This is a genomic window from Longimicrobium sp., assembly GCF_048594345.1.
In the GTDB taxonomy this organism is placed as follows: domain Bacteria; phylum Gemmatimonadota; class Gemmatimonadetes; order Longimicrobiales; family Longimicrobiaceae; genus Longimicrobium.
In genome coordinates, this window is the sequence record NZ_JBMDXM010000213.1 from 1 (window position 1) to 48,951 (window position 48,951).

General features: G+C 68.9%; 47 protein-coding genes. 33 read left to right on the forward strand and 14 right to left on the reverse strand.

Annotated features, from left to right (window positions below; genetic code table 11):
- From ACOJUJ_RS22655 to ACOJUJ_RS22695, 9 genes are all read left to right on the forward strand, one after another.
- On the forward strand, positions 1–1,113 hold a 1,113-nt coding region (locus ACOJUJ_RS22655; RefSeq protein ID WP_420129192.1), incomplete at its 5' end, for a S1 RNA-binding domain-containing protein.
- Between the two features lie 209 nt (positions 1,114–1,322).
- The gene (locus tag ACOJUJ_RS22660; RefSeq protein WP_420129193.1) at positions 1,323–2,417 is read left to right on the forward strand and encodes an energy transducer TonB; all 1,095 of its coding nucleotides are present in this window, start codon (positions 1,323–1,325) and stop codon (positions 2,415–2,417) included.
- A 294-nt stretch (positions 2,418–2,711) separates the two neighbouring features.
- Positions 2,712–3,527, forward strand: a complete 816-nt coding sequence (locus ACOJUJ_RS22665) for a TonB family protein (protein WP_420129194.1) — start codon at positions 2,712–2,714, stop codon at positions 3,525–3,527.
- A 203-nt stretch (positions 3,528–3,730) separates the two neighbouring features.
- Positions 3,731–4,486, forward strand: coding sequence for an energy transducer TonB (locus tag ACOJUJ_RS22670; RefSeq protein ID WP_420129195.1), 756 nt, complete (start codon positions 3,731–3,733; stop codon positions 4,484–4,486).
- Positions 4,487–4,928: 442 nt separating this feature from the next.
- Positions 4,929–6,428: a S8 family peptidase gene (locus tag ACOJUJ_RS22675; protein WP_420129196.1), complete on the forward strand. Its 1,500-nt coding sequence runs from the start codon at positions 4,929–4,931 to the stop codon at positions 6,426–6,428.
- A gap of 203 nt (positions 6,429–6,631) precedes the next feature.
- On the forward strand, positions 6,632–8,182 hold the full coding sequence (locus ACOJUJ_RS22680; protein WP_420129197.1) for an acyl-CoA carboxylase subunit beta: 1,551 nt from the start codon (positions 6,632–6,634) through the stop codon (positions 8,180–8,182).
- A 266-nt stretch (positions 8,183–8,448) separates the two neighbouring features.
- Positions 8,449–8,892, forward strand: coding sequence for a DUF433 domain-containing protein (locus ACOJUJ_RS22685; RefSeq protein WP_420129198.1), 444 nt, complete (start codon positions 8,449–8,451; stop codon positions 8,890–8,892).
- Positions 8,889–9,209: a type II toxin-antitoxin system RelE/ParE family toxin gene (locus tag ACOJUJ_RS22690; RefSeq protein WP_420129199.1), complete on the forward strand. Its 321-nt coding sequence runs from the start codon at positions 8,889–8,891 to the stop codon at positions 9,207–9,209. The genes ACOJUJ_RS22685 and ACOJUJ_RS22690 overlap by 4 nt, the downstream gene beginning before the upstream one ends.
- On the forward strand, positions 9,203–9,883 hold the full coding sequence (locus tag ACOJUJ_RS22695) for a cyclase family protein (RefSeq protein ID WP_420129200.1): 681 nt from the start codon (positions 9,203–9,205) through the stop codon (positions 9,881–9,883). The genes ACOJUJ_RS22690 and ACOJUJ_RS22695 overlap by 7 nt, the downstream gene beginning before the upstream one ends.
- 7 nt (positions 9,884–9,890) lie before the next feature.
- On the opposite strand, the gene ACOJUJ_RS22700 is transcribed toward ACOJUJ_RS22695, so the two are convergent.
- From ACOJUJ_RS22700 to ACOJUJ_RS22710, 3 genes are read right to left on the reverse strand one after another with little or no spacing between them, the layout of a single operon-like run.
- Positions 9,891–10,076, reverse strand: a complete 186-nt coding sequence (locus ACOJUJ_RS22700) for a hypothetical protein (protein ID WP_420129201.1) — start codon at positions 10,074–10,076, stop codon at positions 9,891–9,893.
- Between the two features lie 44 nt (positions 10,077–10,120).
- Complete coding sequence (locus ACOJUJ_RS22705) at positions 10,121–10,603, reverse strand: MgtC/SapB family protein (RefSeq protein ID WP_420129202.1); 483 nt, start codon at positions 10,601–10,603, stop codon at positions 10,121–10,123.
- A 41-nt stretch (positions 10,604–10,644) separates the two neighbouring features.
- A complete protein-coding gene (locus tag ACOJUJ_RS22710) occupies positions 10,645–11,865 on the reverse strand; it encodes a serine hydrolase domain-containing protein (protein ID WP_420129203.1) in 1,221 nt (406 codons plus the stop codon).
- A gap of 78 nt (positions 11,866–11,943) precedes the next feature.
- On the opposite strand from ACOJUJ_RS22710, the gene ACOJUJ_RS22715 reads away from it, so the two are divergent.
- The 4 genes from ACOJUJ_RS22715 to ACOJUJ_RS22730 all read left to right on the forward strand — a co-directional run bounded on the left by ACOJUJ_RS22715 (position 11,944) and on the right by ACOJUJ_RS22730 (position 15,787).
- Entirely contained in the window at positions 11,944–12,240 is a 297-nt protein-coding gene (locus ACOJUJ_RS22715) for an AbrB/MazE/SpoVT family DNA-binding domain-containing protein (RefSeq protein ID WP_420129204.1), read from the forward strand.
- Positions 12,228–12,683 (forward strand): type II toxin-antitoxin system VapC family toxin, encoded by a 456-nt coding sequence (locus ACOJUJ_RS22720; protein ID WP_420129205.1) that lies wholly within the window; start codon positions 12,228–12,230, stop codon positions 12,681–12,683. The genes ACOJUJ_RS22715 and ACOJUJ_RS22720 overlap by 13 nt, the downstream gene beginning before the upstream one ends.
- 222 nt (positions 12,684–12,905) lie before the next feature.
- A complete protein-coding gene (accC, locus tag ACOJUJ_RS22725; protein WP_420129206.1) occupies positions 12,906–14,408 on the forward strand; it encodes an acetyl-CoA carboxylase biotin carboxylase subunit in 1,503 nt (500 codons plus the stop codon).
- The gene (locus ACOJUJ_RS22730; RefSeq protein ID WP_420129207.1) at positions 14,405–15,787 is read left to right on the forward strand and encodes a class I SAM-dependent RNA methyltransferase; all 1,383 of its coding nucleotides are present in this window, start codon (positions 14,405–14,407) and stop codon (positions 15,785–15,787) included. Before accC ends, ACOJUJ_RS22730 begins: the two co-directional genes overlap by 4 nt.
- A 758-nt stretch (positions 15,788–16,545) precedes the next feature.
- Here ACOJUJ_RS22730 and ACOJUJ_RS22735 read toward each other — a convergent pair.
- The 3 genes from ACOJUJ_RS22735 to ACOJUJ_RS22745 form a co-directional block, all read right to left on the reverse strand.
- A complete protein-coding gene (locus ACOJUJ_RS22735; RefSeq protein WP_420129208.1) occupies positions 16,546–16,770 on the reverse strand; it encodes a hypothetical protein in 225 nt (74 codons plus the stop codon).
- Positions 16,771–16,881: 111 nt separating this feature from the next.
- Complete coding sequence (locus tag ACOJUJ_RS22740) at positions 16,882–17,073, reverse strand: hypothetical protein (RefSeq protein WP_420129209.1); 192 nt, start codon at positions 17,071–17,073, stop codon at positions 16,882–16,884.
- A gap of 31 nt (positions 17,074–17,104) precedes the next feature.
- On the reverse strand, positions 17,105–17,296 hold the full coding sequence (locus tag ACOJUJ_RS22745) for a hypothetical protein (RefSeq protein ID WP_420129210.1): 192 nt from the start codon (positions 17,294–17,296) through the stop codon (positions 17,105–17,107).
- 189 nt (positions 17,297–17,485) lie between these two features.
- Between ACOJUJ_RS22745 and ACOJUJ_RS22750 the strand changes: the two genes are divergently transcribed.
- The 10 genes from ACOJUJ_RS22750 to ACOJUJ_RS22795 all read left to right on the forward strand — a co-directional run bounded on the left by ACOJUJ_RS22750 (position 17,486) and on the right by ACOJUJ_RS22795 (position 22,817).
- Positions 17,486–18,001 carry an acetyl-CoA carboxylase biotin carboxyl carrier protein subunit gene (locus ACOJUJ_RS22750; RefSeq protein ID WP_420129211.1) on the forward strand — a complete coding sequence of 172 codons (516 nt, stop codon included), beginning with the start codon at positions 17,486–17,488 and terminating at the stop codon, positions 17,999–18,001.
- A 46-nt stretch (positions 18,002–18,047) separates the two neighbouring features.
- Positions 18,048–18,374: a hypothetical protein gene (locus ACOJUJ_RS22755; RefSeq protein ID WP_420129212.1), complete on the forward strand. Its 327-nt coding sequence runs from the start codon at positions 18,048–18,050 to the stop codon at positions 18,372–18,374.
- Positions 18,375–18,878: 504 nt separating this feature from the next.
- Positions 18,879–19,337 (forward strand): PadR family transcriptional regulator, encoded by a 459-nt coding sequence (locus ACOJUJ_RS22760; RefSeq protein WP_420129213.1) that lies wholly within the window; start codon positions 18,879–18,881, stop codon positions 19,335–19,337.
- A 2-nt stretch (positions 19,338–19,339) separates the two neighbouring features.
- Positions 19,340–19,489 (forward strand): hypothetical protein, encoded by a 150-nt coding sequence (locus ACOJUJ_RS22765; RefSeq protein ID WP_420129214.1) that lies wholly within the window; start codon positions 19,340–19,342, stop codon positions 19,487–19,489.
- 211 nt (positions 19,490–19,700) lie between these two features.
- On the forward strand, positions 19,701–20,255 hold the full coding sequence (locus ACOJUJ_RS22770) for a carboxymuconolactone decarboxylase family protein (protein WP_420129215.1): 555 nt from the start codon (positions 19,701–19,703) through the stop codon (positions 20,253–20,255).
- Positions 20,248–21,051, forward strand: a complete 804-nt coding sequence (locus ACOJUJ_RS22775) for a mycofactocin-coupled SDR family oxidoreductase (RefSeq protein WP_420129216.1) — start codon at positions 20,248–20,250, stop codon at positions 21,049–21,051. Before ACOJUJ_RS22770 ends, ACOJUJ_RS22775 begins: the two co-directional genes overlap by 8 nt.
- Positions 21,052–21,148: 97 nt before the next feature.
- Positions 21,149–21,301 carry a hypothetical protein gene (locus ACOJUJ_RS22780; protein ID WP_420129217.1) on the forward strand — a complete coding sequence of 51 codons (153 nt, stop codon included), beginning with the start codon at positions 21,149–21,151 and terminating at the stop codon, positions 21,299–21,301.
- Positions 21,302–21,486: 185 nt separating this feature from the next.
- Positions 21,487–21,933 carry an SRPBCC family protein gene (locus ACOJUJ_RS22785; RefSeq protein WP_420129218.1) on the forward strand — a complete coding sequence of 149 codons (447 nt, stop codon included), beginning with the start codon at positions 21,487–21,489 and terminating at the stop codon, positions 21,931–21,933.
- A 93-nt stretch (positions 21,934–22,026) separates the two neighbouring features.
- Positions 22,027–22,473 carry an SRPBCC family protein gene (locus ACOJUJ_RS22790; protein WP_420129219.1) on the forward strand — a complete coding sequence of 149 codons (447 nt, stop codon included), beginning with the start codon at positions 22,027–22,029 and terminating at the stop codon, positions 22,471–22,473.
- On the forward strand, positions 22,470–22,817 hold the full coding sequence (locus tag ACOJUJ_RS22795) for an ArsR/SmtB family transcription factor (protein WP_420129220.1): 348 nt from the start codon (positions 22,470–22,472) through the stop codon (positions 22,815–22,817). Before ACOJUJ_RS22790 ends, ACOJUJ_RS22795 begins: the two co-directional genes overlap by 4 nt.
- Before the next feature lie 522 nt (positions 22,818–23,339).
- Here ACOJUJ_RS22795 and ACOJUJ_RS22800 read toward each other — a convergent pair.
- Both ACOJUJ_RS22800 and ACOJUJ_RS22805 read right to left on the reverse strand, forming a co-directional pair.
- On the reverse strand, positions 23,340–26,411 hold the full coding sequence (locus tag ACOJUJ_RS22800; RefSeq protein ID WP_420129221.1) for a TonB-dependent receptor: 3,072 nt from the start codon (positions 26,409–26,411) through the stop codon (positions 23,340–23,342).
- A gap of 73 nt (positions 26,412–26,484) precedes the next feature.
- The gene (locus ACOJUJ_RS22805; RefSeq protein ID WP_420129222.1) at positions 26,485–27,114 is read right to left on the reverse strand and encodes a hypothetical protein; all 630 of its coding nucleotides are present in this window, start codon (positions 27,112–27,114) and stop codon (positions 26,485–26,487) included.
- 553 nt (positions 27,115–27,667) lie between these two features.
- Between ACOJUJ_RS22805 and ACOJUJ_RS22810 the strand changes: the two genes are divergently transcribed.
- From ACOJUJ_RS22810 to ACOJUJ_RS22835, 6 genes are all read left to right on the forward strand, one after another.
- On the forward strand, positions 27,668–29,362 hold the full coding sequence (locus ACOJUJ_RS22810) for an acyl-CoA mutase large subunit family protein (protein ID WP_420129223.1): 1,695 nt from the start codon (positions 27,668–27,670) through the stop codon (positions 29,360–29,362).
- Positions 29,363–29,649: 287 nt separating this feature from the next.
- Positions 29,650–30,732: a hypothetical protein gene (locus ACOJUJ_RS22815; protein WP_420129224.1), complete on the forward strand. Its 1,083-nt coding sequence runs from the start codon at positions 29,650–29,652 to the stop codon at positions 30,730–30,732.
- A 287-nt stretch (positions 30,733–31,019) separates the two neighbouring features.
- Positions 31,020–31,409 (forward strand): BlaI/MecI/CopY family transcriptional regulator, encoded by a 390-nt coding sequence (locus ACOJUJ_RS22820; protein WP_420129225.1) that lies wholly within the window; start codon positions 31,020–31,022, stop codon positions 31,407–31,409.
- Positions 31,406–33,583, forward strand: a complete 2,178-nt coding sequence (locus ACOJUJ_RS22825) for a M56 family metallopeptidase (RefSeq protein ID WP_420129226.1) — start codon at positions 31,406–31,408, stop codon at positions 33,581–33,583. The genes ACOJUJ_RS22820 and ACOJUJ_RS22825 overlap by 4 nt, the downstream gene beginning before the upstream one ends.
- Positions 33,584–33,691: 108 nt before the next feature.
- Entirely contained in the window at positions 33,692–34,840 is a 1,149-nt protein-coding gene (locus ACOJUJ_RS22830; protein ID WP_420129227.1) for a hypothetical protein, read from the forward strand.
- 146 nt (positions 34,841–34,986) lie between these two features.
- Positions 34,987–35,793, forward strand: coding sequence for a DUF4097 family beta strand repeat-containing protein (locus tag ACOJUJ_RS22835; RefSeq protein WP_420129228.1), 807 nt, complete (start codon positions 34,987–34,989; stop codon positions 35,791–35,793).
- Between the two features lie 541 nt (positions 35,794–36,334).
- On the opposite strand, the gene ACOJUJ_RS22840 is transcribed toward ACOJUJ_RS22835, so the two are convergent.
- The 4 genes from ACOJUJ_RS22840 to ACOJUJ_RS22855 form a co-directional block, all read right to left on the reverse strand.
- Positions 36,335–37,786: a SusD/RagB family nutrient-binding outer membrane lipoprotein gene (locus ACOJUJ_RS22840; protein ID WP_420129229.1), complete on the reverse strand. Its 1,452-nt coding sequence runs from the start codon at positions 37,784–37,786 to the stop codon at positions 36,335–36,337.
- Positions 37,787–37,800: 14 nt separating this feature from the next.
- Entirely contained in the window at positions 37,801–40,953 is a 3,153-nt protein-coding gene (locus ACOJUJ_RS22845) for a SusC/RagA family TonB-linked outer membrane protein (protein WP_420129230.1), read from the reverse strand.
- Positions 40,954–41,597: 644 nt separating this feature from the next.
- The gene (locus ACOJUJ_RS22850; protein ID WP_420129231.1) at positions 41,598–42,713 is read right to left on the reverse strand and encodes an EAL domain-containing protein; all 1,116 of its coding nucleotides are present in this window, start codon (positions 42,711–42,713) and stop codon (positions 41,598–41,600) included.
- Positions 42,714–43,042: 329 nt separating this feature from the next.
- The gene (locus ACOJUJ_RS22855) at positions 43,043–43,537 is read right to left on the reverse strand and encodes a response regulator (protein ID WP_420129232.1); all 495 of its coding nucleotides are present in this window, start codon (positions 43,535–43,537) and stop codon (positions 43,043–43,045) included.
- A 231-nt stretch (positions 43,538–43,768) separates the two neighbouring features.
- On the opposite strand from ACOJUJ_RS22855, the gene ACOJUJ_RS22860 reads away from it, so the two are divergent.
- A complete protein-coding gene (locus ACOJUJ_RS22860) occupies positions 43,769–44,191 on the forward strand; it encodes a 6-pyruvoyl trahydropterin synthase family protein (protein WP_420129233.1) in 423 nt (140 codons plus the stop codon).
- Between the two features lie 525 nt (positions 44,192–44,716).
- Here the strand turns inward: ACOJUJ_RS22860 and ACOJUJ_RS22865 are convergent.
- Positions 44,717–45,493 (reverse strand): glycosyltransferase family 2 protein, encoded by a 777-nt coding sequence (locus ACOJUJ_RS22865; RefSeq protein WP_420129236.1) that lies wholly within the window; start codon positions 45,491–45,493, stop codon positions 44,717–44,719.
- A gap of 8 nt (positions 45,494–45,501) precedes the next feature.
- Positions 45,502–46,233 carry a class I SAM-dependent methyltransferase gene (locus ACOJUJ_RS22870; protein WP_420129234.1) on the reverse strand — a complete coding sequence of 244 codons (732 nt, stop codon included), beginning with the start codon at positions 46,231–46,233 and terminating at the stop codon, positions 45,502–45,504.
- A 584-nt stretch (positions 46,234–46,817) separates the two neighbouring features.
- On the opposite strand from ACOJUJ_RS22870, the gene carA reads away from it, so the two are divergent.
- The 3 genes from carA (at position 46,818) to ACOJUJ_RS22885 (ending at position 48,822) form a co-directional block, all read left to right on the forward strand.
- Positions 46,818–47,921, forward strand: coding sequence for a glutamine-hydrolyzing carbamoyl-phosphate synthase small subunit (gene carA / locus ACOJUJ_RS22875; RefSeq protein ID WP_420129237.1), 1,104 nt, complete (start codon positions 46,818–46,820; stop codon positions 47,919–47,921).
- A 275-nt stretch (positions 47,922–48,196) separates the two neighbouring features.
- The gene (locus ACOJUJ_RS22880) at positions 48,197–48,493 is read left to right on the forward strand and encodes an HU family DNA-binding protein (RefSeq protein ID WP_331126007.1); all 297 of its coding nucleotides are present in this window, start codon (positions 48,197–48,199) and stop codon (positions 48,491–48,493) included.
- Positions 48,494–48,615: 122 nt separating this feature from the next.
- Positions 48,616–48,822: a hypothetical protein gene (locus ACOJUJ_RS22885; RefSeq protein WP_420129235.1), complete on the forward strand. Its 207-nt coding sequence runs from the start codon at positions 48,616–48,618 to the stop codon at positions 48,820–48,822.
- Positions 48,823–48,951 lie beyond the last annotated feature (129 nt).

Genomic DNA, 48,951 nt, shown 5'->3' on the forward strand with positions numbered 1-48,951 from the left:
AAGGTCCTGGACATCGACTGGGAGCGCGAGCGCCTGTCGCTGGGCCTGAAGCAGCTTCAGGAGTACCCGTGGAAGGACGTGGAGAAGAAGTACCCGGTGGGCGCGCGCGTCCGCGGCCGGGTGGTCTCCATCACCAACTACGGTGCCTTCGTCGAGCTGGAGAAGGGCGTCGAGGGCCTGGTGCACATCAGCGAGATGAGCTGGACGCGCAACGTCCGCCACCCGTCCAAGATCGTCACGCTGGGTGACGAGATCGAGGCCGTGATCCTGAAGGTGGATCCGGAGGGCGAGAAGATCTCGCTGGGCATGAAGCAGATCGAGGAGGATCCGTGGCACGCGCTGCCGGCCAAGTACCCGGTGGGCACGCGCCTGAGCGGCAAGGTCCGCAACCTCACCAGCTTCGGTGCCTTCGTCGAGATCGAGCCGGGCATCGACGGCCTGGTGCACATCTCCGACATGAGCTGGACCAAGCGCATCCAGCACCCGTCCGAGGTCGTCAAGAAGGGTGACGACGTGGATGTGGTGATCCTGGGCGTGGACGCCGAGAACAAGCGCATCTCGCTGGGCCTCAAGCAGACCCAGGACGACCCGTGGGGCGACATCGCCCAGCAGTACCACGTGGGCCAGGAGATCGCCGGTCCCATCAGCCGCCTGCAGGACAAGGGCGTGGCGGTGGACCTGGGCAACGACGTCGAGGGCTTTGTGCCCGTCTCGCAGATCGGCGTGACCGGCCTGCAGAACCCGGCGGACGTGTTCGCCGAGGGCGACGTGCTGGACATGCGCATCAGCGAGGTCGACGCGGCCAACCACCGTATCGTCTGCGAAGTGGTGCGCGTGCCCAAGTTCGAGGGCGGTGAGCCGCAGTTCATCCAGCTTGCCACCCCGGCCGCTCCGGCGGCCGCGGAGGGTGAGGACACGTCGGTGAACGATCAGATCACCGATGCGGTCGAGGGTGAGGCCCCCGTGGCCGAGGCGCCGGCCGCCGCTCCGGTGGCGGACGACGTCGCCGAGACCGAGGCTCCGGCCGCGGAGTCCGCTCCGACGGACGCCGAAGGCAGCGAGACCACGGCCAGCGCCGAGGAAGCCCCGGCTTCCGACGAAGAGCAGGCGTAAGCCTCGCTCGCTGGGCCGCAGGAACAAAAAGGGCGCGGAGCTTCAGGCTCCGCGCCCTTTTTTCTTGTGGCAATCGAATTAGATTGTGGCCGGTCAGGGTGCGGCCGCCCCGATTCTGACACTTCCCGCTGTCCCATCCTCGTTCACGCATGTCCCTCGCGGCGGCCGCCAGTCCGTCCGCTCCGCACCCAACCATAGGTGATCCCATAATGCGCACACGTGCCGTCCTTCTCACGCTGCTCGCCGCCGCTCCGGTCGCGGCGCAGCAGACGCCGGCGGATTCCGCCCGCGTCTACGAACTGACCGAGGTAGAGGCGCTGCCGCGGCCGCAGAATGCGGCGGAGTTCACGGCGGCGCTGCGGCAGGGATATCCTCCGCACCTGCGCGACGCGGGGGTGGGCGGCACGGTGCAAGTCTCCTTTGTCCTGGGGCCGGATGGCCAGCCGGGCGACGTGCGCGTGCTGACCACGCCCGACAGCGCCTTCAACGCCCCGACGATGCAGGCGGTGTCGCTGCTGCGGTTTACTCCCGCGCAGGTGCAGGGGCGGCCCGTGGCCGTACGCGTGGAGCAGCCCGTCACCTGGCGCGCGGAGCCGGTGGTGGCCGCCCGGACGGTGCCGGTGGTTCCGGACTCCATCCAGATCTACGATGCCGACTCGGTGCAGGTGCGGCCCATGCCGGGCGACATCCGGGGCTTCAACGAGGCACTGCGCGACCTGTATCCGCAGGAGCTTCGGGCCGAGAATCCCGCGGCCCTGGTCCGGGTGCGTTTTGCCGTGGACCCTGCCGGCCAGCCCCGTTACCCGGCCGTGGTGGAAAGCAACGACCCACGCTTCGACGCGGTGTCGCTGGAAGCGGTGGGGCAGCTGCGCTTTCAGCCCGCGCACCACGAGGGGGAGGCGGTGTGGGTGTGGATGGAGGTGCCGCTGGAATGGACCCAGCGGGTGGCGGCGTCTTCGGGCAATGCGGAAGATGGGTACGAGATGAGCGCGGTGGACGAGCTGCCACGACCGGTGAACGGAGCCGTTTTCGCGCAGGCGATGGCACGTGCATACCCGGTTCTCCTGCGTAACGCGGGGATCACGGGAAGCGTGCAGGTGCGCTTTCTGATCGGAGTGGACGGATCGACCAGCCGGCATACCATCACGCACTCCACTGACGCCGCGTTCAACCAGCCCACCTTGCGTGCGCTCCAGGTACAGCGCTTTCGCCCCGCCAGAAAGGATGGCCGGCCCGTGAAAGTGTGGGTGGAGCAGCCGATCCAATGGGTTGTCTCCGGCAAGAAAGCAACGTCGCCCCCGTAACCAGTCCGAGCGGCGCCGGATGACACCGCCGCCCAATCCGTGCAGCGTCACCGATTGTTGAGCCGGGTAAGACGGCCGCACAGGCTCGCCGCATCTGCCAAGCAGGGATCACAGGCGCGGAGCTTTGACTCCGCGCCTTTTTTCTTCCGGCGATCGGATTAGATTGTGGCTGGTCGGAATGCGAACGCGTCGATTCTGATATTTTTCATTGGTCTTCATCATCATTTACGCGTGTCCCGCCCTGATGGCCGCCAGTCCGTCCGGGTCCGCACGCAACCCCAAGGTGATCCCACCATGCGCACACGTGCCGTCCTTCTCACGCTGCTCGCCGCCGCTCCGGTCGCGGCGCAGCAGACGCCGGCGGATTCCGCCCGGGTGTACGAGCTGACCCAGGTGGACGTGATTCCCCGCCCGCGAAATTCAAAAGAATTTGCCGAGGCGCTGCAGCAGGGATATCCGCCGCACCTGCGCCAGGCGGGTGTGAGCGGTTTAGTGCGGGTTGCGTTCGTAGTGGGTGCGGACGGCGAGCCGCGGGACGTCCGCGTGATCCTCACCCCGGATCCAGGCCTGGATGCGCCCAGCGTGCAGGCGGTGTCGCTCCTGCGGTTCACGCCGGCGCAGGTGCAGGGGCGTCCGGTAGCGGTGCGGGTGGAGCAGCCGATCATCTGGCGCGTGGGCGAGGGCCTGAGCGTCGCGGGGGGCGTGGGCGGAGGCGTGGCCAGGGGTGTGGAAGTCAGAGACAGAGGGGCCACCACGGAACCGATCGATGGAGTGTATGAGATGGCCGACGTGGATGAGCTCCCCCGCCCCCTCAACGGGCCGGCCTTTAAGAGGGCGCTTACCCAGAATTATCCCTTTGGCGCTGACCATCGACCCGTCGGGGCGACCGTGCAGGTGCGTTTCCAGGTAAGCGAGGATGGCAGGGTGAGTGTGCCGGAGGTGACGCGCTCCAGCGACGTGCGGTTCAACGAGGTGACGGTACGCATCATCCGGGTTCTGCGCTTCAGGTCGGCCAGGGTAAACGGCCGGCCGGTCAAGGTGTGGGTGGAGCAGCCGATCGTCTGGACGCCACCTCCGCGTCCGGCAATTCCACCTGCCCGCCGCCCCTGATCGCGGCTCGCATCTCGCCGGGGCGCGGAGCTTCGGTTCCGCGTTCTGTTCGACGTCGGGGGGCCAGATGGATTGCGGTTCGTGGAAATCGGATGTATTGATCCTCATACGTTCCGGTGTCCATTGCTTGGCCTCCCGCTCGTTATACCCTCGGAGGCCGAGATCCCCGTCCGGCTTCGCACATCAGCAGAAGCGATCCCAGCATGCGCCACCTTGCCTTTCTCCTCGCCCTGGCCGCCGCCCCCGCCGCCGCGCAGCAGACGCCGCCGGATTCCTCCCGCGTCTACGAGCTTAGCGAGGTGGAGGTGCTTCCCCGCCCGCAGAACGCCTCGGAGCTGATCACCGCGCTTAACCAGGGTTATCCGCAGCACCTTCGCGAGGCGGGGGTGGGCGGGATGGTGCAGGTGGCCTTCGTGGTGCGCCCGGATGGGCAGCCCGTCGATGTGCGCGTGCTGTCGACGCCCGATTCCAGCTTCAACACGCCGACCGTGCAGGCGGTGTCGCTGCTGCGGTTTACCCCCGCGCAGGTGCAGGGGCGGCCGGTGGCGGTGCGCGTGGAGCAGCCGATTACCTGGCGCGTGGTGGCCGCTACGGCTCCTGTGGTCCTGGAGGGAGACACGACCGTGTACGAGATCACGGCCGTCGGCGAGGCGCCGCGCCTGCTGAACGCCCGGCAGTTCGGGGACGTGCTGGCTCGCGAGTATCCGCTTACGAGCTACGATGCGTCCATGCAGGCGGAGGTGCGGGTGCGCTTTCGCGTGGAGGCGGACGGAACGACGAACACGCCGAGCGTAACGCGCTCCACCGACCCGCGGTTCGACGAGGCGACGCTGCGCGCCGTGCAGGTGCTGCGGTTCAGCCCCGCGCGGCTGAACGGGCAGCCGGTGCGCGTGTGGGTGGAGCAGCCAGTCCACTGGACGGCCCCGCCGCCGTCCATGCGCCCCCGCAACCGACCCTGAGAAGCGGACGGTTCACCTGGCTGAAGGATTCGAAGGGGCGGCGCGTGGAGCGCCGCCCCTTTTTCGTGGCCGGAGATCGCGTCGGTGTCGGTTGATGGCCGCGACGGGGTAGGGGTGGAGGGCCACGGGGTCCACTCGAAGGCACAAGCCGATGATTCGCAAGCACTCCAATCTTTCTTCGTCGAACCCCGATCAAGACCGTCCTCTAGATAATACCTGATCCGCGAATACACTCCGTATTCCCCAACTGCAGGTTTTCACGCAGAGGGAGCAGAGGAAGCAGAGGTTCTACACGCAGTTCTCTGCTTCCTCCGCTTCCTCTGCGTGCCCAATGTTTTTGCGGATTCGGTATAAACAGGTGACTTGACCTTATCTACAACCGACATTTATTGTGTGGAGAATCCGCCTCTATCGCTCGTCTCACGACAGGAGAAGAACAGGTATGAGAATCTCCAGGTTCGGTACGCTGGCGGCGCTGCTCGCGACCGGCGCCGTCGCGGCAGGGTGCGCCGACGCGCCCACCACGGCGGCTCCGGAGGCAGCGGCTCCCGGTGCGGCCGCGCCCCTGCTGTCGGCGGCGCCCGGCAAGGGCATCCCCGATCGCTACATCGTCGTCTTTCACCAGGGCACGGCCGACGCGCCGGGGCTGGCCGCGCGGCTGACGGCGACGCACGGGGGCAAGCTCCACCACAGCTATCAGCACGCGCTGCGCGGCTTTGCGGCCACCCTGCCCGCACCGGCGGTGGAGGCGTTGCGCCGCAACCCGAACGTTGCGTACGTGGAGCAGGACGGCATCGCCAGCGTCGGCGCCACGCAGACCAGCCCGCCGTGGGGGCTGGACCGCATCGACCAGGCGAGCCTGCCGCTTAGCGGAAGCTACACCTACACCGCGACCGGTTCCGGCGTGCGCATCTACGTGCTGGATACGGGGATCCGCTACGATCACGTGGACTTCGGGGGCCGCGCCACGGCCGGGTACGACGGGTTCGGCGGCAACGGGTCTGACTGCCACGGCCACGGCACGCACGTGGCCGGCACGGCCGCCGGCAGCACCTACGGCGTGGCCAAGTCCGCGAGCCTGGTTGGGGTGCGGGTGCTGGACTGCAGCGGAAACGGGCCGTGGAGCACCGTCATCGCGGGCGTGGACTGGGTGACGGCCAACCACGTGAAGCCCGCCGTGGCGAACATGTCGCTGGGCGGCCTCGGCAACACCTCGCTGGACAACGCCGTCGCCAACTCCATCGCGGCGGGGGTGACGTACGCCGTGGCGGCCGGCAACAACGCCGACGATGCGTGCCTCTACTCTCCCGCGCGTGTGGCGAACGCGCTGACGGTGGGCAACAGCACCTCCTCCGACGCGCGCTCGTCGACCTCCAACTTCGGCAAGTGCCTGGACCTGTTCGCGCCGGGTGCGAGCATCGTTTCCGCCTACCACACCAGCAGCACGGCCACCGCCACCCTGAGCGGCACCTCGATGGCGTCGCCGCACGTGGCGGGCGTGGCCGCGCTGTACCTGCAGAACAACACCACCGCCACGCCGGCGATGGTGAACTCCGCCATCATCAACGCGGTGCACCTCAACAAGCTCACCAACGTCGGCACCGGCTCGTACAACCGCCTGCTGAGCTCGCTGCTCTCCACTTCGCCTCCGCCCACGGGCACCCCGCTCAGCGCCACGGTCACGTGCCCCGGAGGGCGTGACTACTACAACCGGATCGATTGCACCGCCACGGCCAGCGGCGGCAGCGGGACCGGGTACTCCTTTTCCTGGAACGGCTCCGCGAACGAGTACTACGACCAGGGCGGCACCAGCAAGGCGATGGTCCTGTGCCAGACAGTCTCCAGCGGCGGCTACTACAGCAGCGGCTATCTGACCGCCTACGGCACGGTGACCGACAGCAACGGGACCAGCGTCTACTTCAACACCTCGCGCTCCTGCTGACGGAGCGAAGGCACACCGGGGTGTACCGAGCCACCCTGGGGCTGAGAGGACGGGGACTACGATGACCTGATTGTACGGGCGGGGCCGGGATCGACCGGCTCTGCCCGTCGCTTTGGTGCGTCACCCGTGCGGGCCCGGCACCGGCGTGGTAGATTGCCGCCCTTTCCGGGATCCTTCACACTGAAGAGCACGGGCGGCACGCGATGTCGATGCGGGAAAAGCTGGAGCAGCTGGAGGAGCTTCGCCGCCAGGCGGAGATGGGCGGCGGCGAAAAGCGCATCAAGGCGCAGCACGAACGCGGCAAGCTTACCGCCCGCGAGCGGCTGGACGTGCTGCTGGACGAGGGCTCGTTCGTGGAGCTGGACCGCTTTGTGGTCCACCGCGCCACGGAGTTCGGGCTGGAGAAGGAAAAGTACCTGGGCGACGGCGTGGTGACCGGCTACGGCACCATCCACGGCCGCCTGATCTACGTCTTTTCACAGGACTTTACCGTGTTCGGCGGCTCGCTTTCCGAGACGCACGCGGCCAAGATCGTCAAGATCATGGACCTGGCGCTCAAGAACGGCGCGCCGGTGGTGGGATTGAACGACTCCGGCGGCGCGCGCATCCAGGAAGGCGTCGTCTCCCTGGGTGGCTACGCCGACATCTTCCTGCGCAACACCATGGCGTCGGGCGTGATCCCGCAGATCAGCGCCATTCGGGGCCCGTGCGCCGGTGGCGCGGTCTACAGCCCCGCCATCACCGACTTCATCTACATGGTGCAGGGGACGAGCTACATGTTCGTTACCGGTCCCAACGTGGTAAAGACGGTGACGCACGAGGACGTGACGATGGAGGAGCTGGGCGGCGCCGCCGCGCACGCGGCCAAGTCGGGGGTGGCGCACTTTGCCCTCAAGAGCGAGGTGGAGTGCCTGCACCGCATTCGCCACCTGTTCGAGTTCATCCCGCAGAACAACGCCGAGGACCCGCCGCGCCGGCCCACCGAGGACCCGTTCGACCGGGCGGACGAGGAACTGCTGGACATCGTCCCCGACAACCCCAACAAGCCGTACGACATGCACGACGTCATCCGGCGCGTGGTGGACGACGGCGAGTTCTACGAGGTGCACGCGGACTACGCGGGCAACATCCTGTGCGGCTTTGCGCACGCGGGCGGGCACTCCATCGGCATCGTGGCCAACCAGCCGGCGGTGCTGGCGGGCGTGCTGGACATCGACGCGGCGGTCAAGGCGGCGCGCTTCGTCCGCTTCTGCGACTCGTTCAACGTGCCGATCCTCACGTTCGAGGACGTGCCCGGCTTTCTTCCCGGCGTGGCGCAGGAGCACGGCGGCATCATCCGCCACGGCGCCAAGCTGCTGTATGCGTTCTGCGAGGCCACGGTGCCCAAGGTGACCATCATCACCCGCAAGGCGTACGGCGGCGCGTACGACGTGATGAGCAGCAAGCACATTCGCGGCGACATCAACTACGCCTGGCCCACGGCCGAGATCGCCGTGATGGGCGCCAAGGGCGCGGTGGAGATCCTGTACCGCCGCGAGATCGGCGGCGCCGACGACCCCGCGGCCGAGGCGGCGGCGCGGCAGAAGGACTACGAGGAGCGCTTCGCCAACCCGTTCGCCGCCGCCGCGCGCGGCTACGTGGACGACGTGATCGACCCGCGGGAGACGCGCGCCCGCGTGATCAGCGCCTTTGACATGCTGCAGAACAAGCGCGACAGCAACCCGCCCCGCAAGCACGGCAACATCCCGCTCTGACGCGGGCGCCGGGCTCCGCCCAACCCGTTACTGAGGTGGCGGAGTTGTGGCGCTGGACCGGCAGCGAAACGTGGGGTGCGGTCATCAGGTGGATTGCGAAGAACCCGATCAGCAAGGCGATTGCTTGCTGATCGGGTTTTTCGCGTCCAGCCTGGACGGATGGTGGGGCGTTGTACCACGTGTGGCGCAGTCGGGGCGGGGGGATTCCGGGGTGCCCGAGTGCCGATTAGCTTTGCCCCTCGGACACTCTGGACGGGAGGATAACGATGAATGGAGAGATCCTGCACGACGGGGCTACGGGCCAGGCGATCGTCGCCTCCACCGGAACTCCGGTCGACACCATCCTGGAAGCGCTGCAGGCGGGCGACAGCCATGCCGACCTGCTGCGCGCGCATCCGGGACTTAGCGCATCGGACATCGTGGCGGCGGTGCGCTTTGCGCGCGGCGCGGTGCAGCGCGGGGTGCGCTACCCTACGGCGGACGAGATGCCGCGCCGCAGCGGATCCCTCGTGCGGGAAACGGCGGCGCCCTATCAGGCCGAAGTCACTATCGCGGGCACGCTGCGCAGCGTCGAGCGCAAGCGTGAACGGCTGGCGTATGACCTCGACCTGATCGACAGCATTTCCGATGGGCTGCGCCAGATCGAAGCCGGTCATGGTATTCCGCACGATCAGGCTGCCGCATACCTGCGGGAGCAGTTCCCCGGGTGACAGTCATCTGGTCTCCCCGCGCGATCGTGGAACTGGAGTCGGAGGCGTCGTGGATCGCGGTGGACCGGCCACACGCGGCGTGGACGTTTATCGAGAAGATGCTCGACGCGTCGGCACGGCTGGGGGAATACCCCTACAGCGGCAAGCAGGTGCGCGGACATTCCGACCTTCCGCTTCGAGAGCTTGTCGTGGCGCCGTACCGCATGATCTATCTTCCCCAACCTCGCAAGGTCTCCATCGTTACGCTCAAGCATTCGCGAGAGGAGTTGACGGAGGATGATCTCGTGCTGGAATCCAGTGAGGAGTCGGAATGGTAAACGAGATACGGGACGCGCGGCGGCTCATTGACCTGAGCCACACGATCGAGGACGGGACGATCACGCTCAAGGGGTTTCCCGCGCCCATCATCTGCGACTATCTGAGTCGCGAGGCGTCGCGGGAGATCTACGCACAGGGGACGGAGTTCCAGATCGGCCGCATCGACATGATCGCGAACACGGGGACGTACGTGGACTCGCCCTTCCACCGCTTCGCGGACGGCAAGGACCTGTCCGAGCTGCCGCTGGAGTGGGTGGCGGACCTGGACGCGGTGGTGGTGCGCGCGACGGAGCGGTCGGGGCGGGGGATCGGCGCGGAGGCGTTCGCGGGGGTGGACGTGGCGGGCAAGGCGGTGCTGGTGCACACCGGCCACGCGGCCCACTGGGGGACCGATGCGTACTTCAAGGCGCATCCGTTCCTTACCCGTGCCGCCGCCGAGCACCTGCGGGACGGGGGTGCCCGGCTGGTGGGGATCGACTCGCTGAACATCGACGACACCGCCGATCCCGTGCGGCCGGTGCACACGGTGCTGCTGGGCGCGGAGATCCCCGTCGCGGAGCACCTGCGCGGGCTGGAGCAGCTGCCGGACGCGGGCTTCCGCTTCTACGCCGTGCCGGTGAAGGTAAAGGGCTTTGGCACCTTTCCCGTGCGCGCGTTCGCCGCGGTGGGCTGACGAGGCGTCACTCGGTGGCCTGTTGGTTGGGGCCCGGGCCGCTGGTGTCACCGCCGCCCGGACGGCGCGTACCCCAGTTCTCCGCCGCGAACCAGATGATGAAGATCACGATCACCCCCATGATGATGAAGGCCCACGGCCGGCTGCGGCGCATGGAGGGATCGCCGGGCGGGGGAGCGTCGGATTCGCGCATGGTTCGTCAGCGGTAGAAGGGCGGCCCGGCCGGTGGCGCGTTCGTCATCCGCCGCCCTGGGTGCCGATCAGCCGGTGCAGCACCCGTTCCACCGCCTCGCCCGCGATCAGCACGAAGAGCGCGAGGCCCAGCGCGATCACGGCCATGAGCCACAGGCCGGCGCCGCACGCAATGCCCAGGCAGGCGACCACCCACAGGCTGGCCGCCGTGGTAAGGCCGGAAATCTGGTCGCCCGTCTCCGACTTGAGGATGGTGCCGCCTCCCAGAAAGCCGATGCCGGCGACGACGCCCTGAATGACACGCGAAACGGAGTTGCTGTCGAACTCGCCGTCCTGCCCCGCCAGCACCATCCCGGTGAGGGTAACCAGCGCGGTCCCCAGCGCCACCAGCGCGTGGGTCCGCATTCCCGCGGGCTTGCCGCGGATCTCGCGGTTCAGTCCCAGCGCGCAGCCGATGACCGTAGCCACGCCCAGGCGCAGCAGGATCTCCAGCAGCGGGATCGCGGGGGACAGGGTGGTGAAGTTCATCCGCTGAGACGGTTGAAGTGAATCGATGGGTTCACGGCTGATCAGCGCTCGACGGCGGCGATCGCGCGCTGCACCAGGCCGTCCAGCGCGGGGTTGGCGATCCACCGCGCCACGATCACCAGGTCGTGCTCCGGATCGACGTAGATGGCGTTGGTGCCGTTCCCCAGGTGGACGAAGGCGGTGGCCGGCGCGCTGGGGAGCTGTTTGCGGTCCGTGTTCAGGTACCAGTTCATGAAGCCGTAGTTGGGCTGCACGGGGGTGGGCGTGAGTGCCATCCGTACCCAGGCTTCCGAAAGCACCTGCCGGTCGCCCCAGCGGCCGCGGCGTAGCGTGAGCAGGCCAAAGCGGGCCATGTCGCGGGCGCTGATGAACATGCCGCCGCCCCAGTGTCCGCCGCCGCTCACGGACTGCACGGCCGCGCCGTCCATCAGCACCCAGGAGTTCTCGTAGCCCGTCCAGCGCCAGGTGGGCGACGCGCCGATGGGATCCATCACGTGCTCGCGCAGCACCTGGGGCAGCGGCCGCCGCCAGACGCTGAGCGCCGCAAGGGCGAGGAGGTTTACGCGGACGTCGTTGTACTCGTGCGCGGCCCCGGGGGCCAGGCGCTCGCGGGTGAGCCACTCCCGCGGGTTCTGCAGTGGCCGGTCGGCCCAGTCGGGCTTGCCCCACAGGGTGCCCTCCCAGTCGCTGGTCTGGCGCAGCAGGTGGTCCCAGGTGATGCCGCGCTCGCGGTCGGTGTCGAACAGCCGCAGCGGCCGGCCCTCGCCCAGCCCGCCCGCGTGCCTGCCGCCGCCCTCCGGCGGCAGGACGAAGACGGGGCCCACGTAGGGCTCCACGGGCTCGTTGACGTCGCGGATCATCCCGCGGTCCAGCGCCAGGCCCACGACGGCGGAAAGGAAGCTCTTGGTGACGCTGAACGTCATGTCCACGCGGTGCGGATCACCCCACTCCGCCACGATGTAGCCGCGGCGGATGATGATGCCGGCCGGGTCGCCGCGCTCGGCGAAGGGTCCCACCGGCTCGCCGAACGGCTCGCGCCCGAAGGTCTGGTGGTGCGCCATTTCCAGGTCGCGCGGCGCCGTGCTCTCGCTGGCGAGTGCAAACGTGACGGCGGAGTCCACACCGGCGGCGTCCATCCCCACCTGCGCCGGCAAGCGCCGCTCCCAGTCGCCGCCGGGGCCGGGAACGTAGGTGCGCTGTCCCTGCGCCGCGGTGGCGACGAGCAGGGCCGTAATCGCGAGCAGGATTCTGTAGGGACGCACGGATCGTTTCTCGTTACAGGGTCGTAAAGGATGGCTTTACATAGCGGCGGAAACACGGACGGGCAAGCGTTGGGGTGGATGCGCCATTTACGCGGCTGGCATTTTGCTTTACCTTTCGGTAAAGCAACCTACCGCGAGGTGCGCATGCGCAGAACCCGTTTGAGCAGCAAGTCCCAGATCACGCTCCCCGCCGACTACCGCCGGCGGCTGGGCGTACAACCCGGAGAGGAGCTTCTCATGGATTTTCAGGGAGACCGCATCGTACTGCTCAAGAACACCGGCTCGGCGCTCGACGAGCTTCGCGCGCTGCCGTCCGAAATCTGGGCCGGCGCCGCCGATGAGATCCAGCGCTCGCGCGACGAATGGGACCGCTGACCTCCGACGTTCCGGACGGCAGCCGCATTCTCCTGGATTCCGTGTCGATCGTCTACTACCTCGAGCGGAACCCCCGGTACTTCGCGGCGGCCTCTGAGTGGATGGAGCGGGTGAACGCCGGACAGCTCACCGCCGCGGCGTCGGCGCTGCTGCTGGCGGAGGTGCTGGTCCCGGCGTACCGGGCCGGCAACCCGGCCGCGGCGCGGCAGGCGCGGGCCGCGCTGGAGCGCATCCCCAACTTCGAGCTGCTGGAGGTGACCGCCGCGGTTGCCGACACGGCGGCGCGACTGCGCGCCGAGCATAACCTGCGTACGCCCGACGCGCTGCACGTGGCGACGGCGCTCGACGAGGGGGCGCAGTGGCTGGTGACCAACGACCAGCGCCTGCGGCGTGTGGAATCCGAGGGGATCCAGGTCTGGCTGTTCGACGACCACGTGAACTGATCCATCGGCATCTTCCGTTCGACCGAGGAAAAGGAGCCGTACGAAGACGATTTCACCACGATCGGCGTGGGGCGGCTGGGCCAGCACGTGCCGTGACCCCCTTGTTCTCGATCGTCCGCGCCGCGCCGTCTCGCGAACACGGCGGGCCGGTTGTAGTTTGGGGGCCCTTCGCCGGGACGCGGCGAGCCGGGAGCGCTGATCCACATCCGCCCGAGGGCAGCGGTGTTCGACAAGATTCTTGTAGCCAACCGGGGCGAGATCGCCCTGCGGGTGATCCGCGCGGCGCACGAGCTAGGGATCAAGGCCGTGGCCGTGTACTCCGAGCCGGACCGCCTGGCGCCGCACGTGCTGGCGGCGGACGAGGCGTACCTCATCGGCCCGGCGCCCAGCGCGCAGAGCTACCTGCGCGGCGACGTGCTGATCGAGGTGGCGAAAAAGAGCGGGGCGCAGGCCATCCACCCCGGCTACGGCTTTCTCAGCGAGCGCGCGCCGTTCATCCACGCGGTGCGTGACGCAGGGCTCGTCTTTATCGGACCCTCGCCGGACGCGGTGACGGCGATGGGCGACAAGACGGCGGCGCGCCAGCGCATGATCGACGCGGGGGTGCCCGTGGTTCCCGGCACGGCACAGGCGCTGGTGGACGCGGCCGAAGCGCGGCGGGTGGCGGGCGAGATCGGCTACCCGGTGCTGCTGAAGGCGGCGGCGGGCGGCGGCGGCAAGGGGATGCGCGTGGTGCGCGGCGAGGACGAGATCGAAAAGGCGTTCGACGCGGCGGGGAACGAGGCGCAGGCGGCGTTCGGCGACCGGTCCGTCTACGTGGAAAAGTACCTGGAGGGGCCGCGCCACATCGAGATCCAGCTGCTGGCGGACCGGCACGGCACCACGCTGCACCTGGGCGAGCGCGAGTGCAGCATCCAGCGCCGCCACCAGAAGCTGATCGAAGAGGCGCCGTCCGCCGTGCTCACGCCTGAGGAGCGCGCGGCGATGGGCGAGATGGCGGTCGCGGCGGCCAAGGCGGTGAGCTACGAGGGCGCGGGGACGGTGGAGTGCCTGTACCAGGACGGTGCCTTCTACTTCCTAGAGATGAACACGCGCATCCAGGTGGAGCACCCGGTCACGGAGTTGGTGACGGGGGTGGACCTGGTGCAGTGGCAGATCCGCATCGCGGCGGGAGAGGCGCTGCCGTTCACGCAGGACGACATGCGCATCGAGGGGCACGCCATCGAGTGCCGCATCACCTCGGAAGATCCCGCCAACTCGTTCCTGCCCTCCACGGGGCGCATCCAGAACCTGGTGGTGCCCAGCGGGCCCGGCGTGCGCTGGGACGGCGGGATCGTGCCGGGGTTCGAGGTGGGGCTTTCGTACGATCCCATGCTGGCCAAGCTGATCGTCTACGCGCCCACGCGCATCGCGGCGATCGATCGGATGAAGCGCGCGCTGCTGGAGCTGCGGGTGGAGGGCGTGGACACGGCCGTCCCGTTCCACCTGCGGGTGATGGACGAACCGGACTTCCGCGCCGGCACCATCGACATCAAGTACCTGGACACGCACGCGGACCTGCTGTCGACGGAGCCGGACGAGGAGCTGCTGCGGGCGGCGGCGGTCGCGGCGGCGCTGCTGGAGGAGGAGCGCCGCAACCAGCGCGCGGTGCCGCGCGTCGCCGCGTCCGTGGGGGCCGGCGTAAGCGCCTGGCGGGGACGCGCGGGCGGCTGGAGAGGGCGTTGAGCGAACGGCGCGGCGGCGGCTCCGGTGGTTCCCGCGGCTCGCGTGGATCCGGCGGACGGGGGCGCGGGGGCGGAGGCCGGCCGGGGGCGCAGGGTCCGCGCCGCGCGCCGGCTCCGGTCCGCGTGCGCATCGACTCCATCGCGGCGGGGGGCGAGGGGGTGGGGCGGCTGCCGGACGGGCGCGTGACCTTTGTGCATCGCACGGCGCCGGGCGACCTGGCGGAGATCGTCCTGACGGAAAAAAAGGAGCGCTGGACGCGCGGGCGGCTGCTGCGCGTGCTGGAGCCGTCGCCGGAGCGGCGCGACGCGCCGTGCCCGTTCTACGCGCGCTGCGGCGGGTGCACGCTGGAGCACATGCCGTACGACGCGCAGTTGCGGGCCAAGTCGCGCATTGTGGCGGACGCGCTGACGCGCATAGGCGGCATCGCGGTGGAGGCGCCGGAGGTGGTGCCGTCGCCCAACGAGTTCCGCTACCGCAACCGCGTCTCGTTCGCCCTGCGGCGGCTGGAGCATGGGCGCGTGGTGGCGGGGTTCCACGCCCTCGGCGAGCCGGACGAGATCGTTGACCTGGACGGCGCCTGCCTGCTGTTCGAAGGGGCGATCGGGCGGGTGTGGGACGGCATCCGCGCCCACTGGGGGCCGGACGCGCGCCGCCTTCCCTCCGGCCAGCAGCTGCGGCTTACGCTGCGGACCAATGCCGCGGGCGAGGTGTCGCTGCTGGTGGAGGGCGGCTTTCTCCCCGGACGGCCCCAGGAGCTGATCGCCGCGGTGCCCGGGCTGGTTTCCGTCTGGCACCGTCCGCGCGAAGCGGACCCCGAACTGATCGCGGGAGCCCCCGGGCTGCCGGAAACGTGGGGCGACGAGACCGTGGAGCTGAGCGGCGCCTCGTTTCTGCAGGTGAACCGCGCCGCCGCCGCGCTGCTGGAGGTGCATGCGATGGATCTCGCCGGCGAGGTGGCGGGGCTGCGGGTGGTCGACGCCTACTGCGGCATCGGGCTGCACGCGCGTCGCCTGGCGCGTGCGGGGGCCAGCGTGACGGGGATCGAGCTGGATGCGGACGCGGTGGCGGAGGCGCGGCGGAGCGCGCCGGAGGGGGCCGTGTTCGTCGAAGGGCCGGTGGAGGCGTTGATCGGCGAGCACCTGCCGGCGGATCTCGTCATCCTGAACCCGCCGCGCGCGGGGATCGCGGGCGAGGCGGCGGACGCGCTGGTCGCCGCGCCGGCGAAGCGCATCATCTACATCTCCTGCAACCCCGCCACGCTGGCCCGCGATCTGAAGCGAATGGGCGCGGCCTACCGGCTGAAATCCATCCGCTCCTTCGACCTGTTTCCCCAGACGGCGCACGTGGAGAGCGTGGCGCTTCTGGTGGCGAATCCGTAGGAAACGATCGTTGCGCGAAAGAGCGGGCTCCGCATCGTCCGGGTGCCCGCTCTCCGTCTTCGATGATCCTGGACCGGGCGCTTTTTTCCGGATCGGTGACGTCTCCGCCCCATCCCGTCTGATACCATCTCCCGGATTTCGATGTGCAGTGAGGGGAACGATTTTCACGCGGAGGCGCGGAGAAACAGAATAGGCGCGGGGGGAACGCGCAAAAAGCCACCGCGCCTCATAAGTTTATCCGCGGCTCCGCGGGATGTTTTTCCGTCGTTCCTCTGATTGCACAACGGACTGAGAGAAATGGTATGAGTCCAGGAAAGACAGCCGGGCCATCGGACGACGATCCGATGGCCCGAACGGGTATCTATGATCCTGCGACGTGGTTCCGACGCACGCGCGGATGCGGTGAAGTCACAGGCAGAGGGGATAGCTGTTCGGTTGGCACTCATACAGACAGAGTTGGCCCGCCCCCGATGTCGTGCCACACCACTGCAGGCTCGCGTCCACGGTGGTGCTGGCCGGTGCGACAGTCCCTCCGCTCCCCGGCTCGAACGTTTCGACCGTCAGCGTATCGAGATCCAGCGTGGTTTTCCGCATGGGGACATCTCCTCTCGTTGTGTTTGGTGCGACGCAGCCGCCGGACGTGAGTGTCAGGCGTGCAGGGCTCGCTGCCGCGCGAGGTCGGCCAGAATCCCGGTGATGCGAATCGGGCCGCCCCGGCCCGTGAAGGGCGGCCACGCTCGTCCTTTCACACCGCTCCGTCACCCGCGAGGAACGCTCGGTTCCTGTGCGGCACCGCGAAGCATTCGCGCGTCCCTCCTGTCGCAGGCGGCGGCGCAGAACATATCGGGAGCGCTGGTGGCGAAGGTGCAGGTCGGTTCGTAATACGACCACGCGTGCCCGCGCACGGTGCCGCGCAGGGTGCCGCCCGCATCCGACGTCTGGAACGTTTCGACGGCGAGCAGCTCCAGATTCAGCTTCTGCATCGTTCAGCCTCCTGTTGTGCGGGACAGGTGGTGATCCGCGCCGTCAACGATGATGGGGCGGCCGGGCTGTGTTCTGCGGCTCGCTGTCTCAAGAGCTGGTCGCCGATGCCTTTACGCCTGCTCCACCACGCAGGGCGTGTCGTACCGCGTGCGGCAGACCACCGCGCAACTGGGGCTGGGGCAGGTTGCGTCGTACACGGTCCACGCGTGCCCGTGAACGGTTCCGGCCGCGTTGCCCTTCACGCGTGATGTCGCGAACGATTCTACGCGCAGGGTCCCGGTATCCAGCATCCGCTTGTTCATCACGAGTTTTCTCCGTGCGGGTGGTGGTGTGCTACGCGATGCAGACGTTGCGGCACGTGTAGTCATATACGGTGATGCACGCGTAATCGCAGCTCATGCCGCCACAGGTTTGCTCGCCCAGCCGCGACCAGGCATGGGCCTGGACGGTGCCGCGGGTGCGATTTTCCGTGCCGGCGGTTTCGAACGTCTCGACGGAGAGCGACTCCAGCTTCAGCTTGTTCATGAGGTGCCTCACGGTGTGGATGCCGACGGCCACCGTCGGATGACGGCGCTTTGCATCTTTGTGTCTTGTAACGTGTCTGATCGGAAGGCTGCCGTCAACGGGTCGCCGTACGCGACGGCCGACGGGCTTGCGGTGCGGCGGGGCCCGGGCGCACCTTGCTGCGCCCTCCGATCAACCCTAATCCCGCTGTTGAGCGGTACTGAACGCATGCGCTACTTCGTCACCATCGCCGGCCGTGAGTTCGAGGTGGACCTTACCGGCGCTCATCCGGTCGTGGACGGCACGCCCGTGGAGGCGCACCTGAGCCACCTGCCCGGCACGCAGACGCGCCACCTGCTGATGGACGGCCGCTCCTACGCCCTGGCCGCGACGGCGGGCGAGCGGCGCGGGCGCTGGAGCATCGGCGTCGGCGCGGAGCGTTTCACGGCCGACGCGGTGGACGAGCGCACGCGCGCCATCCGCGAGATGACGGGGACGGGCGAAGACGTGGCGGACAAGACCATCGTGGCGCCCATGCCCGGCCTGGTGCTCAAGGTAGAGGTGGAGGTGGGGCAGGCGGTGCGCGCGGGGCAGGGTGTGGTGGTCGTGGAGGCGATGAAGATGGAGAACGAGCTGAAGGCGCCCTCGGACGGTGTTGTGGCCAGCATCGCCGTGCAGCCCGGGCAGACGGTGGACAAGGGCGCCACGCTGATCGTTCTGGAGTGAGGAAGCCGTGCGTGCGGAAGTGGCTGCGCTCTGGTTCTGCGGTGAGGTGATCTCACCCGTTGAACTGTCCGTGCTGGCCCCCCTGCTGGAGCGGGTAAGCTGGCCGGTGCAGTTACGACGCTCCGGCCGTGACGGCCGGGACGTGCTGTGGGCGCGGGGCGGGATGGTGGAAATCGACATGCAGGGAGGGCAGGGTACGCGAAAGCTGTTCACCGGGACGGTGGAGGCCGAGCCCCAACTCGCGCTGCGCCTGCTCGACGAGCTCTCGCACGTGTTTCGTGAGGCGGGGATGCGGCACCGCATCGAGCTGTACGCCGCACCAGACGGTCCGCTGCTCGGCTACCTGCACCACGGCTGGCCGCAGGCGGAGTAGGCGAGCGGTTGGATGACGACGAGCGCCGGTGGACGATCTGTCCGCCGGCGCTTCTCTGTATCGGACCGATGGGCTCGATCACGGTGGCGTGGCGGCGCTCGATGCGAGCCGATGAAACCGCTTGGGTTGAGTCCGGGCGGCGGAGGTGGAGTTGATCTTGTTCCCTGATCATGACTTATGATCTCGGATGAGAAACCCGCCCGCGGTATCGCGCTTCTCCATCCGCTCACGATCTTCCGATGCATCTTGCGATATATCTTGCATCGCGATCTATCGTAAGTTATATCTTTCGATAGATCGTGAGTGGGGTCGGGTTCCGTTCACAAGGAGGCGGAGATGTTCGGCAGGCATCATTGCGGAGGCGGCGGGTGGCAGGGTGGGCCACGCGGCGGACGGGGAGGGCGCGGTGGCGGGCCGGGTGGGCCGTTCGGGTTTGGATGGGGACCGGGCGGACCCGGGGGCGCGGGCGGGCCGTGGCAGGGCGGGAGGCCGGGGCGCGGGCGGATGTTCGGTCACGGCGACCTGAAGTTCGTGGTGCTCAACCTGCTCGCGGAAAAGCCGCGGCACGGGTACGAGATCATCCGCGAGCTGGAGGACCGCTTTGGCGGCGCGTACTCGCCCAGCCCGGGGACGGTGTATCCCACGCTCTCGCTGCTGGAGGACCTGGGCTACGCCCGCGCCACGCAGGAGGAAGGGAGCACGCGCAAGGTCTATGAGATCACGGACGAAGGGCGCAGGTACCTGGACGAGAACCGCGGCATCGTGGACGACATCTTCTCCCGCGTGGACGACATGGGGTCGTTCATGTTCGGGCCGGCGATGGCGGTGCTGGGGCGCGCGTTCGGCAACCTGGGGCGCGCCGGCTTCCGTGCCGCCATGCGCCACCAGGGCGACGAGCAGTGGGTGCAGCGCGCAAAGGAGATCCTGGAGCGCGCGGCGCGTGACATCGAGGGCCTGAACTGACGATGGACGCGGCCGAAGACCCGGACCCCGACGGCTGGCCCGTCCACCCCGCCGCGGCGTTCTACGGCCTGTGGCCCCGCTTCGCCGCTGAGGACGCCGAAGGTGCGGATGATCCCGTCGCCGCCGACTCCACGGCAGGGCTGACGCAGTAACGGACGGGGGGTACAGAGGAACAGAGGTGGAAAAGAGAGGAACAGAGGCAACGGGTGATCCCGACGTCCCTCTGTTCCTCTGCTTTTTTGGTTCTTCTGTATCCTTTGCAGTTGAAGTTGCCGACCGCGATTGCTGACCGGCGACGCTCCGGAATATCTTCCGCTACGACCCGCATCCGTGCATCCCCCCGCACCTTCACGAGCTCTGCGCATGCCCCGAATCGCCCCGCTGCAGGACGCCGAGATGCCGCCCCAGGCCGCCGCCGCGCGTGACGCGCACGTGGCCGTGGGGCGCATCACCAACATGAAGCGCACGCTGCTGCGCTCGGTGCCGGCGTTCGACGCGCTGATGACCTGGTACCCGCTTCGCGACACCGTGCAGCCGTTTCTGGGCGAGCGGCTGACGACGCTGTTCGCCCACGCGGTCAGCTCCGAGACGGACTGCCTGATCTGCTCCACCTTCTTTCGCCGCATCCTCGTCGACTCCGGCGAGAATCCGGATGAGCTGGCGCTGGACGAGCGCGAGGCCGCCGTCGTGGCGTTCGGGCGGCGGCTGGCGGTGACGCCGCATCGCATGCCGGACGAGGTGTACAATCGCGTGGCGGCGTACTTCAACGACGAGCAGATGGTGGCGCTGGTGGCGTTCGGGGCGCTGATGGTGGCCACCAACGTGGTGAACAACGCGCTGGGGGTGCCGCTGGACGACTACCTGCAGCCGTACCGCCGGCAGCCCGCGGCGGCGGAAGGGGTGGCGGTCCATGGCTGAGCTTTCCGGACGCGTCGCCTTTGTCACCGGCGCGGCGCACGGGCAGGGGCGCGCGACGGCGCTCGCGCTGGCCAAGGCCGGCGCCAGCATTGCCGCGTACGACGTGGCGCGGGCGCTGGAGTATCCCGGCTACGGGATGGGAACGTCGGCGGAGCTGGATTCGCTCGTCGGCGAGATCGAGGCGCTGGGGAGCGCCTGTGCGGTTTTCGCCGGCGACGTGCGCGACGACGAGGCCATCACCCGCGCGGTAGATGCGGTCGTGGGGCGTTTCGGGCGCATCGACATCCTGTTCAACAACGCGGGGATCTGCGGATACGGTCTGGCCCACGAGCTTACGGAAGAGGCGTGGGACGCGATGGTCGACATCAACCTCAAGGGCGCGTGGCTGGTGGCCCGGCGGGTGATCCCGGTGATGATCGCGCAGAAGTCCGGCGTCATCGTCAACAACTCGTCCATCGCGGGGCTGCGCGGGATGGGGCGGCTGAGCCATTACGCGGCCAGCAAGTGGGGGCTCACGGGGCTTACCAAGTCGTGGGCGATCGAGCTGGCGCCACACGGGGTGCGCGTGAACTCCATCCACCCCACGGGCGTCAACACGCCCATGAACGACGGGCTGGCGTGGCTGGAGGGCAAAACGCCCGAGCAGATTGCCGAAGCCAGCGCCGGCAACCTGCTCCCCGTCCCCTGGATCGAGCCGGAAGACGTGGCCGAAGCCGTGCTCTACCTGGTCTCCGACCGCGCCCGCTACGTCACCGGCACGCAGCTTGTGCTGGACGCCGGGCTGCTGACGCGGTGACCATCCTTTGCGGACGCGGTGTATCCTGTTATATTACAAGCACATACGTGCGGACCGGATGGGCCGGCACGGGAAACCCGAGAGAAGGTAGCCGCGGATGAAGAAGCTCAAGCTGACCGTCGAAGATCTGTCGGTGGAGTCGTTCGGCATCGACGTGGAGGAGGAGATGGGGACGGTGATGGCGGCCGAGGCCCCCACGGCGCGCACGCGCGACTGTCCGTGCATCGAGAGCATCAGCTGCTACTGCTGATCCGCCCCGCATCGGTCATCGCCCTTCAACAAGAACAGGCCCGGCACTGCGCCGGGCCTGTTCTGTTTCGGTGATCGAGGCGGACCGGTTGTGTTGACGTGTAACCTCAGGGTTGCGCCTGGGTCGGATAAGAGTTACCATTGGGTTACACGTTGGCAGCATCCTTCTTTCACGGAGGCAGGCAGATGGTACCGGAGCAGATCGAGCGCGAGGTGATGGTGGCGGCGCCCATCGAGCGGGTGTGGGACGTGATCACGCACCCCGAGCACGTGGGCAGCTGGTTCGGCGACGCGGGGGCAGAGATCGACCTGCGGAGCGGCGGCGCGATGACGATCACCTGGGCCAAGCACGGCACCGTCCACGCGCGGGTGGAGCGCGTTGAGGCGCCGCGCGTGTTCGCGTACCGCTGGGCGCGCGGGGCCGGCAAGCCGGTGGCGGACGACAATTCCACCCTCGTAGAGTTCACGCTCTCGTCCGAGGGCGAGCAGACGCGGCTGCGGGTGGTGGAAAGCGGCTTCCGCGCGCTGGCGATCTCCGCAGAGGAGCAGGCGAAGCACGCCGAGGGGAACACCCGTGGCTGGAAGTCGGAGCTGGACGAGCTGATCGCGTACGCGGCCGCCGTCCCCGCATAAGGGAGAGCGTGCATCCGTTCGGATACGGGCGGATGCGCGCACCAGGCCGGATGGATGACGTCGGACGGATCTTCTCACAACGGAGGCAGGCAGATGGTACCGGAGCAGATCGAGCGCGAGGTGGTGATCGCGGCGCCCATCGAACGGGTGTGGGCGGTCATCACGCAGCCGGAGCACGTGGGCACCTGGTTCGGCGACGCGGGGGCGGAGATCGACCTTCGCCCCGGCGGCGCGATCATCATCCACTGGGCCGACTACGGCACGGGGTACGGCGTGGTGGAGCGGGTGGAGCCGCCGCACGTGTTCGCCTGGCGCGGCGCGCTCATCGGCCACACCGAGGTGCGCGCCGACAATTCCACGCTCGTGGAGTTTACGCTCGTGCCCGAGGGTGGCGGAACGCGGCTGCGCGTGGTGGAGAGCGGCTTCAACACGCTGGCCGTTCCCGCCGAGGAGGCGCTGAAGCAGGCGGAGGGGAACGTGGAGGGGTGGCGGATCAAGACGGAGGAGCTGGCCGCGTACGTGGCGGGCGTGCCCGCATGATGCCGAGCGTGCAAGCCGCCGCGTCGGCCGCGGAGGCGGCGAACGTCTTCGGTGCGCTGGCGGATCCCACGCGCTGGCAGGTGCTGGCGCTGCTCGCGGCGCGCGGCGAGGGCACGGCCACCACGCTGGCGGCGGAGATGCCCGTCAGCCGGCCGGCCGTCATCAAGCACCTGAACGTGCTGGACCGCGCGGGGCTGGTGCAGGGGCGGCGGAGCGGGCGCGAGGTGCGCTTCAGTGTCCGTCCCGAGCGGCTGGATGCCACCGCGCGCTGGCTGGCCGCCGTGGCGCACGAGTGGGACACGCGCCTCGCCGCCATCAAGCGCATCGCCGAAGCGGCGGAGTGACCCCGCAGCGCGAAATCGACCTGTTTTTCCCGGATCTGTCCGTCGAAGATCAGACCCGGCGTCTGGAGATTCGTCACGCTCACGCCGGCCGTGGTCGGGCGGACGGTTCTCCAGATCGCGCATCAGGTGGTGCGATCGACGCTCTTCTGCCGCGCTACGGACATCATCCACCGATCTACATGCTTTTTCAAAAAATGCGGATGGCCCCCTGCCGCATTCCATCTCCCTCCCGTTTCCGATACTTTCATATCACTCGCCCTTGCTCCACCGGCTTCGCCCCAACGGCCAGAGGAGACGGCACGAACAAACTCTGTTGACTCTGTTAACTCTGTGTGAGGCCCATTCTTTTCCTGACCGCGAACCCCGGAGGAAACGGCACGAGAAAACTCCGTTAACTCCGTTGACTCCGTGTGAGGCATTCGTCTTTGCGAAGGGCGATAGCAGGGAAAACGAAAGAGGCAGGCCACACCGATGCTGCGTGTGGCCTGCCTTCTCAGCGATCCGCGACGGTCCGCGATCGCGTTAGAACTTCACGGCGGCGCCGATGCGGATGGAGCGCGGGCGCACCCGCTCGCGGACGGCGCGGTAGAAGTTCTCCGGCTCCGTGCTGCTGGGCAGGAAGGGCGTATAGTTCAGCCCCTCGTTCACGGAGGTGTTGTAGCGGGTGGGCGTGGTGCGGCCCAGCACGTTGAAGCCGTCCAGGGTAAGCAGCCAGTCGGTGGCTCCCACCTTCGTCGCCCGCTCCAGGTGCAGGTCGATCGTGGCGCGGTTGGGGTACTGCTGCTTGCCGCGCGTTTCCACGAACAGCGGCTGCCCGTAGACGGAAGCCAGCATCCGGCCCGGGAACGGGCGCCCGTCCAGCGTCTGGTAGGTGAACTCGGTCTCGGAGAGCGTCAGGTGCGGCGTGTAGACGTCGCCCACCAGCTCGTTCCAGAAGATGCCGGCGCGAAAGCCCCTCCCCAGGTCGCCGTACGCCCACGCCTTGAGGTCCCACACGCTGCTGTTGGGCAGGTCGCCGTAGAAGTTCACCGACTGGTTGGGGTTCACGAACGGCCCGGCGCCAAAGCCGGACGGATCGTCGTAGCCCGCCACGTTGTCCAGGTTGCCGCGCAGCCGGCTCCACACCGCCGAAAAGGTGCCCCCGAACTTGGGATAGCCCATCTTGACCACCGCCTGCACCTGGTGAAAGGTGCGGTCCGCCTCCGGGACGTTGGTGATCACGTAGTCGGGATCCCACCGCAGCGACGGGATGTCGGCCGGAGTGAGCCCCGGAACACGAGGGACGATCTCGCCCTCTTCCAGCAGCCGGAGGTGGTCTACGACCATCCAGTTGGGGATGTACAGACTGCGCAGCACCAGCGGCTGGCCGTTGTACTTCACCACGGGCTGCGGCGGGGCGTTGATGCCGCCGCCGGGAACGTACTCGTGGATGCGGATCTGGTCGAAGCGGGTGTAGTTGGTGGCGGCGTTGCGGTCCACCAGCGCCACCATGTTCTGGTTGCGGCGCCCCACGTACACCAGCTCCGCCTTCCAGGCGCGTCCCAGCTGCCGCTCCAGCCCCACCACCAGCTGGTCGATGTACGGCTGCTTGTAGTTGGGATCTACCGGCCCCGTCTGGTTCAGCCGGATCACCTGCTGCAGCGTGAACTTTCCTTCCGCCGCCAGCGCTTCGCGCTCGGCCGCGGTAAAGGTCTGGTCCGCGGTGCCGGGGCGGCCCACGTACTGCCAGGTTTCCTGGTTGCTGAAGACCTGAGCCCCTTCCACGCGCTCGTAGAACTGCGCGAACATGCTCTGGTGGTAGCGGCCCGCGTGCGCCTTGAGCACCAGCTCGTTGGTCCCCGTAATGTCGATGGTGAGCCCCAGCCGCGCCTCGAACGCCTGGTCGTTCATGGCCTGAAAGCGCGTCCCCAGGTCCTCCGCCGGGGTGATCCACCCGGTCCACCAGCCGTAGCGGACGCCCGGGCTCACGCTCACGCGCGACCCCAGGTCGATGTGGTCCTGCAGGTACACGGCGCTGTTGCGCACGTCCGCGTCCAGCCGCACCTCGCCCCCCCATTCCGTGGGCACGAAGTTGAAGCTGCCGCGCACCCACGTGGCGGGGTCCTGCGGGTCCAGCGTGGCCACGTTGTTCACGGCGGGGCGCCAGGTCATCCCCCCGTTGCGGATGCGGTCGCTGCGCCAGGTGCCGGTGGAGTGCTCGCCGCCCAGCTTGACCGTGTGGCGCAGCGGCCCCGTCTGCATCTCCCACCCCAGTGAGGTGGTGGCGGAGAGGGCCGAGGGCGCCAGGCGGTAGTTGAACGGCGCCGCGTTGAAGGAGGGGCGTATCTGGTCCGTGCCGTACACCACCAGCGCCGGCACCCCCTCGCCCGCGATGGACTCACGCCGCTCATCGCGAGAAAAGGACGAAACCGACGCCTCGAACGACCCCGCGACGCCGAACAGGTGGGTGAATCCCAGGTTGTAGAACGTCGTGGGCGCCGTCATCCGCATGTACGCGCCGTTGTCCTCGTAGCCCAGCGAGCCAAAGCGGTCCGCCTCCATGGTCAGGTAGCCGGCCGAGGCCACCAGCTCGTCCCGGCGGGTAGGGGTTACGGTCAGCTTTCCGAAGAACTTCTGCTCCGTCCAGTCGATCAGGTTCGGCGCGTAGAAACCTTCGCGATAGCGAAGGTGGTTCACCACCTGCTCGTCGCGGCGGATGAACTGGCCGGCCACGTAGTAGAAGACCTTGTCGCGCAAGATGGGCCCCCGCAGCTCGCCCTCCAGGTCGTAGCGCGAGTTCATCTCCGCCGCCACGTCGTAGCGCTGCAGGTTGCTGGCGGTCAGCGGCGCGCCGTCCAGAGCCCCGCGGAAGGCGGCCTGAAAGTCGTTGGTGCCGCGCTTGGTGTTGATGTTCACCAGGCCGCCCTGAAAGTTGCCGTACTCCGCCGCCGCGCCCAGCCCGCGCACCTCGATGCTTTCCACCCAGTTGATGCTGGGCTGCACCAGGTCGCCGCCCACGCCGGGGTGGTTGGCGGACAGGCCGTCGATCTGGTAGTTGTTGGCCTGCGCGGTGGATCCACCCCACACCTGCTCCGCGCGCGCGCCCGGCGTCAGCGCCACCGCCTCCTTGGGGTCGGTGCGCATGGGAAGCAGCTCGATCGCCTCCTCGCGCACCTCGGTGCTGAACTCCGTGTCCTCGCGGCGGATGGTGACCGGGTTGTCCGCCTGCACCGTGAGCGTGTCGATGACGATCGGCCGCACCTGCAGCGAAAAGTTCTGCGTCAGCACCTCGTTCAGCGCCACCAGCACCCGGCCGCCGCCGTTGCGGTAGCCGGTGCGGCGCACGTTCACGCGATACGGGCCCGGAACGAGGCCGATGATGCGGTAGCGCCCCGCCGCGTCGGTCGTCGTGCCGCGCTTGAAGTTGCCGATCTCCATCTCCACCTCCACGATCGCGGAAGACAGAGGCGTGCCCTGCGCATCCGTAATCGTGCCCTGCAGGGTGCCCAGGTCCTGCGCCGGCGCGGGCGCCGGGGCCAGCAGCGCCGCGCACAGCGCCAGCAGAATCGGCGTGGCGCGGCGGGAGGATCTACGCGGGAAAGCGGCTGGGATCATCAGTGGCTCGTCGTGCGAGGAAGGTGTCGGGCGCCAGGGCGCCGTCGTCCGGATTCGTGCTCGGCCGCGGTGCTCAGCGGGTCCAGGTGGTGCGGTCGGTTGGGATCTGTCCGGGGAACCCGACCAGGTACTGGCGCACGTCGCCGATGTCGTACGCACCGCTGGCGTTGCCGAAGCTGTCCATGTAGGCCGCCACCTCGGCGCTTACGGGCACGCCGAAGAAGTGTCCCACTAGCTGCTCCAGCGTGTACGGCCCCACCGGGGCCGCCGGCGCGGGAACCACCGGGACCACGGCGCCTTCCGTGCGGTCGCGTGAGAAGCGGAGGATGAAGCCACCGGTAAAGTCGCGGAGCTCGTTGTCCGGCGCCGAGACGGCCAGAACCTCGCCGCCCTGGGGCGGAACCCCGTCGTCCATCTGCATCACGAAGCTGAGCGGACCGCCAAAGGCGCGGTCCGGCCGGTTGATGATCAGCACGCGCAGGCTGTCACCGATCGGCTGCGCGAACATCACGCGGTTGGGGGTGGTGATGGACTGCAGCCCGGTGAGCGGAAGCGCGAAGAGCACCGCGCCTTCCACGGTGAACGGCGAATCCACCTGTCCCAGGTACGCGCCGCCCAGCTGGGGCACCGTAAGGTCTTCGCAGGCGGCCGAGGCCAGGAGCAGGAGCGCGGCGGTGGTGGCGCGGAGCCGGGAGATCGCCATGGGCGCAGCCGTTGGAGTGAGAGGGGGTAGGACTCGCGCCCGGGCAGGGGACCGGGCGCGGAAAGCAGGGCGCAGCGGCGGGCGAATGCGGGTGCCCCGTAGTCACGAAATGGCGCCGGCGGCCGGAGGCCGGCTTTTGCGAAAAGTAGCCTTCGCTTTTTCGCGCCACAACGCGCCACTTTGGGGCCGTGCCACTGCCGCCGCCACGCGCCTTCCCGGCCGCCGCTACGTGAGAGCTGGACCTGCGCAAGGCATCGGGGCGAGACCCGAAAGGCGCATCACGTCAGGAGATTCACCGCGCCTCCTGCCGAGTAGGCCTTCAGCCCGCCACCCCGCGGGCAACGTATCCGTTCCCGCCAGATTCGCGCGAAAACACCGGATTTCCGCATGGAATCCTTCGGTCGATCAACGAATCAATCCGACTGTTTGTGACGGCTGCTCCGGGCTGAGGAGGATCGCGGCGAGGTGGATGGATGCCGTGCGCGTCCCTCGGCATTATGTTGTCGCCGCGATCAACGGACTCCGTACCCTCGTACCTTTGTACTTTCGTACCATGAGCGATACGCCGGCATCCACCAACCTGGGCGAAGACTCCGGCAGCCTCGCGCCGGCCGACGACGGCAAGCGGTCGTGGACGGAGCGGCTGGTGGCGCCCGCGCTGGGAAAGCACCCCGAGCGGCGCGAGCGCTTTGAATCCACCAGCGGGGTGGAGATCGACCGGCTGTACGCGCCGCAGGACGTGGCCGCACTGGACTACGACGCCGACCTGGGGTGGCCCGGCGAGTTTCCGTTCACGCGCGGCATTCAGCCCACCATGTACCGCGGCCGCTTCTGGACCATGCGCCAGTACGCGGGCTTTGGCACGGCCGAGGAGACCAACACGCGCTTCAAGCTGCTGCTGCAGGCCGGGCAGACGGGGCTGTCCACCGCGTTCGACCTGCCCACGCAGATGGGGTACGACAGCGACCACGCCATGGCGCAGGGCGAGGTGGGACGCGTGGGCGTGGCCATCGACTCGCTGGCCGACATGCGCGCGCTGCTGGGCGGCATTCCGCTGGACCAGGTGTCGACGTCCATGACCATCAACGCCACGGCGTCCATCCTCCTGGCGTTCTACGTGGCCGTCGCGGACGAGCAGGGAATCCCCCGGTCCAGGCTGTCGGGGACGATCCAGAACGACATCCTCAAGGAATACATCGCCCGCGGAACGTACGTCTTTCCCGTGGAGCCGTCGCTGCGGCTGATCACCGACATCTTTGCCTTCTGCAACGCGGAGGTGCCGCGCTGGAACACCATCTCCATCAGCGGCTACCACATCCGCGAGGCGGGGGCGACGGCGGCGCAGGAGGTGGCGTTCACCTTCGCCAACGCCATGGAGTACGTAAAGCGCGCGCTGGCCGCCGGGCTGCCGATCGACAAGTTTGCCCCGCGCCTCAGCTTCTTCTTCGCCAGCCACAACGACCTGTTCGAGGAGGCGGCCAAGTTTCGCGCGGCGCGCCGCCTGTACGCGCGGCTCATGCGCGAGCGCTGGGGCGCGGGCGACGAGGGCGCCAAGCTGCGCTTCCACACGCAGACCGGCGGGGTGACGCTGCAGGCGCAGCAGCCGCTGAACAACGTGGTCCGCGTGACGGTGCAGGCGCTGGCGGCGGCGCTGGGCGGCACGCAAAGCCTGCACACCAACGGCTACGACGAGGCGCTGTCGCTTCCCACGGCGCAGGCGGCCACGCTGGCGCTGCGCACGCAGCAGGTGCTGGCGTACGAAAGCGGCGTGGGCGACACGGTAGATCCGCTGGCCGGCAGCTACTACGTGGAGGCGCTGACCACCGCGCTGGAGGAAAAGGCGCGCGAGTACCTGGAGCGCATCGACGAGATGGGCGGCGCGTCCGAAGCCATCGCCTTCATGCAGGAGGAGATTCACCGCGCGGCGTACGAGCACCAGATCGCGGTGGAGCGCGGGGACAAGACCATCGTGGGCGTCAACAAGTTCGCCAGCGCCGCGGCGGAGCCCCTGGACCTGGCGCAGCCGGACTTCAGCGCGCTGGAGCAGTCGCAGCGTGCCGGCCTCGCCCGCATCAAGGCGGAGCGGGACGGTTCCGAGGTGCGCGCCCGGCTTGAGGCCATCCGCGCCGCCGCCCGAGGCACCGACAACCTGATGCCGCACATCATCGACGCCGTAAAGGCGATGGTGACGCTGGGCGAGATCAGCGACGCCCTCCGCGCCGAGTGGGGCACCTACCGGCCGGCGTAAGGTGGTTCCTCGATGATGGAACGAAGGAGGCCTCGCGGCGATCCGCGGGGCCTTCTTTGGCTTCGGGGCGCGGAAAAAGAAGGCCTCACACGGAGTCAACGGAGTCAACGGAGCTTTCTCGTGGCGTTTCCGCTGACTTCCCTGATCGATCTGAACGGAATCGCATCGTGCGCCGGCGCTCTCCGCGTGAGATCGGCGAGTTCGTCTTCACGGGTGCACGGATACGATAAACGTCTGTAGATTGAGGGCGATGATCCCGCGCACGTCTGCATCACCATCATTCCCCCATGTACTCCACCTGCATCTTCTGCGGCTCCGGGCTGGGACGTAACGAGAGCATCGAGCACTTTCCCGTGGGTCGCCGGCTGGCGTTCGACGCGGAGAAGGGGCGGCTGTGGGTGGTGTGCGCGTCGTGCAGCCGCTGGAACCTGACGCCGCTGGAAGAGCGCTGGGAAGCGGTTGAGGAGTGCGAACGCCGCTTTCGCGCGACCACCATCCGCACCTCTACCGAGAACATCGGGCTCGCCAGGCTGCCGGACGAGACGGAGCTTGTGCGCATCGGGCGGCCGCTGCGGCCGGAGTTTGCGGCGTGGCGCTACGGCGGCGAGTTCGCGGGCCGGCAGAGGCGCGCGGTGGTCTCCGGATTGGCGCTGGCGGGCGCGGTGGGGGGCTTTGTGGCGTTCGGCGCGCCGTCGCTGCTGGTGGGGCTGCCGGTGCTGGCCGCGGCGGAGCTGTGGAAGATGACGACGGGCGACAGGATGGGGTACTTCGAGACTCTGGCCGCCCAGGGCCGCCTGCGCGACGACGCGGGCGAGCTGATGCTCACGGGCCGGCGCACGTTCAAACGGGTGCGGCTGCAGGCGGCGACGGAGCGCGCACGCGGGACGGCGTGGGCGCTGCACGTACGCACGGGCATCGAGCCGGTTCTGGATGATCGCAACCTCTCGGCGGACTGGCAGCTGCGCGATCACGTGGTGAGCGGCGCCCAGGGGCTGCGGGCACTGGCCGTATTTCTGGCGCGCGCCAACGGTGGCGGGGCGGGGAAGCGCCTGGTGCAGCAGGCGGTAAAGCGCATTGACCGGGCGCGCACGGCCGAAGGCTTTCTGGCGCGCGCCGAAGACGACACACGGCGGATGGGGCTGGGCTACCGCGACGTGTGGGACATGCCGGTGGAGATTCGCCTGGCGATGGAGATGGCCGCGCACGAGGACGCGGAGCGCCGCGCGCTGGAGGGCGAGCTGGTGGACCTGGAGCGCCACTGGCGCGAGGCCGAGGATCTGGCCGCCATCGCCGACGCGCTTCCCATCGCCCCCGCCGTCGAGGCGAAGCTGGACGGCCTCCGCGCGTCCGCTCCGAAGCCGAAGCGCTGAGCAGCATCCACGGAAAAGAAGGCCTCACACAGAGTTAACAGAGTCAACAGAGTTCTACGTGGTGCCTCGCGAACCACAGCGCGAGGTATCGGCACGAGAAAACTCTGGTAACTCTGGTGACTCTGCGTGAGACCCATTCTTTTGTGGCCGAACCACCGGCGCTGATCGCGCGCGCCGCCTTCCTGCGCATCGTCAACGACAAGACTCTTGACGCGTCATCTGTCTGCTAGTACACTAGCACCTGCTAGTGCATTAGCAGGTAAGAAAACCCTCCTGAGCCGAGTCCCATGGAAGCCAGTCCTCCCCTCGACCTGGGCCGCCGCGAGCGGCAGATCATGGAAGTGGTCTACCGCCTGGGCCGCGCCACCGCGTCCGAAGTTCTCAAGGAGCTTCCGGACCCGCCCAGCTACTCGGCGGTTCGCGCCATGCTCAAGATCCTGGAAGACAAGGGTCACCTGGGCCACTCGCAGGAGGGCATCCGCCATGTCTACCATCCCACCGTCAAGCACGAGGACGTGCGCGAAAGCGCGATGCGGAACGTGGTGCGTACTTTCTTTGCCGGCTCCACCGCCGCCGCCATGGCCGCGCTGCTGGACTCGGTAGACGAGCCGCCGTCGGAGGCGGAGCTGGACGCGTTCGAGCGGATGATCCAGCAGGCACGGGAGGCGGGACGATGATCTCGGCGGCGATCGTGCCGGGAGCGGAGTGGCTCCCCTTTCTGGCGCAGCTGGCGCTCAAGGCCACGCTCATCCTCGCGGTGACCGCGATGGTGGCGGCGGCGCTGTGGCGCTCGTCCGCGGCCGTGCGCCACCTGGTATGGTGCGTGGGCGTGGCCGGCGTGCTGGCCCTGCCCCTGTTCTCCGCCGTGCTCCCCGCCTGGGACGTGGCGATGCTCCCCGCGGACGCCCCCGCCGCGCCCTCCATCTCCACCCCGCCGGTGGAGGCCTTCGCCGCCACGCCGTTCGCCGCCGAAACGCCCGACGCTCCGACGGTCTCCACCGCGGTCCCCAGTGAAGCGCGCTGGGCGTGGGTGCCGCGCACGGCCGTGGCGGTCGCCGCGGCGGGGGTGCTGGCGGGGCTGCTCTGGTTGGCGCTGGGCTTTTGGGGCGTGGCGCGGCTGGGCCGGCGCGCGCAGGTGGTGCGCGACCCCGAGTGGCTGCGCACGGCCACCGACGCGGCCGACCGGCTGGGGCTGCGCCGCCCCGTCCTGCTGCTGCGCGCCCGCGGCGCCGTGATGCCCGCCACCGGCGGTTTGCTCTGGCCCTCCGTGGTCCTTCCCGACTCCGCCGACCAGTGGTCCGCCGACCGGCGGCACGCCGTGCTGGCCCACGAGCTGGCGCACGTCAAGCGCTTCGACACACTTACCCAGGCACTGGCGCAGGTGGCGTGCGTGCTCTTCTGGTGGCATCCGGCCGTGTGGTACGCGGCCAGGCGGCTGCGCGTGGAGCGCGAGCGCGCCTGCGACGACCTTGTGCTGGGCTCCGGGACGCGCGCCAGCGACTACGCCGGGCACCTGCTGGAGCTCGCCCGCACGCACAAGGGGTCGCGGCTGGCCAACGCCGCGCTGGTGAGCATGGCGCGCCCGTCGCAGCTGGAGTCGCGGCTGCTCTGGGTGCTGGACGGGGCCCGCACCCGCGCCGTCCCCTCCGCGCGCGCCACGCTGCTGACCGTCGCGGCCGCGCTGCTGATCGTCGGTCCCCTCGCCGCCATGCGCCCCGTCGCCCTTACCGGGACCGGCGGCCCCGCGCCCACGGGTCTCGCCGCCGCGCTGCTGGCGGACCCGGAGCAGGGCGGCGACGCGCACGACAGGAAGGCGGACGAGAACGAAGAGGCGGAGGACCGCGCCATCGACCGGGTGGCCGATGTCAGCCTGGACGCGCAGGACAGCATCATCGACGCGGCGATGGACGGGGTCCGGGACACGCCCGGGGACCGCATCCGCGACGGCGCCCGGGCGCGCGCCCGACGCGACACCATCCCCACCGTGGAGCAGCTGGTGGCCATGCGCGCCGTGGGCGTGGACGCGGCGTACATCGCCGAGCTGCGCCAGGCGGGCTACACGGGCCTCACCCCCGACCAGCTGATCTCCATGCGTGCCGTGGGCGTCTCCGCCCGCTACGCGCAGGAGATGGATGATGCGGGCTTCGGCCGGCTGGACGCTGAGACGCTGGCGGGCCTGCGCGCCGTGGGCGTGACGCCCGCCTACCTGGCCGAGCTGCGCCGCTACGGGTACACCGACCTGGACGCGGAGACGGCAACGGGGATGCGGGCCGTGGGTGTGAACGCCGAGTACCTGGACGCCCTGCGCGCCCTGGGCTTTACCAGCATTCCCGCCGAGACGGTGCAGGGGATGAAGGCCGTGGGCGTGAACGCCGCCTACATCCAGCAGATCCGCGAGGCCGGCTACCCGCGCCTTTCGGCCGAGACGCTGACCTCGTTCCGCGCCGTGGGTGTTACGCCGGAGTACGTGCGCCAGCTGGAGCGCATGGGCTTCCGCAACCTGTCCGCGGATGACGTGCAGTCCATGCGCGCGCTGAACGTTACCGCCGACTACGTGGCGCAGATGCGCGGCGCGGGGCTGGACCGGCTGGACGCGGAGACGCTCGCCGGCCTGCGCGGCGTGGGCGTGACCCCGGCCTACATCCGCGAACTGGCCGAGGTGGGGCTGAACGGGTTGACCACGCGCCAGCTGATCGAGCTCAAGGGCGCCGGCGTGACCGCGGCGTACGTGCGGGAGCTGGACGCGGCCGGGTTCCGCCGGCTGTCGGTCCAGGAGCTGGTGCGCCTGCGCCACAGCGGCCTGACCCGCGAGCTCATCCGCAGCCGCACCCGCGAAAGCACCAACCGGTAGGGCTGGACAAGAAGGTGGCGCGGGCCGCCACCTTCACCCCAACGCCACCAGAGCCGAGGTGGAGCGCCCCCGGCGCGACCCTCTGCACCGTCCCTGCGGAGACAATCCATGCACAAGCCGCTCATCGCCGCCCTTGCCGCGCCGTTCGCCACGGCCGTTCTCGCAGCCGTGGTGCTGGTGGCCCGCGAGCCGGCCGCCGCGCTGGCCAGCGAGGCCATCCACCTGACCGCCAGCGTCACCTCCACGCGCGTGGCCGCCGCGATCGAAGGAACCTGGACCCTCACCCCCACGCGCACGGACGGGCGGCTGCAGCTGAACCTGAGCTACGAGAACAACGCCAACTGGGGGCGGGGGATCGACCGCGCCGACCTGGCGGGGCTCTCGGACGAGGTGCTGAACGCCACCACCTCCACCCCGGCCGCCTTCCGCATCCAGCGCGAGGCGGGTGTGTTCGACATGGAGGGGGCGTTTCGCGAGCAGCGCGGTGCCGGGCACTTCCGCTTCACTCCGGACCGAGCCTTCGCCGGCACCCTGCGCTCGCTGGGCGTGCAGGGTGCCGACCGCGCCACGGACCGGGAGCTGATGACCCTGGCCATGGCCGACGCGTCGATTGCCAATGTCCGCGGCCTGATGGGGATGGACCTGGGTCCGATCGACCTGGAGAAGCTGGTGGAGCTGGCCATCTTCAACGTCACCCCCGAGTACGTGCGCGAGATGCGGTCGCTGGGGATCGGCGGCACCAACAGCGTGCGGGGGGTGGTGGAACTGCGCATCCACGGCATCAGCACGGCGTACGTGCGCGAGCTGGAGTCCATCGGCTACCGCGATCTGGACCGGGAGCAGCTGCTGGCCATGGGGATCCACGGCGTCACGGCGGAGAGCGTCCGCGAGCTGCAGGCGCTGGGATATCGCGACCTTCCCGCGCGGGACCTGGTGGCCATGCACATCCATGGCGTGACGCCCGCGTACATCCGCGAGCTGCGCGAGGCGGGGTTCCGCGACCTCACGCCGGAGGCGATGGTGGAGATGCGCATCCACAGCGTGACGCCGCGGTTCGTCCGCGACCTGAAGGCGCTGGGGTACCGCGACCTGACCCGGCGTCAGCTGCTGGACATGGGGATTCACGGCGTGACGCCGGCGTTCATCCGCGAGATCCGCGAGGCCGACTTCAAGGACCTGACCCCCGAGACGCTGGTGAACATGAAGATCCACGGCATCGGCGCCGACTACGTGCGCACCCGCCGCCGCGGCGAGTAGCTATCGTCCAAACCTTCCGCGCGGCCGCCGCATCCCAAGAGTGCGTCGGCCGCCCGGAGGACCGCTGCCTCGGCGTCGGATCCGGCGCATATCCGCCTGATCCACATCGCACAACGCACATCCACTCGCCTCGAGAGACGAATCCCATGCGCACCAGGCTCACCGCGTTCCTTGCCGTTCCCGCCGCCGCGCTGCTGATGGCGGCCGCCCGCAACGAAGCGCCCGTGCAGGATGACTTTCGCTGGAGCGGCGCGCTGGCCGCGGGGCAGCGGATCGAGATCAAGGGCGTGAACGGCGCCATCCGCGCGGAGCCTTCGAACGGGAGCCAGGTGGAGGTGACGGCGGTAAAGCGCGCCGGCCGCCGTGGCGACGTGGAGGACGTTCGCATCGAGCGGGTGACGCACGGCGGCGGCGTGACCTTTTGCGCCATCTACCCCTCCGGCCGCCGCAGCCGCGCCAACCGCTGCACGGCGGGTGAGGAATGGAACACCAGCGTGGAGGACAACGACACCCGCGTTGAGTGGGTGGTGCGCGTGCCCCGCGGCGTCCACTTTCATGGCGCGACGGTGAACGGCGCGGTGAGCGCCCGCTCCATGCCGGCGGACGCCAGGGTCAGCAGCGTGAACGGCGCGGTGACGGTGAGCGCGGCGGGCGTGGTGGAGGCTTCCACCGTCAACGGTGACATCGACGCCACCACCGGCCGCGCCGACGCGGGACGCGACCTGAGCTTTACGACGGTGAACGGCGACATCCTGCTGCGCGTGCCGGCCGACTTTCGCGCCCGCGTGGATGCGGAGCTGCTGAACGGCCGCATCGAGAGCGACTTTCCGCTGGACATCCGGCGCGGGCGCTACGTGGGCTCCGGCGCGGAAGGCCAGATCGGCCGCGGCGGGCATGCGCTGAAGCTGGAGACGGTGAACGGCACCCTGGCGATTCGCCGCGCCGGCCGGTGAGGGTGTAGGAAAAGAGATTGGCCTCACACGGAGTCAACGTAGTTAACGGAGTAAAGATCCAAGCATTGGTCTGTGCATGATCGTTCTCTGCCATATCCGAAAGAACAGCAAGTGAGACGCGCGAGGACGCGGAGCAACACGGCTCTCCGCGTTCTCTCCGCACGATTTGATATTGATACCCAAATCCGGCAAAACACCTCATCTCAAGTCGGACTACAGGAAACAGAGGTCAGGGTACAGAGGAACAGAGAACAGCCAGAGGAACAGAGGAGAAACGGATCCCCCCTGTTCCTCTGGCTGTTCTCTGTTCCTCTGTACCTTCCGACGTTCTTTTTTCGGACTCGGTGTGAGCGTGAGACCCGCTCTTCTGGATGGTCATCCGGATGATGGAGGAGCCGGCACGAGAAAACTCCGTTAACTCCGTTGACTCCGTGTGAGGCATATCAGGCGAAGTCTGTCCTGGCAGGAGATCGGACCAAACGCGAAGGGGCCGCCCGGCGATGCGGGCTGCCCCTTCGCGTACGTCATGCGAAGAGCGGAATCAGTCGCGGTCCCACCAGACCCGGTGGTTCAGCGAGGCGCCGCCCTGCCGCTCCACGGCCGCCGTGTTGTTGGCGCCGTTCAGCGACTGCTCGCTTACGGGGTAGGGAAGCCGCACCGGGATGCGCTTTTCGTTAAGCGCGTCGCGCCCGGGGGCAAGCGCCGGACCGTCCAGCCGGCGCCACTCGGCAAACGCCTCGGGGCCGTTGCCGTACAGCGCGATCCACTTTTGCAGCGCGATGCTCTGCAGCCCCATGTACTGCACCCGCGGCTGCGCCAGGTACGCGTTGATGCTGTCCGCCGCGATGTCGTTGAACGCGTCGTTGGCGATGTTGAACTGCGTCATGTGCGCCCGGATGGCCGCCTGGTACAGCGCCGCCGGGTCGCCGGTGATCCAGCCGCGCTGCGCCGCCTCGGCCTGCAGGAACAGCACCTCGGCGTAGGTCATGACGTACGACGGCGCGTCGGCCCGCGCGAACCACTCGCCAATGCGCGAGATGCTGTTCAGCGGCTGGTCGCGCGTGTCGCCCGGCAGTTCGCCCCGGTACGTGCCCGCGCTGGTGGGCTTGGCGTAAAAGCGCAGCCGCGGGTCGTTCAGGTGCAACAGCGAATCGACCATGGTGCTGCTGATGGCGTGGTCGATGCGCGGGATGTTCTCGTACTCGTAGATGGGGTGGCCGTTGGTGCCGTTGGCCAGGTACCACAGCACCGCGTTGTCGGCGTTGCTGGTGAACACCCCGTCCGCCAGCGCGTCGGCAAATTCGGCCGCCGCCGGGCCGGGCGCCGCGTCGCTCAGGCGCATGGCCATCCGCAGCCGCAGCGAGTTGGCAAAGCGGCGCCACTTTTCCGGGTCGCCCCCGTAGATGAGGTCGGCCGCGCCCATCCGCGGGCCCGTGGAGGTGAGCATGGCCGCCGCGTCGCGCAACTCCTGCTGCATCCCGGCGTAGATCTCGGCCTGCGGATCGTACGCCACCTCGTTGCCGGCGCCCGGCTCGCGAATGCGCAGCGCCTGCGAGTAGCCCACGTCGCCCCACAGGTCGGTCACCACCTGAAAGGTGTAGGCGCGCATGATCATCCCCATCGCCTGCACGTTGGGCCGTCCCTCGGCGGCACCCTTCTCCACCACCTCGGACAGGTCCTGCAGCGGGCCGGCGAAAAAGCCCGTCCAGTGCGTCTGCGAGTTGCCGTCGCTGATCTCGTAGCGGTCCTGCTCGCTGAACCGGCTTTCGGCGTAGTGCTGCACGAACAGGCCCGTCAGGTCCATGTTCAGCGCCTCACCGGTGGCGCGGCCCACCGACGCCTCTACCGCGTTGGTGAACAGGTACTCAGCCGCGGCCACCTCGGGCTGGTTGGGGTTCTGGTTCAGCTCCGTAAGGCCGTCCTCACAGGCGGCGGCCCCCCCGGCCAGGGCGGCCACCAGCGCCGCGCGGCCCAGAATGCGAAGGTGCTTCATCGGGTTCTCCTCCCTCAGGGCGTTACGGAAATGTTGAACCCGATGCTTCGGGCCGAGGGCAGCTGCCCGTACTCGAAGCCCTGCACGTTGCTGGCGTTGAACGCCGTCTCGGGGTCGATGTTGGGAACGTCCGTCCACAGCTTCAGGTTGCGGCCCACCAGCGCCACGCTCAGCCCGCTCACCCCCATGCGGTCGCTGAACGAGGCGGGAAGGTCGTAGCCCAGCCGCACCTCGCGCAGCTTTACGAAGGTGGCGTCGTACACCCACTCCTCGCTGATGTTGGTGAGGCTCTTGTGGTACGCCTGCGCCGTCACCTTGCGGTCGTTGGGCACAGTGTCGCCGTTCACCACCTTCACGCCGGGGACGATCAGCCCGCCGCCGGCGGCGGTGTCGTGCGCCACCTCGCGCCCCCGCAGCGTCTCGTAGAGCACGCCGCTGCGGCGGCCGTACACGTTGGTGAGGGAGAAGATGTTGCCGCCAAAGCGCCCGTCCAGCGACGCCGAGAGCGACGCGCCGCGGTACGACAGCCGGCTGCTCAGCCCGCCGGTCCAGTCGGGGTCGTACTTGCCCAGCCGCTCGATGGGGCCGGTGGCCAGCGGAAGCCCGGTGGTGGCGCTCACCACGATGTTGCCCTGGCTGTCGCGCACGTACTTGCGGCCGTACATCACGCCGTACGGATCACCCGGGCGCGCCTGCACGCTCACCGTGTAGTACGAGCCGATGGTCAGCGACTGCAGGTCCTCGTACAGCGCGTCGACGTTGCTGCGGTTGCGGGTGTAGTTGGCGCTTACCTCCCACTCCAGCCCGTTGGAAAGCCGCAGGGGGGTGGCGTTCAGCAGCAGCTCCACGCCGCGGTTGCTGATCTGCCCCGCGTTCAGCATGCGCTCCGTCACGCCCGTCAGCGGCGTCACCTGCACCGGGACGATCTGGTTGCGGGTCACCTTGTCGTAGTAGGTAAGCTCCAGCCCCAGCCGGTCGCCCGCGCCGCGCAGCTCCGTGCCGATCTCCCACGACTGCGTGCGCTCCGGCTTCAGGAACGGGTTGCGCAGCCGGTTGCTCCCCGTGAGCCGCGGGTTGTTGTTGAAGAACTCGTCGGTGACGTACGGGTCGATCAGGTTGTACGGGTCGGTGTCGTTGCCCACCTCGCTCCAGCTTGCGCGCACCTTGCCGTAGGACAGGAAAGGCACGTCGGCGAACTGGGTAAAGATCAGGTTGGTGCTGACGGACGGGTAGAAGTACGAGCGGTTCCCCTCCGGCAGGGTGGACGACCAGTCGTTGCGCCCCGTGGCTTCCACGAAAAAGGTCTCGCGCCACGCCATCTGCGCCGAGCCGTACAGGCTGTTCACCCGCTGGCGGCTGCGGCGGTCGGTGAGCGTGGGGTCCACCGCCTTGTTGCCCACGTTGAACAGGCCCGGCACCACCAGGCTGTCGACAAACGTGCCCTTGAAGCGGCCGGTATTGTCGCGGCGGTTGCCGCCAAAGTTGGCGCCGAACTCAAAGTCGCCGCGGGCCGGCAGATCGGCCGTGAGCAGAAAGTCGCTGTTGGTTTCCTGCTCGAAGATCGTCGATTCGCCGTACGCGCCCGACCCGCTCTGGCCAATGGTGCCGGCCTGGTAGGTGCGCATGCGGTTTTCCTCGTACCAGTCGCTGCCGGAGCGCACCTGGCCGGTCAGCCACGGGGTGAGCTCGTAGCGCAGCGTGGCGCTGCCGATCAGGCGGTCGCGCGTGTCGCCGTTCTCGTTGACCAGCGCCGTCCAGTACGGGTTGTTGTTCCAGGCGTTGTTCCAGTTGAACTGCGACCCGTCCTCGTTGCGCAGGCGGTTGCGCAGCACCCGGGTGTCCACCTGGCGCCCGAACCACATGAACTGCCACATCACGTTGTCCTCGCCGTACCCCTGCGCCGGGCGGTTGCGGGCGTCGCTGTTGATGTACTGCACCGACGCGTCGGCGTGCAGCCGCTGTCCCAGCCGGGCCGAGCCGTTGAGCCCCGCCGTGGTGCGGTTGAGCCCGAAGCCGGGGTACATCCCCTCCTGGTCCAGGTGGGCCAGCGACAGGCGCACGTTCATCCCGTCGCGGCTGGACGAAAAGGCCGCGCTGGTGTTGGCCGTGCGCCCCGTCTCAAAGAAGTCGCGCACGTTGTCGGGGTGCGAGACCCACGGCGCCGGCTGGCCGTTGCTGTTGAACTGGCGGATCATGAGCCCCGAATCCAGCCGCGGCCCCCAGCTTTCGTCGGTGTCGTCGAACGTTCCCTCGCCGCGGCCGTCCACGTATTCGTACTGCCCGTTGAAGCCCTGGCCGTACAGGTTCTGGTAGCGGGGAAGCAGCAGCGGCGTCTCGTACGTCACCAGGGTGCTGGCGGTCACGCTGCTTTCCTGCCCGCGCCCGCTCTTGGTGGTGATGATGATGGCGCCGTTGGCCGCGCGCGATCCGTACAGCGCCGCCGCGTTGGGCCCCTTGAGCACCGTGATGGACTCGATGTCGTTGGGGTTCAGGTCCTGGATGATGTTGCCGTAGTCGATGGCGTTGTAGCCCGACGCGCCGGAGGCGGTCCCGCTCACGTACCCCGGTGCCGAGTTGCTTACCGGCACGCCGTCCAGCACGAACAGCGGCTGGTTGTTGCTGGTGAGCGAGTTGGCGCCGCGGATGACGATGCGCGAGCTGCCGCCCGCCGTGTTGGAATTGGTGATGGTCACGCCCGACACCTTGCCCGACAGCGCCGTGACCAGGTTGGTCTCGCCGCCCCGCGCGATCGCCTCGCCGCTCACTTCCTGCACCGAGGTGCTGATCTCGCGGCGCTCGCGGGGAATGCCCAGCGCCGTCACCACCATCTCGTCCAGCAGCACGCCGGCGGCGCCCAGCGAAAAGACCACGTTCGCCGTACCGCCGGCGGCCACGCTCACCTGCTCCTGCCCGCTGGTGTAGCCGATCCGCGCCGCCCGCACCGTGCGCGTGCCGGCGGGCACGTTGCGCAGCTCGAAGCGGCCCTCGGGCCCGGTAATGGAGGCCAGGCTGGTGCCGTCCACCGAAACGCGGACGCCCGACAGCGGGCTCCGGTTCTGGGCGTCGGCCACCGTTCCCTGGATGGTCCCCGTTCCCTGCGCCGCCGCCGGCCTTGCGGCCGCGGTGAGCAGGGCCAGGAACGTGAGCAGCCAACCGAGTTTGCGCATCAGGGTGCTCCTTCGAATGGGTGGGGTCGGGCGGAAAACCACGGATCGCGCGGCCGGATGCCGCGCCCGTCGAACATCAGGACCAGGGAGAAGAGAGGATGGAAGCCGCGACTGCATTGGATACAATGTTGCACACAATGCCGCGCACGGCAGCTACGCGCAAGCGTGTCGAGCCACACTGTGCACTCCGTTCCCAGCCAGTTCGCCTCCACGATTCGGTCCGGCGCGCGCAAGCCAGGGCCGTACCCGGTCCGCAGAGCCTGTCGCGCGTATGGGCGCGAAAGGCTTGTTCAAGGTTCGGCGGTCCCGGACAGGAGATGCGGGATGCCGCGCGGAACGGCGCGGAAATGCTCAGGACGATTCGGGGATCGGGTGCAGCCGGCCGGACCGAAAGGGATGGATTGGCCGCAGTTTACACCCGTGCCGCGGGCGCGGCAAGACCGTTCCGTTACAAACGACGATCCGCCGGGAGGCGTTCCCGGCGGATCAGCGATATACCGAATTTCCTTTCCCGCCGACCGTCGGCCGACATGCGGATCGTGCCGGAGAACGTGTTCCTCCCGTAATTCAGACTCCGACACCGCGCCCGTGGCGCGCTTCACCCGTTCACCCGTTCACCCGTTCACCCGTTCACCCTCACACCCTCACACCGCCCGCGGACGCACAAGCGCCTCTTTCGCGGGGACGGGATCCGGGCGCCCGAAGAGGAACCCCTGCAGCAGGTTCACCCCCAGCTCCGTCATCACCGCCCACTCCTCTTCGCGCTCGACGCCTTCGGCCAGCACCAGCTGTCCGTTGTCCTGCCCCAGCCTGGCCAGCGCCGCGCACACGTCGCGGTGCAGCGCGCTCTCCGGCGCGCGCGACACCATCTCGCGGTCGATCTTGATCAGGTCGGGGTTCAGGTCCGCCATCAGCGACAGTCCCGAGAAGCCGCTCCCCACGTCGTCCAGCGCCACCTTGAAGCCCCTGTCGCGGTAGAACTTCAGCAGGTTGCGCAGGTGCTCGCGCCTGGGCACGTGCTCCGTCTCCACTACCTCAAAGACCACGTGATCCGGCTCGAGCCCGCTCTCCGCCACCGCGCGCACGGTGGTGCGCAGGCAGAACTCGGGCTGGTAGATGGCGGTGGGAAGAAAGTTGACCAGCAGGTGGTGAGGCGGCCCCAGCCCGGCCGCGCCCGCGTTGCGCAGGTGCATCTCGCGGACGTGGCGGTCCAGCATGAAGGCGAGCTGTTCCTGGCGCGCCCACTCCAGCAGCGTGACGGGGCTTACGAGGGAACCGTCCGCCGCGCGGCCCCGCATCAGGCACTCGTACCCCCACACCTGCAGCGTGCCGGCCCAGAAGATCGGCTGGTACCACGTCTCCATCCGGTTCTCCGCCAGCATTCCCGCCAGCAGGGAGCTGTCCACGCGCACCATCTCCGCCAGCGGTTGCGCGTGGAGAAGGGTGACCAGCTGCTCCTCCAGCGGCACGCCGCGCGTTGCCCACGCCCCGCGCAGCCCGGCAAAACGGTCCGCGTCCACCTCCGTGCGAAGGAACGCCGCCACCTCGGCCACCCCCGACCAGCGCGACCCGCTGCCCACTTCAATGCGCACCGCGGAGAGCGGGCGGTTCACCTGCCAGTCTTCGCCCGGCGTAAGCCCTTCCATCTCCGGGTACCGCTCCAGCTCCGGCGCCAGCACCACCAGGCTGCGCGCGTCCGTGCGGCACTCGCACGGCAGGGGGTGCTTGGCGGTGTTCAGGTGCCCGGTATCCAGTTCCACGTGCTCGCCATCCACTGCAAAAAGATCTTGGTCGATGCCGCCCGGAGGGTCGTGCGCCCCTGCTGGAGACGCGCGGTGCCTGGCCGAAGGCCGCTGGGCCGCGGGGGCCGTACAGGCGGAGTTGATGTCGTTGATGCCGCGAATCTATCGGTCCGGGCACGCCGGCGGCAGGTCCTCCGCCCACGTCCACCCCGCATTCATCGCTCCGCGCGGATACAGCCGCCCGCTTTTCAGCGGGCGGTGATACGCCGCGCCAAAATACGGATGCCCAGCGCCGGACGGAAATCGTCCCGGCACTGGGCATTCTGCAATCGGTACTGCCGATTCCCTCAGGCCTGATGCGTCCAGACGCGTACCCGGTCCAGGAACGCCCGCACGTCCAGCGGCTTGGCCACCATGTCGTCGCAGCCGGCCTGCAGCACGCGCTCGCGGGCCCCTTCCATGGCCGTCAGCGCCACGATGGGCACGCCGCGCAGCCCCTCGGCCGCGCGAATCTCGCGCGTGGCCTGAAAGCCGTCCACCTGCGGCATCATCATGTCCATCAGGATCAGGTCCGGCCGCTCGGACAGCGCCAGCTCCACCGCCTGGCGCCCGTTCGCCGCCTCCAGCACGCGGTAGCCAAACGCGTCCAGCAGCGTGCGCAGGGCGTCGCGGCTGTCCTCGTGGTCCTCGGCGATCAGCACCAGCGGCGCGCGCGCGGGATCCACGTCGTCATCCTCCGGCGGCCGCACGGACGAGATGCGGGGAACCCGGGCCTGCCGAGGGCGTTCGGCAAGCGAATAGTACGAAGGCGCCTCAGTGGGCGGCGGCGAAGGAAGAGCCATGCGGTATCTGGGGGTGCCGAGCGGAACCGCGGCGGGAACCGGAGTACGGTAAACGCAAATTCCGTCATCCACAGAAGCAATTCACATGCCCGGCCATGCACAGCTAAGTGCGCATTCTGCGCTCCTTTGGCATCCCGGCATGTACCTGCCTGGCGCGACGGTTGGCGTGCGCCGCGCGCGGGGCGTATCATCTCCCGTCATCCAACCCTGTGACCCCGGCGAGAGACACGGATGCCCCGAATGCAGCTTACCCGCCGCGTGCGGTTCAGCGCGGCGCACCGCTACCACCGCCCCGACTGGAGCGACGCGCGCAACCGCGAGGTGTTTGGCCCCTGCGCCAACCCGCACGGCCACGGGCACGATTACCTGCTCGAGGTGACCGTGGAAGGCGAGGTGGACCCCGTTACCGGCTTTTCGGTGGACCTGGGCCTTCTGGACGCCGTGCTGCGTGAGGAGGTGGTGCAGCCCTGGGACCATCAGCACCTGAACTTTTTGGTTCCCGAGTTCGCCCCCGGCGGCCTGATCCCCACCACGGAGAACATCCTCGCCCTCGCCTGGCGCCGCATCGAGCCTCGCCTCGCCGGTGCCCGCCTGGTGCGCCTGCGCCTGCACGAGAATCCGGATTTTTACGTGGAGTACGAGGGAACGGAGTAGGGCAGGAAGACAAAGGGGACGGGGGGGACAGGGGACAACGAACGACGGCACCGGTTGATGGAGGCAAGGCGTCGTTCTGAGTTCGGAGAACGTGCCGAACTTCCTCAGTTGATCGAAAAAAGCCAGTAGTCGATCGAAAAAGCCAGTCATCCTGAGGGAGCGCACCACGTGCAACCAGAAGTTGCACGATAGTGTGCGCGCGACCGAAGGACCTTCTCTCCGCTCGCGAGGAGCAGGCGCCCGGACAGAAATCCAGCCCCACGGATGTGCTGGCAAGGTCCTTCGGTCGGCGCCAAAGCCTTTCGTACCAGCAAGATACGACGCGGCGCCTCCCTCAGGATGACTGATCGGGGGGACGCGGCCTTAGGGGGCCGGGCCCCCTGTGGACCGCCGAACCGCTGAGGTAAAAGAAGAGGACGCGGATGATGGCCTCATCCACGTCCTCGTCTCTTACTCTACTGATCTGGACCGCCGACGCGAGAAGGGGCACGACTCACCATCACACCCTCACACCCGTTCACCCCTTCACCCGTTCACCTTCTCCCCCTCCTGCAGCGCCGGCGCCGTCACCCCCGGCGCGTACCGCGGCACCCGCGGTCCCAGCACGTTGGCGCGCACGATGTGCCACAGGGCCGCCACGCCGTCGCGCCAACCGATCTTCTTGCCCTCCGCGTACGTGCGGCCGGCGTAGCTGATGGGCACCTCGTAGATGCGCGCGCGCGCCTGCGCCAGCCGCGCCGTCAGCTCCGGCTCGATGCCAAAGCGGTCGGTGCGCAGCGGCAGGCTCTTCAGCAGGTCGGCGCGCACCATCTTGTAGCACGTCTCCATGTCGGTCAGGTTCAGATCGGTGAACATGTTCGACAGGAGCGTGAGCGCGCCGTTCCCCAGCCGGTGCCAGAAGTACAGCACCCGGTGCGGCCCGCCCAGGAACCGGCTGCCGAACACCGCGTCCGCGCGGCCGTCGGCGATGGGCTCCAGCAGGCGCGGCAGCTCGAACGGGTCGTACTCCAGGTCGGCGTCCTGGATCACGATCACGTCGCCCGTGGCCGCCGCGATCCCCGTGCGCACCGCCGCGCCCTTGCCGCGGTTGCGCGGGTGCGCCAGCAGGCGGTGGATCACCCCCTCCGCCTCCAGCTCCCGCAGCCGGGCGAGCGTGTTGTCGCGCGAGCCGTCGTCCACGCAGATCAGCTCCACGTCCAGCGGCACGGCGCGCACGCGGCGAATGCTGTCCGCCACCGTCTCTTCTTCGTTGTAGACCGGCATGACCACCGAAAGGCGGATGCCGGCACCGGAATCGTGCATCGTCATCGTCATACGTCGTTCTTGCGGGCGATCGCGATCAGGCTTTGCCCCACGGGCGGCGTCCACACCCGCTCAAGCGCCTGCACCCAGGGAATCACCCACCGGTCGTAGATGCGCGCGTCGCGCGCGCTCACCGTCTGCTTGCGCAGCACCTTTCCGCTCAGCCACCACGCCGCCACCCCGGGCAGGTTGGTGTACTGCACCCGCAGCGGCTCCAGCCCGGCCCCCCGCAGCCTGTCGGCCAGCAACGGGCGCGTGTAGCGGCGAAAGTGCTCGAACGCCCGGTCCAGCGAGCCGTAGATGGCCGGCACCGCGGGGACAAACAGCAGCAGGTGCCCGCCCGGCGCCAGCAGCCGGTGCGCCGCCCGGACGAACGCCGCGTCGTCGCGCACGTGCTCCATCACGTTTACCGCCACGATCGAATCCGCCGAACCCGCCTCTCCCGCGTCTTCCAGGTACCCCTGGCGCGTGCGGACGTGCGGGCGGTCCGCGAAGCGCGCCTGCAGGTGCGGGTAGTTGTTTTCCGCCGGCTCCACCAGCGTCAGCTCCGTCCCCGGCGCCGCCTCCAGCAGGTGTTCGGCAAAGGTGCCGATCCCCGCGCCCACCTCCACCACCCGGCGGCCCAGGTACGGGCTGAAGCGGCGGACGATCCAGCGGTAGTAGTTGCGCGCGCCCGCCAGCGCGTCCAGCTCTTCGCCGGAATAGGTGAACGCCGCCGCGTCTCGCGATTGTGCCTGCAAGGTCCGGATTCGGTGGATCGGGGTGGGTCAGGATGGTTTTCCGCGCGCGAAGGGATACATCCCCGGCGCCCCGTCCGCCAGTGCCCTGGCGCATCTCCGGCGAAGAAGCGGTGTGGAAGCTGGGGTTTGGCGCGATGCGACGGGCCCTCTCCCCCGACCGGCCTTTTGCTCGTTCCTCGCAACGGCGGTCGACCCCTCCCCCAACTTCGGGGGAGGGGTTGGGGTGAGGCGGGCGGTGGGGTGTCGAGGATGAAACCGTGCGGGAGGGTGAGCGCGCCGAATGATTCAGCGCGCGTCATCTCTCGCCGAAGTCGGGACCCTGGCCCGCGGGAGGGTGGCGCCGAACTCCGAGGATTACAGCGCAGAGGCGGGGAGAGGGGCGCATCGCGACGCAGTCGGATGTCCGTCGCCGACTCAGGCGCCGCCTCGTTCCGCGATCGTGTCAAACGTTTGCAGACATGCGTTCGGGGCCGTTGCTTGACACGCGCGGGACCGTGCGCCAGATTCCGCGCCGCATCTCCCGCTCTACGTTGAACTTGCCCACACACGCATCAGGAGGACCGGTGGCCCAGGCCGCTGTTCTCATGCTGGAAGACGGCCGCGCGTTCCGCGGCGAAGCGTACGGCGCGCCCGGCACCGCGTTCGGCGAGGTGGTCTTCAACACCTCCATGACCGGCTACCAGGAGGTCCTTACCGACCCCTCGTACAGCGGGCAGATCGTCACCATGACGTACCCGCTCATCGGCAACTACGGCGTCAACGCGCAGGACGAGGAAAGCGCGGGGCCGCAGGTGGCCGGCTGGGTCATGCACGAGGCGCCGCCCGTGTACAGCAACTGGCGCGCGGCCGAGTCGCTGGACGACTACCTCAAGCGGCACAACGTCGTCGCCATCACCGGCGTCGACACTCGCGCGCTTACCCGCCACATCCGCTCGCTGGGCGCCATGCGCGGCGCCGTCTCGTCCGCGGACGTGGATCCGGAGGCGCTGCTGGAGCAGATCCGCGCCCAGCCGCAAATGGAGGGGCTGGACCTGGCCTGCGGCGTGTCGACCGACGCGCGCTACACGGTTCCCGCCGCGGGCGACGCGCGCTTCCGCGTCCTGGCGTACGACTTCGGCGTCAAGTCGCACTCGCTCAAGCTGCTGGCCGAGAAGGGGTGCGAGATCACCGTCCTTCCCGCCGAAACGCCCACCGAGGAGATCCTGGCCGCCGGCGCCGACGGCCTGTTCGTCTCCAACGGACCGGGCGACCCCGAGGCCGTGGGACATGCGCTCACCGCCATCCGCGAGCTGGCGGGGCAGGGAACGCCGGTGTTCGGCATCTGCCTGGGGCACCAGCTCATCGCGCGGGCGTTCGGCGCCGAAACGTACAAGCTCAAGTACGGGCACCGCGGCGGCAACCACCCCGTGCGCCGGCTCAGCGACGGCGCCGTGGAGATCACCGCGCAGAACCACGGCTTTGCCGTGCGCGGCGACGAGGAGGGCATTCCCGGCGCCCCGGCGCTGCGGGTTACGCACATGAACCTGAACGACGGCACCGTCGAGGGGCTGGAGCACCGCGAGCGGCCGGTTTTCTCCGTGCAGTACCACCCCGAGGCCGCCCCGGGACCGCACGACTCGCGCTATCTCTTTGACCGGTTTGTGGATGAGATGGCGCGCCGCCCCGCCGCCGCCAAGCGAGATGCTTGACGGCGCACGGAGCGCGGATTATCCTTCCGCCCATACTAAGTGACCTTCCACCAGATCGTTAGGGCACTTCACCCGCGCCTCTCCGGCGTCGGCCGCATCCGCCGCTCCCGAACCCGATCGGACGCATTCGGCCATACCGGGCCGGCCCGCTCCACGCCCCCCGGCGCGGAATCCCCTGCCCGGAACACCACGATTCGCGCGGAATTGGCGCATCCTGCGCCCCATTGCCTCGCACGCAGCCACGCACGGCACCAACCCCCAGAGGAGCTTCTCACATGACCAAGGCGGACCTCGTCCAGCGCGTCGCCGACACCATCGGGCCCGGAGTTACCAAGCGTGACTGCGCCGTGGTGGTCGACGCGTTCCTGAACGCCGTCAAGGACGCGATGGCCGAGCACCAGAACATCGAGATCCGCGGCTTTGGCACCTTCAAGGTGCGCGAGCGCAAGAGTCGTCTTGCCCGCAACCCGCGCACCGGCGACCCGGTAGAGGTTCCGCCGCGCGCCGTGCCCGTGTTCAAGCCCTCCAAGGAGCTTCGCGCCATCGTCGAGGAGCGTCCGCTCGAGGTGTGAGCCGCCGCGCCTGAAAAACGCTGCGTTCAGGGGTGCCGTCGGCGCCCGTCCCGTGACCCGGGGCGGGCGCCGATCTTGCGTTCAGGCTCTCGCCGTCCCCCCACTCCCGGAGCCTGACAATCATGTCCTACGCGTCTGACCGCGCCGCCTCGCGCTACGCCCGCGACCGCGACCTCCTTCCCGACGACCCGCGCATGGGCCCGTACGAGCTGCGCTACGACGTGCGCCGCGGGTACGAGGGCACCGCCCCCATCCGCCCGCCGCGCGACACGTCCGCCCAGGACGTTCTGTTCTTCCGCGCGCGCGAGGACCGGCCGCCAGCTGACTGACCGGGCGGATCCCGGCGACGACTGCAACGACGGGGTTGGGCGTGTCCCTCCGCTGCGCGCCGGGGGGGCGGGGCCGCCGGCGCGCCAACCGCCCGAGCACCCGCCGCCCCGCCCACCGGCCGCCACCCC

Coding starts and splice junctions, on each gene's coding strand:
- ACOJUJ_RS22660 (WP_420129193.1), top strand. CDS start 1,323: ATGCGCACACGTGCCGTCCTTCTCACGCTGCTCGCCGCCGCTCCGGTC.
- ACOJUJ_RS22665 (WP_420129194.1), top strand. CDS start 2,712: ATGCGCACACGTGCCGTCCTTCTCACGCTGCTCGCCGCCGCTCCGGTC.
- ACOJUJ_RS22670 (WP_420129195.1), top strand. CDS start 3,731: ATGCGCCACCTTGCCTTTCTCCTCGCCCTGGCCGCCGCCCCCGCCGCC.
- ACOJUJ_RS22675 (WP_420129196.1), top strand. CDS start 4,929: ATGAGAATCTCCAGGTTCGGTACGCTGGCGGCGCTGCTCGCGACCGGC.
- ACOJUJ_RS22680 (WP_420129197.1), top strand. CDS start 6,632: ATGTCGATGCGGGAAAAGCTGGAGCAGCTGGAGGAGCTTCGCCGCCAG.
- ACOJUJ_RS22685 (WP_420129198.1), top strand. CDS start 8,449: ATGAATGGAGAGATCCTGCACGACGGGGCTACGGGCCAGGCGATCGTC.
- ACOJUJ_RS22695 (WP_420129200.1), top strand. CDS start 9,203: ATGGTAAACGAGATACGGGACGCGCGGCGGCTCATTGACCTGAGCCAC.
- ACOJUJ_RS22700 (WP_420129201.1), bottom strand. CDS start 10,076: ATGCGCGAATCCGACGCTCCCCCGCCCGGCGATCCCTCCATGCGCCGC.
- ACOJUJ_RS22705 (WP_420129202.1), bottom strand. CDS start 10,603: ATGAACTTCACCACCCTGTCCCCCGCGATCCCGCTGCTGGAGATCCTG.
- ACOJUJ_RS22715 (WP_420129204.1), top strand. CDS start 11,944: ATGCGCCATTTACGCGGCTGGCATTTTGCTTTACCTTTCGGTAAAGCA.
- ACOJUJ_RS22720 (WP_420129205.1), top strand. CDS start 12,228: ATGGGACCGCTGACCTCCGACGTTCCGGACGGCAGCCGCATTCTCCTG.
- ACOJUJ_RS22735 (WP_420129208.1), bottom strand. CDS start 16,770: ATGCAGAAGCTGAATCTGGAGCTGCTCGCCGTCGAAACGTTCCAGACG.
- ACOJUJ_RS22740 (WP_420129209.1), bottom strand. CDS start 17,073: ATGAACAAGCGGATGCTGGATACCGGGACCCTGCGCGTAGAATCGTTC.
- ACOJUJ_RS22745 (WP_420129210.1), bottom strand. CDS start 17,296: ATGAACAAGCTGAAGCTGGAGTCGCTCTCCGTCGAGACGTTCGAAACC.
- ACOJUJ_RS22760 (WP_420129213.1), top strand. CDS start 18,879: ATGTTCGGTCACGGCGACCTGAAGTTCGTGGTGCTCAACCTGCTCGCG.
- ACOJUJ_RS22765 (WP_420129214.1), top strand. CDS start 19,340: ATGGACGCGGCCGAAGACCCGGACCCCGACGGCTGGCCCGTCCACCCC.
- ACOJUJ_RS22770 (WP_420129215.1), top strand. CDS start 19,701: ATGCCCCGAATCGCCCCGCTGCAGGACGCCGAGATGCCGCCCCAGGCC.
- ACOJUJ_RS22775 (WP_420129216.1), top strand. CDS start 20,248: ATGGCTGAGCTTTCCGGACGCGTCGCCTTTGTCACCGGCGCGGCGCAC.
- ACOJUJ_RS22780 (WP_420129217.1), top strand. CDS start 21,149: ATGAAGAAGCTCAAGCTGACCGTCGAAGATCTGTCGGTGGAGTCGTTC.
- ACOJUJ_RS22785 (WP_420129218.1), top strand. CDS start 21,487: ATGGTACCGGAGCAGATCGAGCGCGAGGTGATGGTGGCGGCGCCCATC.
- ACOJUJ_RS22790 (WP_420129219.1), top strand. CDS start 22,027: ATGGTACCGGAGCAGATCGAGCGCGAGGTGGTGATCGCGGCGCCCATC.
- ACOJUJ_RS22795 (WP_420129220.1), top strand. CDS start 22,470: ATGATGCCGAGCGTGCAAGCCGCCGCGTCGGCCGCGGAGGCGGCGAAC.
- ACOJUJ_RS22800 (WP_420129221.1), bottom strand. CDS start 26,411: ATGATCCCAGCCGCTTTCCCGCGTAGATCCTCCCGCCGCGCCACGCCG.
- ACOJUJ_RS22805 (WP_420129222.1), bottom strand. CDS start 27,114: ATGGCGATCTCCCGGCTCCGCGCCACCACCGCCGCGCTCCTGCTCCTG.
- ACOJUJ_RS22810 (WP_420129223.1), top strand. CDS start 27,668: ATGAGCGATACGCCGGCATCCACCAACCTGGGCGAAGACTCCGGCAGC.
- ACOJUJ_RS22815 (WP_420129224.1), top strand. CDS start 29,650: ATGTACTCCACCTGCATCTTCTGCGGCTCCGGGCTGGGACGTAACGAG.
- ACOJUJ_RS22820 (WP_420129225.1), top strand. CDS start 31,020: ATGGAAGCCAGTCCTCCCCTCGACCTGGGCCGCCGCGAGCGGCAGATC.
- ACOJUJ_RS22825 (WP_420129226.1), top strand. CDS start 31,406: ATGATCTCGGCGGCGATCGTGCCGGGAGCGGAGTGGCTCCCCTTTCTG.
- ACOJUJ_RS22830 (WP_420129227.1), top strand. CDS start 33,692: ATGCACAAGCCGCTCATCGCCGCCCTTGCCGCGCCGTTCGCCACGGCC.
- ACOJUJ_RS22835 (WP_420129228.1), top strand. CDS start 34,987: ATGCGCACCAGGCTCACCGCGTTCCTTGCCGTTCCCGCCGCCGCGCTG.
- ACOJUJ_RS22840 (WP_420129229.1), bottom strand. CDS start 37,786: ATGAAGCACCTTCGCATTCTGGGCCGCGCGGCGCTGGTGGCCGCCCTG.
- ACOJUJ_RS22845 (WP_420129230.1), bottom strand. CDS start 40,953: ATGCGCAAACTCGGTTGGCTGCTCACGTTCCTGGCCCTGCTCACCGCG.
- ACOJUJ_RS22855 (WP_420129232.1), bottom strand. CDS start 43,537: ATGGCTCTTCCTTCGCCGCCGCCCACTGAGGCGCCTTCGTACTATTCG.
- ACOJUJ_RS22860 (WP_420129233.1), top strand. CDS start 43,769: ATGCCCCGAATGCAGCTTACCCGCCGCGTGCGGTTCAGCGCGGCGCAC.
- ACOJUJ_RS22865 (WP_420129236.1), bottom strand. CDS start 45,493: ATGCACGATTCCGGTGCCGGCATCCGCCTTTCGGTGGTCATGCCGGTC.
- carA (WP_420129237.1), top strand. CDS start 46,818: ATGCTGGAAGACGGCCGCGCGTTCCGCGGCGAAGCGTACGGCGCGCCC.
- ACOJUJ_RS22880 (WP_331126007.1), top strand. CDS start 48,197: ATGACCAAGGCGGACCTCGTCCAGCGCGTCGCCGACACCATCGGGCCC.
- ACOJUJ_RS22885 (WP_420129235.1), top strand. CDS start 48,616: ATGTCCTACGCGTCTGACCGCGCCGCCTCGCGCTACGCCCGCGACCGC.